39 protein-coding genes, 1 tRNA gene, 1 pseudogene and 1 riboswitch (1 of these 42 only partly in view) are annotated in these 54,239 nt (G+C 53.1%); of the genes and pseudogenes, 28 read left to right on the top strand and 13 right to left on the bottom strand.

All coding sequences use genetic code 11. The annotated features are described in order from the left end of the window. The 12 genes and pseudogenes from KOR42_RS14000 to KOR42_RS13945 form a co-directional block, all read left to right on the top strand. Positions 1–200 (top strand): annotated as a pseudogene (locus tag KOR42_RS14000) (hypothetical protein); the annotation flags it as partial. 183 nt (positions 201–383) lie between these two features. Beyond that, positions 384–845, top strand: coding sequence for an alpha/beta fold hydrolase (locus tag KOR42_RS13995; protein WP_146510454.1), 462 nt, complete (start codon positions 384–386; stop codon positions 843–845). Between the two features lie 47 nt (positions 846–892). Beyond that, positions 893–1,774 carry an apurinic/apyrimidinic endonuclease family protein gene (locus KOR42_RS13990; RefSeq protein ID WP_197441179.1) on the top strand — a complete coding sequence of 294 codons (882 nt, stop codon included), beginning with the start codon at positions 893–895 and terminating at the stop codon, positions 1,772–1,774. Between the two features lie 1,501 nt (positions 1,775–3,275). Then, complete coding sequence (gene rlmN / locus KOR42_RS13985; RefSeq protein WP_146510453.1) at positions 3,276–4,364, top strand: 23S rRNA (adenine(2503)-C(2))-methyltransferase RlmN; 1,089 nt, start codon at positions 3,276–3,278, stop codon at positions 4,362–4,364. Between the two features lie 37 nt (positions 4,365–4,401). Beyond that, positions 4,402–6,180, top strand: coding sequence for an adenylate/guanylate cyclase domain-containing protein (locus tag KOR42_RS13980; protein ID WP_146510452.1), 1,779 nt, complete (start codon positions 4,402–4,404; stop codon positions 6,178–6,180). Positions 6,181–6,363: 183 nt separating this feature from the next. Continuing rightward, positions 6,364–6,663 (top strand): hypothetical protein, encoded by a 300-nt coding sequence (locus KOR42_RS13975; protein WP_146510451.1) that lies wholly within the window; start codon positions 6,364–6,366, stop codon positions 6,661–6,663. 118 nt (positions 6,664–6,781) lie between these two features. Further along, positions 6,782–7,327 carry a thermonuclease family protein gene (locus tag KOR42_RS13970; RefSeq protein ID WP_146510450.1) on the top strand — a complete coding sequence of 182 codons (546 nt, stop codon included), beginning with the start codon at positions 6,782–6,784 and terminating at the stop codon, positions 7,325–7,327. A gap of 256 nt (positions 7,328–7,583) precedes the next feature. Continuing rightward, positions 7,584–9,242 (top strand): DUF11 domain-containing protein, encoded by a 1,659-nt coding sequence (locus KOR42_RS13965; RefSeq protein ID WP_146510449.1) that lies wholly within the window; start codon positions 7,584–7,586, stop codon positions 9,240–9,242. A 318-nt stretch (positions 9,243–9,560) separates the two neighbouring features. Beyond that, the gene (locus tag KOR42_RS13960; RefSeq protein ID WP_146510448.1) at positions 9,561–11,249 is read left to right on the top strand and encodes a sulfatase; all 1,689 of its coding nucleotides are present in this window, start codon (positions 9,561–9,563) and stop codon (positions 11,247–11,249) included. A gap of 47 nt (positions 11,250–11,296) precedes the next feature. Continuing rightward, positions 11,297–12,721, top strand: a complete 1,425-nt coding sequence (locus KOR42_RS13955) for a sulfatase family protein (RefSeq protein WP_197441178.1) — start codon at positions 11,297–11,299, stop codon at positions 12,719–12,721. A 254-nt stretch (positions 12,722–12,975) separates the two neighbouring features. Next, positions 12,976–13,767 carry an SGNH/GDSL hydrolase family protein gene (locus tag KOR42_RS13950; RefSeq protein WP_231740927.1) on the top strand — a complete coding sequence of 264 codons (792 nt, stop codon included), beginning with the start codon at positions 12,976–12,978 and terminating at the stop codon, positions 13,765–13,767. Positions 13,768–13,811: 44 nt separating this feature from the next. Then, complete coding sequence (locus KOR42_RS13945) at positions 13,812–14,417, top strand: HAD family hydrolase (RefSeq protein WP_197441177.1); 606 nt, start codon at positions 13,812–13,814, stop codon at positions 14,415–14,417. Positions 14,418–14,452: 35 nt separating this feature from the next. Here the strand turns inward: KOR42_RS13945 and KOR42_RS13940 are convergent, their stop codons facing one another. Then, complete coding sequence (locus KOR42_RS13940; RefSeq protein ID WP_146510445.1) at positions 14,453–14,944, bottom strand: twin-arginine translocation signal domain-containing protein; 492 nt, start codon at positions 14,942–14,944, stop codon at positions 14,453–14,455. Between the two features lie 282 nt (positions 14,945–15,226). Between KOR42_RS13940 and KOR42_RS13935 the strand changes: the two genes are divergently transcribed. From KOR42_RS13935 to KOR42_RS13925, 3 genes are all read left to right on the top strand, one after another. Then, positions 15,227–16,009: a 3-keto-disaccharide hydrolase gene (locus tag KOR42_RS13935; RefSeq protein WP_197441176.1), complete on the top strand. Its 783-nt coding sequence runs from the start codon at positions 15,227–15,229 to the stop codon at positions 16,007–16,009. A 169-nt stretch (positions 16,010–16,178) separates the two neighbouring features. Beyond that, positions 16,179–17,567, top strand: coding sequence for a PQQ-binding-like beta-propeller repeat protein (locus KOR42_RS13930; RefSeq protein WP_197441175.1), 1,389 nt, complete (start codon positions 16,179–16,181; stop codon positions 17,565–17,567). Between the two features lie 124 nt (positions 17,568–17,691). Beyond that, on the top strand, positions 17,692–20,070 hold the full coding sequence (locus KOR42_RS13925; RefSeq protein ID WP_146510444.1) for a transporter substrate-binding protein: 2,379 nt from the start codon (positions 17,692–17,694) through the stop codon (positions 20,068–20,070). A 21-nt stretch (positions 20,071–20,091) separates the two neighbouring features. On the opposite strand, the gene KOR42_RS13920 is transcribed toward KOR42_RS13925, so the two are convergent. The 4 genes from KOR42_RS13920 to KOR42_RS13905 form a co-directional block, all read right to left on the bottom strand. Beyond that, entirely contained in the window at positions 20,092–21,585 is a 1,494-nt protein-coding gene (locus KOR42_RS13920; protein WP_146510443.1) for an SDR family oxidoreductase, read from the bottom strand. 161 nt (positions 21,586–21,746) lie between these two features. Beyond that, a complete protein-coding gene (hrpA, locus tag KOR42_RS13915; RefSeq protein ID WP_146510442.1) occupies positions 21,747–25,676 on the bottom strand; it encodes an ATP-dependent RNA helicase HrpA in 3,930 nt (1,309 codons plus the stop codon). A 333-nt stretch (positions 25,677–26,009) separates the two neighbouring features. Next, positions 26,010–26,705, bottom strand: a complete 696-nt coding sequence (locus tag KOR42_RS13910) for a hypothetical protein (RefSeq protein ID WP_146510441.1) — start codon at positions 26,703–26,705, stop codon at positions 26,010–26,012. A gap of 196 nt (positions 26,706–26,901) precedes the next feature. Further along, entirely contained in the window at positions 26,902–27,999 is a 1,098-nt protein-coding gene (locus KOR42_RS13905; RefSeq protein WP_146510440.1) for a hypothetical protein, read from the bottom strand. Positions 28,000–28,562: 563 nt separating this feature from the next. On the opposite strand from KOR42_RS13905, the gene KOR42_RS13900 reads away from it, so the two are divergent. Both KOR42_RS13900 and pheA read left to right on the top strand, forming a co-directional pair. After that, positions 28,563–29,606: a type II secretion system F family protein gene (locus KOR42_RS13900; protein ID WP_231740925.1), complete on the top strand. Its 1,044-nt coding sequence runs from the start codon at positions 28,563–28,565 to the stop codon at positions 29,604–29,606. A 393-nt stretch (positions 29,607–29,999) separates the two neighbouring features. Continuing rightward, positions 30,000–31,148 (top strand): prephenate dehydratase, encoded by a 1,149-nt coding sequence (pheA, locus tag KOR42_RS13895; RefSeq protein ID WP_146510439.1) that lies wholly within the window; start codon positions 30,000–30,002, stop codon positions 31,146–31,148. A gap of 60 nt (positions 31,149–31,208) precedes the next feature. Here pheA and KOR42_RS13890 read toward each other — a convergent pair whose 3' ends face one another. The 4 genes from KOR42_RS13890 to KOR42_RS13875 form a co-directional block, all read right to left on the bottom strand. Then, positions 31,209–33,137, bottom strand: a complete 1,929-nt coding sequence (locus tag KOR42_RS13890; RefSeq protein WP_146510438.1) for a hypothetical protein — start codon at positions 33,135–33,137, stop codon at positions 31,209–31,211. A 32-nt stretch (positions 33,138–33,169) separates the two neighbouring features. Continuing rightward, entirely contained in the window at positions 33,170–34,063 is an 894-nt protein-coding gene (fhcD, locus tag KOR42_RS13885; RefSeq protein ID WP_146510457.1) for a formylmethanofuran--tetrahydromethanopterin N-formyltransferase, read from the bottom strand. Between the two features lie 226 nt (positions 34,064–34,289). Next, positions 34,290–36,857 (bottom strand): protein-disulfide reductase DsbD family protein, encoded by a 2,568-nt coding sequence (locus KOR42_RS13880; protein WP_197441173.1) that lies wholly within the window; start codon positions 36,855–36,857, stop codon positions 34,290–34,292. A 240-nt stretch (positions 36,858–37,097) separates the two neighbouring features. Beyond that, positions 37,098–38,648 (bottom strand): thiamine phosphate synthase, encoded by a 1,551-nt coding sequence (locus KOR42_RS13875; RefSeq protein WP_146510436.1) that lies wholly within the window; start codon positions 38,646–38,648, stop codon positions 37,098–37,100. A 174-nt stretch (positions 38,649–38,822) separates the two neighbouring features. On the opposite strand from KOR42_RS13875, the gene KOR42_RS13870 reads away from it, so the two are divergent. After that, on the top strand, positions 38,823–39,365 hold the full coding sequence (locus KOR42_RS13870; RefSeq protein WP_146510435.1) for an NUDIX hydrolase: 543 nt from the start codon (positions 38,823–38,825) through the stop codon (positions 39,363–39,365). A 56-nt stretch (positions 39,366–39,421) separates the two neighbouring features. On the opposite strand, the gene KOR42_RS13865 is transcribed toward KOR42_RS13870, so the two are convergent. Then, on the bottom strand, positions 39,422–40,867 hold the full coding sequence (locus KOR42_RS13865; protein ID WP_390620881.1) for a sulfatase: 1,446 nt from the start codon (positions 40,865–40,867) through the stop codon (positions 39,422–39,424). A gap of 251 nt (positions 40,868–41,118) precedes the next feature. Beyond that, a riboswitch (cobalamin riboswitch) is annotated at positions 41,119–41,337 on the top strand. Positions 41,338–41,577: 240 nt separating this feature from the next. On the opposite strand from KOR42_RS13865, the gene KOR42_RS13860 reads away from it, so the two are divergent. The 5 genes from KOR42_RS13860 (at position 41,578) to KOR42_RS13840 (ending at position 45,650) form a co-directional block, all read left to right on the top strand. After that, positions 41,578–42,513 carry a DUF1559 family PulG-like putative transporter gene (locus KOR42_RS13860; RefSeq protein WP_231740923.1) on the top strand — a complete coding sequence of 312 codons (936 nt, stop codon included), beginning with the start codon at positions 41,578–41,580 and terminating at the stop codon, positions 42,511–42,513. Positions 42,514–42,767: 254 nt separating this feature from the next. Beyond that, positions 42,768–43,151 (top strand): hypothetical protein, encoded by a 384-nt coding sequence (locus tag KOR42_RS13855; protein ID WP_146510433.1) that lies wholly within the window; start codon positions 42,768–42,770, stop codon positions 43,149–43,151. Further along, positions 43,148–43,849 (top strand): adenine nucleotide alpha hydrolase, encoded by a 702-nt coding sequence (locus KOR42_RS13850; RefSeq protein ID WP_146510432.1) that lies wholly within the window; start codon positions 43,148–43,150, stop codon positions 43,847–43,849. Before KOR42_RS13855 ends, KOR42_RS13850 begins: the two co-directional genes overlap by 4 nt. After that, entirely contained in the window at positions 43,846–44,523 is a 678-nt protein-coding gene (locus KOR42_RS13845; RefSeq protein ID WP_146510431.1) for a DUF6580 family putative transport protein, read from the top strand. The genes KOR42_RS13850 and KOR42_RS13845 overlap by 4 nt, the downstream gene beginning before the upstream one ends. 188 nt (positions 44,524–44,711) lie before the next feature. Beyond that, positions 44,712–45,650: a cobalamin-binding protein gene (locus KOR42_RS13840; RefSeq protein ID WP_146510430.1), complete on the top strand. Its 939-nt coding sequence runs from the start codon at positions 44,712–44,714 to the stop codon at positions 45,648–45,650. 124 nt (positions 45,651–45,774) lie between these two features. Here KOR42_RS13840 and KOR42_RS13835 read toward each other — a convergent pair whose 3' ends face one another. Beyond that, entirely contained in the window at positions 45,775–47,229 is a 1,455-nt protein-coding gene (locus KOR42_RS13835; RefSeq protein WP_146510455.1) for a catalase, read from the bottom strand. 137 nt (positions 47,230–47,366) lie between these two features. Here KOR42_RS13835 and KOR42_RS13830 point away from each other — a divergent pair, with 137 nt between their 5' ends. Continuing rightward, entirely contained in the window at positions 47,367–48,257 is an 891-nt protein-coding gene (locus KOR42_RS13830) for a LysR family transcriptional regulator (protein ID WP_146510429.1), read from the top strand. Between the two features lie 98 nt (positions 48,258–48,355). Beyond that, positions 48,356–48,428 (top strand) — tRNA-Gly (locus KOR42_RS13825). 42 nt (positions 48,429–48,470) lie between these two features. On the opposite strand, the gene KOR42_RS13820 is transcribed toward KOR42_RS13825, so the two are convergent. Further along, the gene (locus tag KOR42_RS13820) at positions 48,471–48,899 is read right to left on the bottom strand and encodes a hypothetical protein (RefSeq protein ID WP_146510428.1); all 429 of its coding nucleotides are present in this window, start codon (positions 48,897–48,899) and stop codon (positions 48,471–48,473) included. Positions 48,900–49,132: 233 nt separating this feature from the next. Between KOR42_RS13820 and hpnH the strand changes: the two genes are divergently transcribed. After that, entirely contained in the window at positions 49,133–50,224 is a 1,092-nt protein-coding gene (hpnH, locus tag KOR42_RS13815; protein WP_146510427.1) for an adenosyl-hopene transferase HpnH, read from the top strand. A gap of 99 nt (positions 50,225–50,323) precedes the next feature. Here hpnH and KOR42_RS13810 read toward each other — a convergent pair whose 3' ends face one another. Beyond that, positions 50,324–52,117, bottom strand: coding sequence for a hypothetical protein (locus tag KOR42_RS13810; RefSeq protein WP_146510426.1), 1,794 nt, complete (start codon positions 52,115–52,117; stop codon positions 50,324–50,326). A gap of 403 nt (positions 52,118–52,520) precedes the next feature. Between KOR42_RS13810 and KOR42_RS13805 the strand changes: the two genes are divergently transcribed. Both KOR42_RS13805 and KOR42_RS13800 read left to right on the top strand, forming a co-directional pair. Next, on the top strand, positions 52,521–53,243 hold the full coding sequence (locus tag KOR42_RS13805; protein WP_146510425.1) for a class I SAM-dependent methyltransferase: 723 nt from the start codon (positions 52,521–52,523) through the stop codon (positions 53,241–53,243). Next, positions 53,240–54,239, top strand: the 5' portion of a protein-coding gene (locus KOR42_RS13800; protein ID WP_146510424.1) for a glycosyltransferase family 2 protein. It continues 110 nt past the right edge of the window; 1,000 of the gene's 1,110 nt are visible here — the first part of the coding sequence; its start codon is at positions 53,240–53,242; the stop codon falls past the right edge of the window. The genes KOR42_RS13805 and KOR42_RS13800 overlap by 4 nt, the downstream gene beginning before the upstream one ends.

Raw genomic sequence — 54,239 nt, 5'->3', positions numbered from 1 at the left:
ACGGTAAGCTGAATGGCGAGTACCGCTCACAGATGACCAGGACAGAACTCGAAACAAAAGGATACGGCAGACGCTGGCTTGTGGAATCATTCATGAGCGGATTGAAGCGAACCACAGGTGCCGCACTCTCAGCCAGAAGCGAGAAAGCCCTGTTCGTCGAAGCCGCCCTCAAAGTCCTCGCCTACGCCCTGAGGCGTTAGCCCACGATCAAAACCTGTGATTTGTTTTCAACACAGCAAACTCTTTGGTAAACTGCCGCCGCCCCGCGTTGACTTGCGGCTGCTGTTTTGAAGACTCTTTTTTAGACATCGGTTCTCTCCTGGCTGGATGTCCAAAATAAAAGACTCACCCTGTCCGAAAAACCCGAAGCAGGTCACATTGGCATGCAAGATGTCGCGCGGCGCAGCGGCAGCAATGACGAAATCACCGACGCGCTCGCCGACATCCGGCTTCCTTGCGATAGTGGTAGTTACAAACGTCTCGGCGAAGTCCGCGATCGTGCTGAATTGAAATGGAGCGCGCAGTGCCTCAGCCGACTTGACCCGGAAGCGCTCACTCCTGTCATCGAAGGCCGCTGGCTCGACGGCTACGACATGCAAGATGTGTTCTCAAACATTCACTGTCCCACGCTCTTGCTGCAGGCAGACCCGAAGGCAGGCGGCGCACTGACCAACATTGATGCAGAGGCTGCCTGCGCCACGATCGCTTCGTGTCAGCACGCCCGTTTTGCGAGTTGCGGTCATCAACTGCACCGCGACCGCCCGGAGGAGGTGCTACAAACGTTCGCAAAGTTTGCCCTTTCAATCACTTCATCGGAAAAATCACCAGAGGGAAACCTCTCATGAAGTCACCGTGCCTTTGACCATCATCACCCGATAAGAGTAAGAAACCCGTGAATAAAATCCTATTAGCGCTGCTCATCGTCTCCGGCCTGACAGGCCCGCTTGCTGCCTCCGATCTTTTTGACCGATCCAACCTCGCCGCCTGGTGCATCGTGCCGTTTGACGCCAGGAATCGCTCGTCCGAGGAGCGAGCCGAGATGGTGGCGAAGCTTGGCATTCACAGAATCGCCTATGACTGGCGCGCGAAGCATGTGCCGGAGTTTGAACGCGAAATCGTTGCTTACCAGAAGCACGGGATCGAGTTCTTTGCCTTCTGGGGCGTCCAAGACGATGCGCTTCGACTGTTTGAGAAGTACAAGCTGCATCCGCAGCTCTGGATCATGATGAAGGGCACGGGAGAAACGCAGGAAGCCCGGATCAAATCCGCTGCGAAAGGTCTCCAGCCCATTCTCGCCAAAGCAAAGGCCATCGGCAGCCGCGTGGGGATCTACAACCACGGCGGCTGGGGCGGCGAGCCAGTGAACATGGTGGCAGTGTGCGAATACCTCAAAAAGAACCGCGGCGCGGACAACATCGGCATCGTTTGCAACCTCCACCACGGCCACACGCACCTCGACCGACTGCCGAAAGCACTTGAGGCGATGAAGCCGTGGCTGCTCTGCTTCAACCTCAACGGCATGGACATCGATGGCGAGGCAAAGGGTCGGAAGATCCTTCCGCTCGGCGTGGGTACGCAGGATGTGAAGGTGCTACGGCAAATTCGCGCCAGCAGCTACAGCGGCCCGATCGGCATCCTGAACCATACGCAGGAAGATGCAGAGGGACCCCTTCTCGACAACCTTGACGGTCTCCAGTGGCTGATGCCGCAATTGGATGAACAAGCTCCAGGAGCGAAGCCGAAGTATCGCACTTGGCGTGAACGAAAGAAATGACCGCCGAAAGAACCTGCTCAATCGACCACCCTTGAAACTGCCTCTCGCAAGCTAGAGTCAATCAATCAATGTCATCAACTCCATCTCGCCGCTTGCTATCACGGCAGGATCGTCTCCGCATCTCTAAGCTTCTTCACGATCTGTTCAGCTGAATGGTGTTTGCGTTTCTTAGACATCGAATCTCCTTGCCTTAATCGGCGGTGAGACTCTCATTTCTGATGGACCATTTCAACCAAGGCACTCCAATCACATCCACGATTCGGTTATCGCCGGATTGCGATGTTGCAGCGTGACGGGTATTGTGAAGTGGCTTACGGTCATCTATGAATACACACGAGAGTGTCTGACATTGAAGGTCGCCCGTCGCATTCGGCACGAGAATGTCGTGGATGGCACGACATTCAAAACTGCTCCGACCAACAATGTTGTGTCTAAACGAATAAGGCCACGAAACGACAGATTCTGTCGTTGAGAGTTGGTCTGCATTGTCAGTTGCAATTTTCGGGCGTGGGGTCGGCCAAGAATACTTCGTTTGGAGTTCGGTACTCAAGACACGCTCGCGGGCGGTTGTTGAGCTGGTTTTGAACCGCACGCACGTGATGATGGTAAGCGCACGGTGACCCTTCTTCGTGCGCTTACTCTTGTTGAGATAGGCTTTCAGAATCAGGCAGGTGATGAGCTGTTCCTGCGTGAACTTTTTGGGGCTGTTGCGATGCGAATAGGGAGCCAAGTACTTCCGTGCGATTCGCATCGACAACGAAACGACCTCAGCCACCAACGCGTTCTTCCCTGATGCCTTACAAGCCTTTTAGCGCATCCTCAAACAATTCGCCAGACAACTTTTCAACAAAGCAGAACGAACTCACTTTTGTTCAGCAGAGGGTGTAGCAAAGTGTAGTTAAGCGGCCTCAATTCCACTGAATTGGGACTAACTTGGGGGCGTTTGAAAACATTGAATGTCGGCTGAGAAACGCTGCCTTTCCCGCAACTTGTTGCCATTTGCCTTGCAGTCCTCACACTTGTCATCGGCAAGAATCAAAATCACATTCGGAGATGTCTCCGCGATGGCTGACGTGCCGAAACACAGATGCCAACAGGCACAAAGCCCGGAGAAGAGTGATAGAAACGGCTTCATATCTGCGCTCATTGTTGGGTCGCAAGATGCACGACCGAGTTTCAAAATTCGCTGACAACGATACCCTATCAGTGAACAGATTGAATCTGCCACCATCGACGAAGTTTTTCTCTTCAAGTCCATCAAGTTGGCAAACATCTTCAGCTTGAAATCAGATTGCCAATCGACTCTTTCAGCGAGCGCCGCGATGTTTCAAGTGTTGGATGTGATTCAACATGCGGCATGTTCGTGTCTCTTCAGCAATGCGGAATCGACCTCGGTCAACGAGATCCATTCGACTCCGACCATTGCCAAACAGGGCCGATCCGGTAAAACGGAAGTTCAATCGCAAGCAAGTTATTCCTCGCACTTTGAAGTTGCGCACATATGTCTCTCGGTTTGTTGAACGATCTGTCTCGTGACGAATTAATTGCCTGGGTTGAACAGGCTGGTCACGCGAGCTATCGGGCCGATCAGATTCGTCGATGGATTTTCGGGAAACGGGTCAACGATTTCGACGAAATGCACGACATTCCCGCAAGTTTGCGGTCTGCGTTGAAAGAGCACTTTCAGCTTCTCGGAGCAAAGGTCGTTCGGCATCAGGTCTCCGTCGACGGAACAGAAAAACTCCTGCTCGAATTCGACGATAAAGAGCAGACTGAGTGCGTTTTGATGCGGGAAAACGACCGCAACACAATCTGTGTGAGTACGCAGGTCGGGTGCGCGATGGGATGCGTATTCTGTGCCAGTGGACTTCTGGGCGTGAAGCGGGATTTGACCACTGGGGAAATTCTCAGCCAGATTCTTCTTCTGGACCGCCTGCTCAGCGCTGACCAACGAATCACCAATGTCGTCATCATGGGAATGGGTGAGCCCCTCGCCAATCTTCGAAATCTCACGCCCGCACTGCTCACACTCAACGAAAAAGGGGGAATGGGGCTCGGAGCCCGCAGAATTACCGTCTCGACTGTTGGACTGCCTGAGAAAATCGCGGAACTGGCGGCTCTGAATATCCCGTTCAATCTGGCCGTCTCTCTGCATGCTCCGACGAACGAACTGCGTGATCAGATTGTTCCCGTCAATAAAAAGATCCGACTCGAACGGATCCTGAAAGCTGCGGACGACTATTTCGACAAAACCGGTCGACGAATCACGTATGAATACGTTCTCCTCGCTGGGATCAATGATGCAGACGAGCACGCGGCAGAGTTGGGAAGGCTCTTGAAGTCCCGAAATGCCCATGTGAATCTCATTCCGATGAACGATGTTTCGTCGCTGGACATGACAGCACCTTCCGCTCCACGAACGGACCAGTTCGTCAATACTCTGCGTTCCTGGAATATCAATGCGACCGTCCGCAAACGCAAAGGTGCAGATATTGATGCGGCCTGCGGTCAGCTACGGCTTGAGGAATTGACTCAACTCGATCCGGCCGCCGAATCCCCGAAATCACCGTCGAGTCCTTCCACCACCTAATTCAGTTCAACGCAGAACTCGACCGAGAGTGTTGCATATGTGGCAACTGATCGCACAAGGGAACGACCCCAGACAGCGCTGGAGACAGCGTCTCGAAGATCACCGGGCCTATACGGTCGGGCGATCCGTCGACTGCGATTTGCCTGTCGCCTGGGAGAATCAGCTCTCGCGGCAACACTTTCAACTCCTCGTCGAAAACGGAACACCGCAGCTTCTGATTTCAGAGGAAGCCAAGAATCCCGTTTTCTCACAAGGCGTGGCCCTCAAGCCGGGGCGACAATCCGCTCCCGAACAATTTGTGGTCGGCACAACAAGCTTCTTCCTCAACAAGATTGCCCCGTCGTCGACTTCACCAAGCGGACCGTTTCAGGAACTCGTCTTCACTCAACAGGAACTGAGAGAGGTTCAGTTCGAAGATGCGGACCGACGACTGGAAGCACTCGCGAGGCTGCCTGAACTCATTCGGGAATCGATGTCTCGTTCGGAATGCGCCACACAACTCGTGGCCATGATTCTTGCCGGAATCCGCTACTCGGAAGGAGCAGCTGTCGTTTCTTTGAACGATTCCGGAAGCATCGACATCCATGCCTGGGATCGTCGCAACGAAACAGAGGGACCATTCAAACCAAGCGTTCGACTCGTCCGTGATTCGCTGCAGGACGACCGCTCCGTCATGCACATCTGGGAGAAGAACGAAACGACGACCGAACAGTACACAATGGCGCCGGAGTTGGACTGGGCGTTCTGTGTTCCATTCACAGTCTCCGACCGCGAGAGCTGGTGCATTTACGTGACGGGCAAGCTGGACTCACCCATTCTCGAAGCGAATCCCACGAGACGGACAATTCAATCCGATGTTCGGTTTACGCAGCTTGTCGGTGAGGTGATCAGCAGTTCTCAGAAAATGAATCGGCTCGAAGGACAGCTTTCCGTTCTGAGACGGTTCCTTTCGCCTCCCATCCTGACAGCTCTTGAAGAGACCGGACACGGACGCGAACTCAACATCGATCTCTTAAAGCCTCGCGAATGCGATGTCACTGTTCTGTTTTGTGACTTGCGTGGATTCAGTCAACGCGCGGAAGTTTCGAGCGATGATCTCACCGGTTTACTGAATCGTGTGAACGATGCCCTGGAAGTGATGTCTCAGGAGATTCTCGGTTTCGGGGGCGTGACTGGAGACTTTCTCGGGGACGCCGTTCTCGGGTTCTGGGGATGGCCGTTCGCTTCCGAAGATTCTCCACTGAAAGCCTGTCGAGCGGCGGTTTCCATTCGCCGGGCTTTCGCGAAAATCCACCGTGACCCCAATCATCCATTGACCGATTTTCAAATGGGAATTGGGATCGCTCACGGACGCGCTGTCGCCGGACAAATCGGAACCAGCGGACGTATGGCTGTCACCGTTTTCGGTCCCGTGGTGAATCTCGCGAGTCGCCTGGAAGGATTGACGAAGAAGCTTCGCGTCCCGATCGTCATGGACGAAGCGACAGCTCAACTGGCCCGAAAAGGACTCACTCCCGAAGAAGGCCGAGTGCGAACTCTTGCCCGCGTCCTTCCCTACGGACTGGAAACGGTTCTCTCCGTCAGCGAACTTCTTCCTCCTTATGGTGAAGACTCAGAACTGACCGACACACTGATCGCCAACTACGAAGAAGGGGTGCAGCAATTCGTCGATGGAGACTGGGAAGCTGCGTATCGATCGTTGCATTCCATGCCGTCCAGTGACCAGGCACAAGACTTTCTCCTGGCAACGATCACCCAGAGTAATCGCCGGGCCCCGTCGAACTGGAAAGGCGTGATCGAACTTCCGAGCAAATAGGCTGCAAAGATATGCAATGCCATCGAGGAAGATTCTCAACTGTTAAAATTCGCTGAAGAGAGACTACAACCAACCGACGTTTTTTGGTTAAATTCGGAAACACGTCAGCTCCATCACTTCTGATGGTCACACATTCTGACTGCAATTTACTGTCAATCATCCTCGATCGAGGTCTGAAATAATATGATCCACTACTCGTGCGATCTCTGCGGAAAGTCGCTGGGAAAAGAGCGGTACGAAGCGAACATTGAAATCACTCCAGTTCATGATCCTGATGAACTGACCGAAGATGATCTAGATACCGATCATCTCCAACAAATCGGTGAAGAGATCTCTCAGATGGGCTCAACCAAAGACTTTGAGCTCGAAGAAACCGGTCCGAAGAGAATGAAATTCGACTTCTGCACTGCATGCGCTCATCGTTTTGCGAAAACGCCACTGCATCCGAAAATGTCTCGGGCTGTCCGTTACAGTGAAAACTAAGACTGCGAAGATTAGAGCTGCGAAAACGAGAGCCACTTCGACAACTCAAGCTGCTTCAGACTGACCTTCATTCGGCAGAGCACGGACGACTGAGCGTTTCGCGAGGGAATGATCATTCATGGGTCGAAAGCGTTTTCGTCGCCAATCCAGAGTCGGGCCACTTCTCGCGATTCTTTTCATCACATGGATCGCGTTCCGGCTTTACTCTGTGACTTCGCAGAACGAACAAGCCCCGTTCGCATCCTATGAGAATGTCAGGGTCGCTCGCGTTGTTGACGGTGACACGTTGTTGCTGGAATCTGGTGCCCGGTTACGCCTCCTTGGTGTGGACACTCCCGAAACCAAACATCCGGATCTCCCTCCGCAACCGTTCGGACCAGAAGCGACTCAATTCACAGAACGTTTCCTCCAAGGAGGAAGCGCGCGGCTTGAGTTTGATCGGGAGCAATTCGACAACTACGGGAGAATTCTTGCCTTCGTTTTCGTCGACGATCGAATGCTCAACGAAGAGCTTGTCGCTGCCGGATTGGCGACAGCTGAGCCCCAATATCCCTATCGCGGTGACTACAAACGCCGATTCCTGCAAGCAGAAGAGTCCGCGAAAGCTGCACGTCTTGGAATTTGGTCACTTCATGAGTTGACCGGGCAAGCTTCGACACCCTGAAAACAGCCCCCGTTTTCACGATTGGCGAGCTTGAGGCCATCGGCTTTGGAACATCAACCTCGGCGGGGGAAGACTTCGTGCCAAGTGGACACCTGCGTCTTGACCGGTGCGGCCGTATTTCAGAGGCAGAGAAAGCATTTGCGAATGCTCTATTCTCGCCACCGGCAATTTTTGCTAGTAATATCGCGTCCAAGACGGATTTCCGATCATCAATTGTCAAATGACATGGTGATCGAATGATCATCGGAGGATCACGATGCAGAAACAGGAACCTATCCCACGTCCGCGACATCTCTTTCCGGAGGTGGCTGCGCTGGCGATTGCTGTAAAGCGGGGACTTCTGCGATGCCTCTGGTGGCTGAAGGGGAACGACACCTGGGAACCTGTCTGGTCGATCGGTGCCATTGCGGGCGTTGCGGGAATTATGATGGCTGTGTTCCTGTTCTTTTTACAGGGCCCGAGACTCTCTGCTGACTCGCATCTGCAGGAGAATTCCCCGCGAACTCTTTTGAATCTCCCGGATCCGATTGAAGAAGAACTCACTCCGACACTGGCCGTTGATGAACCTGCTGTTCCACAAGAAGACCTCGTCTTTCCCGACCTCGGTCTTCCTGCAGAACCACCTCCCCAGCGGCCCGATTTCTCTGCGTCCACTTTCGACAGGACGCAAACTCGTTTCCCATGGAATCAACGGGAACTTGCAACAACTGTCGCTCGGCCGATTCGCCTTCCACAGCAACGAGTCCCCGATAACTGGTCTTCGCTGGCATTGAACGCGAGGACTGCTCCACTCTCCGAATCTTATCTCGAATCCGGAATGGCCCCGCCGGCTCAACCGCTGCTGCGAGTCGCTTCGCGTGATGTCCTCACTCCATTCGAAAGGTTCACTTCAACCCTTCAATCTGGAGTTGTCATCGAAAAAGTCCTCCCGGAAACGATGCTTCTGGGCGAAGTCGCAAAGTATCGAATTCTGGTGACAAACGATTCTTTGAACGACATCGATGCCGTCGTTGTGAACGAGCAACTGACGTCGATTCAAGACGTTCAAAGCGTTCGTCCACTGGCAGCCGTCAACGGATCTTCCCTCGAGTGGACAATCGAAAATCTCGCTGCCGGAGAGACCCGGGAACTCAGCGTGAGCGTGCTTCCACAAAATGCAGCCCCGATTGAAACACACACAACCGTCCGGGCGATCTCGTCGATCGGTGCACTCGCCACGGTCGAATTGCCTCCCGAAGAAGACCTTCAACCACCCGTCCTTCTGACGGAAGAGGAAGAAGAAATTCTGCCTGTGTTCCCTGAAGTCGAACCTCGCAGCGAACCTCGCCCCAGTCCGGAACCGGAAGTTTCGGGAGAACCGATCGTCACGTCGCCACCTCCCGTCGCACGTCCGGTGGAGACGACACCCATCGAACCAATGATTGAAGAACCCGTTATCGAAGAACCGATCGTGGAAGAACCCGTCGCGGAACCGGTGCGAGCCCCAATTCTGAAACTTGCGATCGAAGACCCTTCGACGCTTGAGATTGGCGAGAATCTCAGCCTCGACTTCACCGTCACAAACATCGGAAACGCTCCCGCCGAGAATGTTTTACTCGTCGCGCACTTGTCGGATGAGTTTCGACATAAACACGGCGAAACGGTGCAGCACACGATCGAGCGACTTGAACCGGGAGAAGTCCGCCACGCGGTTCTGCGAGCACGGACAACGACGACCGGACAGGGTCATTTGCACACCTCTCTCACACTCCAGAAGACGGAAACCGATTCCCGCGATGTCGTGATCCCAGTGGTTCAGAATCGTGAGCAACGAGAGGCCAGCCGCCCGGTTTCGTCGGCGAATTTGTTACGACCTCCGCATCGACTCAAGAGCAGCGAGATTGCCGCCGAATGGAAAGCGACCTCACTGAAATAGACCACTCTTGTGCCATGGTCTTCCAGTTTGACGGTTTCTTTCCAAACACAACTTCTTTCTGAATCGCAGCACTTCGATGGCGTCGTCGGACATCGCCACCATCGCAGTCTTGAGCGTTCCGCAGCTGCGGCTCTTTCATGCTCTTCTCTTCTGAGACGAAATATCGCGGACTCCGCTGCGGTTTGAAGAACAGTTTCAGACACGCGCGATTGACGCCGAAAGCTTCGCCCCCGGAACCTGCAGCGAGTCCTGTTTCCGCTCGTGCTGTTCGCGTTCATTGAAAGCGACGGTAAGTCTCGTGTATTGTCGAGGGCTGCAATGATCGAGATCCAACAGGTTGTTCATATGTTTCTTGCTTTTCCGGGTGGACGTCGAAGCGAATCGGACTTTTCGAGACCAACGTCTCGTCCAATAGATTCTCAATCGACACATCCTCGAAGTTCACTCATCAAGTGGACATTTCTCGCTGCGGTGATCTTCCTGTTCTCTCTGCCACAAATGAGCGGAGCACAGGACGAACAGCAATCCAATGATGACGGCGAAGCACGGCCGAAGCCGAATGTTCTGCTGATCATGGTCGACGATTTGAACGACTGGATTGGCTGCATGCGTGGGCATCCCGGAACACAGACTCCGAATATCGACGCACTTTCGCGCGAAGGTGTGCTGTTCATGAATGCACATTGTCAGGGCCCGATCTGTGGTCCGTCTCGTGCATCCCTGCTTTCAGGGCTTTACCCTCACACGACGGGGGTTTATCAGCAACCCACGAAAAACAATCTCGAGAAAGACGAAGAGCACTTTCGAGGCAAACTATTGCCCGAGTACTTCGCTCAGCATGGCTATGAAACTCTCGGCGTTGGAAAGATCACGCACGGATATTCCGAAGATGTGGCGTTCCAGAAGTACGGAGGCTGGAAAGATGGCTTCGGCCCCAAACCGGAAGGGGGAAAGCGTTTCAATTACGAACTCCCTTCCAGTCCGTATTCAGGAACGCAAACCGACTGGGGAGCTTTTCCCGAACGAGATGAACAAATGCCCGACTTCCGCTCGGCAAGCTGGGCGATCGAGCAACTGGAAAGCGATCACGAGAAGCCATTCTTTCTCGCGGTTGGCATGGTCCGTCCACATGTCCCGTTCTACGTTCCTGAAAAGTGGTTCGAACAGTTTCCTCTCGAGAACATCGTTCTCCCCAAATTCTACCGGGAGGATCAGAACGATCTTCCCGAACTTGGAATTCGCATTCACGAGTTGCCGAAGTACCCGAATCTTGAGTTCCTGCAAGCCAACGATGACGAACAGTACCGCAAGTGTGTTCAGGCTTATCTGGCGTGCATCAACTTCGTCGACTTTCAGATCGGACGAGTGCTCCGGGCGCTGATGACAAGCGAATTTGCAGACAACACCATCATCGTTTTATGCAGTGACCATGGCTATCACATTGGCGAGAAAGACCGCGTTTCCAAGCACAGCCTTTGGGAAGAATCAACACACGTCCCGTTGATTATTTCACTCCCTGTTCATCGAAGCGATCCTCGCGAAATTATTCGGCGAAATGATCTTCCCGTTGGACTCATCGACCTGTACCCGACGCTGGTCCAACTGTGTGGACTGCCTGAGAATCCTTCCAACGAAGGTGAAAGCCTTGTCCCGTTGCTTTTCCATCCTCAAGTCGAAGGCTGGCGCGAAGCCATTCTCACAACTTACGCAAAAGGGAATCACGCCCTGCGTACTCAAACTCATCGCCTCATCCGCTACGAAGATGGTCGATTTGAGTTGTACGATCACACTTCCGACCCCGAAGAGTGGAACAATCTCGCCGGTCCTGCTCAAACCAGCCGGGCTGCGATGGAAGTCAATTTCGAACTCGCGCAGCATCTGAGTCAATACTTCCCGACAACAGAAGCGGACTATCATCCGTCCACAAGCCGGAGTCCCGTCAATGCCTGGTTTGAGGAGCACCTCAAAGCGAACGGTGTGATCCCCGCCAAGAATCCGGACAAATAGTGCGAGAGAGTTTCAGCGCTCAACTTCTTTTCAACGATAGGACTGCAATGACAATCATACGTCTTCTGCTCATCGGTTCGTTCTTCGCGTGTTGGTGTCAGGAAGTCATGTCAGCTGAGCGGCCGAATGTCATCCTCGTTATGTGCGATGACCTGGGGTGGAGTGACGTCCGTTTCAACAACCCGGACTCACCGATCAACACACCTCATCTCGATGAGATGGCCAAATCGGGAATGCGTTTCAAGCGGTTTTATTCAGCTGGATCAGTCTGCAGCCCGACTCGCGGATCATGCCTGACCGGGCGTCATCCGCATCGCTACGGGGTTTACTCTGCCAACACCGGAAATCTGAAAGATGGCGAAATCACGCTTCCTGAGATCCTTCGAGAGCAAGGCTACACGACGGGACACTTCGGAAAGTGGCACCTCGGAACATTGACCACCGAAATCAAGGACGCAAATCGAGGAGGTCCGAAAGGAGCCGACCATTTCTCGACGCCACAGATGAACGGATACGACCTCTGTTTCGTCACCGAATCGAAAGTACCCACCTACGATCCGATGATTAAACCTCCCGGAGGCGGTCAGAAAGGCTGGGACTATCTCAAAGATCGAAGCGAGGCCGTTTCGTATGGAACTCGTTACTGGGACGAGAACGGTGAAATCGTCACGGAGAACCTTGAAGGTGACGACTCTCGAATCATTATGGACCGGGCAATTCCTTTCATCGAACAAGCAGCCTCCGACAAAGTTCCCTTCTTTGCAGCGATCTGGTTCCATGCTCCGCATCTTCCGGTCGTCGCTGGCCCGGAGCACGTCGCTCCTTACGAGAGATACGACTCCTATGAACGCAATTATTACGGCTGCATTTCCGCTCTTGATGAACAGGTCGGTCGACTGCGTGAAAAATTGAAAACTCTTGGAGTCGATCAGAACACGATGATCTGGTTCTGTTCGGACAACGGACCGGAAGGGCAGTCCGGAAAGGCTCCGGGGTCGGCATCGCCGTTTCGTGGACGAAAGCGTTCGCTCTATGAAGGTGGCGTCCGCGTTCCCGCGATCGTGGAGTGGCCGGGACACGTTCCTCCAGGCACAGTCTGCTCCTCTCCAGCTGTCACGAGCGATTACCTTCCGACGATTCTCGATGCACTGGAATTGACCTTGCCCGATGACCGTCCAATCGATGGCGTGTCATTGACGCGGTACTTTGATAGGTCTTCCCCTGAGCGAGGATCACCGATCGGATTTCAGTTCCAGAAACAACGATCGTGGATGTCTGACCAGTTCAAGCTGTACTCGTCCGATGCCGGAAAAACCTGGGAACTCTACGACCTCTCCACGGACCTGGACGAAAAACACGACATCGCCGCCGACCATCTCGATCAAGTGAAGGCCATGGTTGGTGAAATCAAAAGATGGATCGAGTCGTGTGAAAACAGCGATGCAGGTAACGACTATGCAACCAGAGAGTGACGTGAATCCGGTCACATCTCTCTTCAATGTCCCTGTTTAACGTCACTGCTCTTAACGTCACTGCCTCACCTTCCATCAACTCAACATCGCATCAACTCGACGGATGGTTTTCAACTGCCTGAGTTGAACTTGAGAGTCTGTTGCACTTGCCTGTGCACTCACCTGGAATCTTTGATCCCGTTTTGGTTCTGTTAACGTGTTCGAGTTCGAAAAGATGATTTCCTTGCGTGCTTTCAAATCGATTGAAAAGGAAAATGATGACACCCTCGAATCTTGATCGTAGAACATTCATTCAAGCAGTCGCGACCGGTGCCGGTGCTGTTGGAATTGGAAAGATCGCTTCCGGACAGGAAACCGCTTCAGGTGAGGGAAGCTGGATTCAACCAAAGAGCACGATCTTGTTTCAGGGAGACTCCATTACTGACGCTGGTCGCCAACGTGACTCCGCATCAGTCCCCAACAAGCAACCTGGCTTGGGAAATGGATACGCCTGGATGGCTGCTTCACAACTGCTCGTCGCCCACTCGGACGACCAGTTAAAGATCTTTAATCGAGGCATCAGCGGCAATAAAGTATTTCAACTCGCGAACCGCTGGGATGCTGATTGCCTGCAAATCAAACCGGATGTTCTCAGCATTCTGATTGGTGTGAACGATATCTGGCATCGCCGAAACGGAAAATACGACGGAACGATTGCCACTTACCGCAAGGACTACGACGCACTTCTCGCTCGCACAGTCGACAAGCTTCCCAACGTGAAACTTGTCGTGTGTGAACCGTTCTTGCTGGAGTGCGGAGTAATCGATGAGTCATGGTGGCCCGAGTTCAATCCTTTCCGGGAAGCATCTCGCGAAATCGCCGAGAAGTTTGGCGCACGCTTCGTTGCCTTTCAGGACATGTTCAACGAAGCAGTTCAATATGCTCCACCAGAATATTGGGCGCGAGATGGAGTTCATCCGTCTCCATATGGCGCACAACTGATGGCCGGTGAGTGGATTCGCGTCGTCAATGGGTCCGACGCTGATTTCAGCGCTCGGAGTCGCTGAATCGAGAGCCCCTGAAGTGAGAAAAGTCGAAAAGAGAGACGCTGGTGGCGATCAAAACGATCCTGTTCGACCTCGGAAATGTGTTGCTCAATTTCTCACACGAGAAAATGTGTCGACAGATAGCTGCCCTCTTCGACGTCTCAACAGACGACGTTCAGGAAGTCTTTCTAAGCTCCGGGATCTATGCGGAGTTTGATCGCGGACAAATGACTGAACAGGACGTTCAGCATGAGTTGGAGCAACGTTTCGGTCGCAAGGTTGCGCTGGACGATCTGAGACAGGCAGCGGGTGACATCTTCGAACCAAACGTCGAAATGCACTCGCTGCTCTCAGACTTACGCGGGCAGGGATTACGGTTGGTGCTGTTGTCGAACACCTGCGTCACGCACATCGAATGGATTCGCACGCACTACGAGACCCTCTCCATGATGGACGATCTCGTGCTTTCATACGAAGTTGGCGCGTCCAAACCCGAAGCGGAAATTTTTCGCGTCGCGCTGGAAAAGATTCAGTGTGATCCGTCCGAGTGTCTATACACGGATGATATCGCTGGACACATCGATGCCGGTCGACAACACGGCCTTCAAGTCGAGTTGTTCACCACTGCTGAGAAGTTCAAGACCGATCTCCGCAAACACGGAATTACGTGATCACTCGAAGTTGAACCGCGTTTCCGAAAAGAAGATCAGGAATTTTCCTCAGTGTTTTCAGGAGCTGGGGTTTGCGGAGCAGAACTCGATGATGCCTGTCGCTTGGCGGTCCAGAATTCTTTGATCGTCTTCAATCGACGGGTAACGAAATTGCCTTCGACGAGACTGACTTTTTCCCCGGTCTCTTCTGCGACTGCATGTTCGACCATGGAAACGGATGGATTTTTCTCGGGAAGGCTAACCTGCTTCAACTGAGGTTTTTCGTTCGCGGCATACTGCTGCTGACTGGGATAGAACATCGTTCCGTTCTGAAAGTCGATGGCGAATGCAATCGCTCCTGGCACGAAGAAGAAAACCAGGCCGATGGCATCCATCCCAACAATCGTCCAGTCCACATCATCGATAGTGCCGCGTCGCTGTCCCATTCGCTCGGGATAGAGGATCGTTCCACAACCGGAAGTTGCAGCTGCGACTCCATAGACGGCACTCGTCTTGAGGAATTTTCGTCGATTGGCTTTCTGAGTCATCTGTCTCGTCTCACCTGTGCACGCATTTTTCCCGCTGGCGGAACGTGTAATGGAAACCGGGAACTCAGTGCCAGTTGAGCTTCAGAAGTCCGGAAATTTGATGCAGAATTTGCCGGTCCGTTGTTGATCGTTCCTTCCGAGAGCTATGATATTCCGCACTCTCCCGCGGGTTTCGTCACATCGACGATTCCCTCGTTGAAAATGTTTCATTACGGCCGGATCGCAATTTTTTCGATGTGTTCCTCGCCCGACGAATTTGCTCTGCAAGACTCAGGATCATCCATGACATTCGCTCGCTCCTTATTTGTGCTCGCACTTCTCGGTTTCTGCACGTCCGTTCATGCCGAAGAAGGAGAATGGGTTTCACTCTTCAATGGAAAAAACCTCGAAGGCTGGACCCCCAAAATCAAAGGGCATGAGTTGGGCGAAAACTTTGCCAACACCTTTCGAGTTGAAGATGGATTGCTGACCGTCTCCTATGACGGTTACGACAAGTTTGACCGTCAGTTCGGACACCTCTTTTACAAAGACAATTTCTCCAACTACCGGTTTCGCGTTGAATACCGGTTCATTGGCGAACAGTGTCCCGGAGGTGAAGGCTGGGCACTGCGGAACAGTGGTGTGATGGTGCATGGGGAAGCCCCAAGCGAAATGGCGAAAGACCAAGACTTCCCGACATCGATTGAAGTGCAGCTTCTCGGTGGCGATGGAAAGAACAAACGAACAACTTCAAACCTCTGCACTCCGGGAACAAATGTCGTCATGGATGACAAACTGGTCACTCGGCACTGCACCAGTTCCAGTTCGGAAACCTATCATGGAGACCAGTGGGTCACTGCGGAAATTGAAGTTCGCGGCAATGAAGTCATTCGCCACATTCTCGATGGAGAAGTCGTCTTGGAATACCAGAAACCTCAGCTCGACAATCGCGACAAACACGCCCAAGAACTCGCCGAGAAGAACGGTGGACTGATGCTGAGCGGAGGATCAATTTCACTTCAATCCGAAAGCCATCCCATCCAGTTTCGCAAAGTCGAAATCATGGTCCTGGACGAAGAAAACTGAAACCGTGATTCTGTGATGAATCTTGCTGCTCTGGCCTGTGCGCTCGCTTGGGCTGTTCGAATTGGTTTTAACCTGTTTGCGTGTGCGAATTCGTAAAGACCAATTCTGAATATGCTCTCATGGCACTTTGTTATCGATCGATGGCACAAAACGAACTAAAGAGACACGAATGCAACGAAAATCCATGAGCTGCAGCCCAATGATCCTGAGCTTGTCGTTGACCTGCTTTTCAATCACAGCCTGGGGCGCAGACGTCACGCAGTTCCGCGGCTCAAACGGCGATGGAATTGTCCATGAAGAGAATGTCCCCTCCACATTCTCTGAGACTGAGAAACTCATGTGGAAAATCGACCTCCCCGGAAAAGGTTGGTCGTCTCCAGTGGTTGCGGATGGAAAAATCTGGCTGACGACAGCGGTGGAAGTCGTCCCTGACGAAGACGAGCGAGAGAAGCTCTTGCTCGCTTCGGGTGATCAGCCCAAGCAGTTTTCGCAAAAGCAAATCGCCAAGAATCTGGAACTGAAAGTCATTCAGATCGATAGCGAAAGTGGGCAAGTGGAGAAGGTCAAGGATCTCTTCACGATCGACCGTCCAGATTCCATTCACAAAACCAACAGCTACGCGTCTCCAACCCCGTTCATCGACGGCGATTTTCTTTACTGTCATTTCGGAACATATGGAACGGTCTGTCTGAACAGGCATGATCTGTCGACCGTCTGGCAGCGAACCATTCCCGTCGTTCACAGCGTCGGGCCCGGCAGTTCTCCTTTTATCTGCAAAGACCTGATCGTACTGATCTGTGATGGAATCAATCGACAGTTTGTAATTGCCCTCGATAAGAAATCCGGCGAGACAGCATGGGAAGTCGACCGACCGAAAATGGACGCGTCGGACGGCGAACAGAAGAAGTCTTACAACACTCCGGTTTTCGTCACCGATTCGCAGGGACGCGAGCAGTTGATTTGCATGAGTTCCCAATGGATCGTCTCTTACGTTCCGGAAACAGGGGAAGAAATCTGGCGAGTTCGCCACGGGAAAGGTTTCTCCGTCGTTCCTCGACCCGTCGTTCAGAATGACATCATCTTCATCTCGACAGGGTTCATGAAAGCAGAACTGTGGGCCATCAAAATCGACGGTTCCGGCGATGTCACCGACTCCCATGTTGTCTGGAAAGAGAGTCGAAATATCCCGACCAAGCCGTCCCCAATCGTCGTGAACGAAAACATTTTCGTAGTCAACGACACCGGCATCGCCACCTGCTTCGACTCAGAAACCGGTGAAACAATCTGGCGAGAACGAATCGGAGGGAACTTCTCTGCTTCTCCGGTTCTGGTCGACCAAAAGCTGTTCCTTGCCAGCCAGGAAGGCGTCGTGACAATTCTCGATTCGAAGAACGATTTCAACGTCATTGCAGAGAATCAATTGTCTGGCCAGATCATGGCATCTCCCATCGTGTTTGAAGACTCACTCGTGATTCGGACAGATTCCTCACTCTACCGTTTTCGCGAAAACGAAAAGTCTCCCGCTTCGGGGAGAGTTTCGCGGGTTGATCGCCCCTGATTCCCATTTGAGTTGTAAACTCACCGAGAGGGAGAACGGAATTCGATGCCCAGCGAGTGGAGAACGGCGTGTTGAAGCTTCACAGATTGAGCGAATCTGTGTCGACGAGAAAGCGAAATGAGCAATGTTGCCTGACGAGAACGATTCCCCTTCCGACAAAAGTCTGAAACCAGAATCGGGTGTCCATGAAGAAACATTCATTTCCGGTGGTCTGACATCGTCGTCCCCGAACGAAGTTTTCTCGCCCAAAAATCCCGAAGAATGGATTGGAAAAAAACTCGGTCACTACGAGATTCGGCAACTGATCGGTCGAGGGGGAATGGGGATCGTTTACCTCGCTCACGATATGTCGATCGATCGTGATGTTGCCATCAAAATGCTGCCGAATGAATTGGCAAACAATCCGGTTCTCCTCCAGAGATTTCAAGCAGAAGCGAGAAGCGCCGGCAAGCTCCAGCATCACCACGTCGTTTCGATCTATGAAGTCGGCGAAGACCAGTCCGCGAATTTTCTCGTCATGGAACTGGTCTCAGGGGGAAGCGTCTCGGAAAGGCTTTCCGAACAGGGGCCAATGGCAATCAGCGATGCGACCCTCGCAATCGTTCAAGCCTGTCAGGGAATCTCCGCTGCGCATCGACTTGGATTGGTTCATCGCGACATCAAACCGGCCAACTTACTGTTCAACGAACAGGGCGAAATCAAGATCTCGGACTTCGGCCTCGCCAAGAGCCTGAAGCACGAAACGCTTCAAATGACCCGAGACGGGCAGGTGGTCGGGACTCCTTATTACATGAGTCCCGAACAGTGTGAGTCTCGACCGGTCGACGCTCGAAGCGACGTCTATTCATTGGGAGCAACTTATTACGGCCTGCTGACAGCGAAGTCTCCGTACGAAGAGAGCACCAGTATCGTTCAGGTGATGTACTCCCATTGTCACGCTCCGCCGCCCGATCCGCGTGTCGTGCGGGCCACCGTTCCCGCCGCGTGTGCAGAGATCATCAATAAGGCGATGGCGATTGACCCTGAGGATCGGTATCAGTCGGTCGACGAAATGCGTGTCGATCTCGAAGCAGTCCTGGCAGCAATTTCAGGACATGGAATTCAGCTCCCCAGTCAATCCGGGAGCTATTCGAAACTTCCGACTCTCAACTCACAGAGCCATTCCCGATCGTTCGCACGTCCGGCGGCAGTCGCTGCAGGGATCCTGTTACTTCTCGCAGGTCTGGCGTTCATCGCAACTCGAAACCCGGATCGTCCGCCCGGAAACGAATCCATTGGTGACAACAATCCGGCGGATTCCAATATCCCGGTAATTCCTCCTCCACAGGGTGAACCGATTCGTATCGGACTCCTGCACTCGCTTTCCGGCACAATGTCTCAAAGTGAAAGCCCGGTCGCGGATGCAGCACTGCTTGCGATCGAAGAATTGAATCAAAACGGAGGAGTTCTCGGCCGGCCGGTGGAGCCACTTGTCGCAGATGGACGCTCCGACTGGGACGTCTTTGCGAAAGAAGCCAAACGTCTCATCCATGACGAAGAAGTGGTCACCGTTTTTGGTTGTTGGACGTCCGCAAGCCGAAAAACGATTGTTCCGATTTTCGAAGAAGCAAATCACTTGCTCGTCTATCCGCTCCAGTATGAAGGAGTGGAAGAGTCGCCCAATGTGATTTACATGGGAGCGGCCCCCAATCAACAGATTTTGCCAGCGATCAAATGGGCATACGCTTTCGATAACCGCCGTCGTTTCTTCTTTGTCGGCTCGGACTATGTTTTCCCTCGCGTGGCATTTGAGATCGCGAAGGATCAGCTCGAAGAACTCGGAGCGGAACTCGTTGGCTCTCGCTTTCTGCCTCTCGGAAGTCATCAGGTTCACGAAGTCGTCGAGGAAATCGTCGCCGCAAAAGCCGATGTCATTCTGAACTGCATTAACGGCTCAACAAACACGGATTTCTTCCGAGCACTCCGCAAGGCGGGGATCACTCCTGCAAATTGTCCGACAATCTCCTTCAGTATCGGCGAGCAGGAACTTCGCCAGTTGAACGTCGATGAAATGGTGGGCGAATACGCCGCCTGGAACTATTTCCAATCAATCGATTCCCCGGTGAACGAAGAGTTTGTCGCCCGTTTCCATCAGAAATATGGCCCTCAACGAGTCGTCACCGATCCCATGGAAGCGGAGTACACGGGAATCAAGCTGTGGGCCAAGGCAGTCGAACAGGCAGAAAGCACTGATCCGTCGGCGATTCGCAGAGCGTTTCTGAATCAACAACTTGATGCTCCCGAAGGGCCGATTCGAATCGATCCCGCGACACAACACTGCTTCAAGACTCCGAGAATCGGAAAGATTCTGCCGAACGGACAATTCGATATTGTCTGGACCGACGCGAAGCCAGTCGCTCCCGCACCTTATCCGCCGACACGATCGACTCAGGATTGGAGAGCCCTCCTCCACGATCTCTACACAGGATGGGGAAACCAGTGGTCTGCAGCCTCGGACGAATAAACAGGTCTCAAGCTGTGGACGTTATGCTGACGACGTCAACTCGTCTTTCGCTTCTTGTTGTGCAAGACGTTCTCCTTCGCGGACAATCCCGTTGAGCATTCCGGTGAACACGAATTGGTGCAGCGGCCAGATGGTGTACCAGTAGGCGATTCCAAACAGGCCGACCGGATCGAATTCGGCAGTCTGTCGAATTCGCGAGCCTCCGTTGTCGAGTTCTTCAACATCGAAGGTCAGCCAAGCCCGACCGGGAAGTTTCATCTCAGCGGCCAGTCGCAGCCTCTTGGGGGGATCAAATGCTTCCACGCGCCAGAAATCAAGAGCATCTCCGACAGCCAGATCGACGGGATGATTTCGTCGACGTCGAAGCCCGACTCCGCCCACGAGCAAGTCGAGAAATCCTCGCAATCTCCAAAGCACGTTTCCGTAATACCAACCGGTCTTTCCACCAATTCTTTGAATGGGAGCAAACGCCTCCACTGGCGAGAGTTCGACATCGCGAGTTCGAGAATCCATCAACCGGTTCCGGAACTTCGCCCCTCCCCAGGATGTCACCGGCCCCGCAGATGACAGCGAGTCCGTCCAGCGTGTTTCGGCGATTTCGTGGTCTTCATTGGAAAGGGCTCTCGTGATGGCTTCACTGAAACCGCGAGGCTGAATATCGAAATCATCGAGCGCGGAGAAATCGGTCACGACTGTCGGATTCTTCAGACTCTCAATGAGTTTTCGTCCGATGCGCGCATAAACCGGCGTCACAAGACCAAGCCACAAACTGCTCAACCAGGGAGAGAGAAAAGGCACAGGGATCACAAGTCGACGAAGCCCACGCTGGCGAGCGTATTCCTTCATGATCCCTCCGTACGACACACGATCAGGACCGCCGATTTCGTAGACTTTACTTTCACCATTTGGATGAATCAGAACCTGAGTGAGGTATTCCAAAATGTCTTCGACTGCAATTGGCGAAGCTTCGGTCGAAACCCATTTCGGCCAGAGCATGACTGGCAGCTTTCGAACGAGAGAACGTACAAGCTCGAAAGAAAGACTTCCCGAGCCAATGGTGATCGAAGCACGAAACTCGATCACCTGAGCCCCGGACTCGCGGAGCAAATCCCCCACTTCGTGTCGACTGCGAAGATGCTTGGAGAGACGGTCACTCTCGCTTCCCAGTCCCCCAAGGTAGATGATCCGACGCACACCTGCAGCTTGACACGCGAGAGCAAAATTCTTCGCGCCGCGTCGATCATCGTCTTCGAAGTCACTGCGAGTTCCCATCGAATGGACGAGATAGTACGCAGTATGCACGTCTCTGACGGCCTCATCCAGAGAATCGCGATCGAGGACATCTCCCGGAACGACTTCCGTCGTCGGTGCGACGCGAGAGACAAGATTCTCGGGACGCCTCGCCATACAACGGACCTTGCACCCGGAGTCTTCAAGCCTGGACAGCAATCTTCCGCCGACGTAACCGGTCCCCCCAGTGACAAGAATTCGCTGCTGGAACGTTGCATCAGCCATTCGCCGCCCACCCAAGAGTCAAGTTCCAAACATTATCAATAATCTTCTACGACTTAAATTATATCCATGTCCTGAGAATTGCGAATCGAAGACGTAAGAGCTTACGTATCGCCACAAATGATCTGAGCAATTCACACTCTCATTCGCTTCCAGTCTACAACCTATCCTCCCGGCGGTTGCGTGATCGACTGCCAAACCTCGTCGAGTTTCTTCTCGGAAACCGAGACAGCCGTTCCCAAATGCTGGGCGAACGTTGAAACGCGGAACTCTTCGATGAGAAAACGGAACTGAACGAGACGGGAGTTTCGCGAGACAGCCGAACCAAGTTGCTCTTTCGCGTGCTTCCAACGCCTCCAGTAAATGTCGATTCGACGTTGATGAGTGCGATCCTTTTGAAAGCCGCCGGTTGTCGCTTTGTTCCAACGGATTTCCATCGCCTGAAAGTAGCGGGGATACTGTCCCAACCATCCAAGTGGATAGTCAGACAAAAATCCGGGAGCCACAAGGTCTTCAAGTTGGTCTTTCAATTCGAAAACAAGGTCTTGTGTCGCTGGAGCCCTCTTCTTTTCGAGCAGTCGTCGTGTCGAATGATAACCCCGCAAGAGCGGTTCAAGTACGGCGATTAAGTCTTGCACGGCGACTGCGTATTGGTTCCGGGTCTGAACAAGCCGCTTATCCCATTCTGCACGGTTTCTCGGGAGATCGTTTGTTCGAAACAAGGCTGCCTGGGCGATCGCAAAGCCAATCTCTTCTTCGAATCTGCTGCCATCGGGGAGTGTTGAGGCGTGTAACAGAATTTGCTGACGCCGAGGAAGGTGTCTGACCTGTTCACGAACCCGCTTGTGATCCTCAAGCATGACGAGACGAACGAGTGCCCGACGAGTTTGCATCTGAGCATCGAGTTGTGATTCGGCCAGTCGGAGACTCACACATTCGCCCCGGTCGACAAGCATCGGGAACGCCACGACCGTCACACCACCTCGTTTGAACGAGACCTGTTGCGGCAGATCCTCAAAATCCCAGCTTTTGATTCCATCTCTCTTCCAGCGTTGATCTTCGACGGTCTGAACAATTCCCGTCATCTTCTGCCGCGTTTCCTGTCGAAGCTTTTCAAGATTCCGACCGGAGGCAATTTCTTGATCCTGATCGTCAACAACCCGAATATTGAAGTGCAAATGGTCCGGAATCCGGTCCGCTTCGAAAGCCGAAACGGGCACATGCTCTCCGGAAATCCTTCGCAGTTGAGCAGCCAGTTCGGACAGGAGATCGCCCTGACCATATGTCAGATGCTTCACGACTTCTTTGGCCGTCTCCGGAGCGGGAACAAAGAGAATGCGAAGTGATTTAGGAAGGGTCTTGATCAGTGCAGCGACTTTGTCTTCGAGCAATCCCGGGACAAGCCAGAAGAGACCTTCGCTCGAGAGTTGATTCAGCCCTTCAACAGGTACTCGAAGCGTCACACCATCCATGTCTGAACCGGGATCGAGATGATACTCCACCGGGAGTTGCATTGTCCCGATTCGAATGGCGTCCGGAAACGCCGACTGCCGGGGGACGTGCTCGTCGGTCAGTTCGAGATGATGCTTTTGCAGGAACAGCAAGTCGGGTTGTTTTTCTTCAGCGACCTTCCTCCACTTTTCGAATCGTGGACCATCGAAGATGTCTTTAGGGAGTCGCTGGTCGTAAAAGTCGAACTCGAGATCCTCACTGGAAAAGTATTGCCCCTGTCGAAGTTTGGCTTGCCATGCGACAAGTTCTTCCTTGAGGTGAACGTTGTGCCGAAAAAATTCTCCCGGAGACTGATATTTCCCCTCCATCAACCCCTGATTGATGAATTGCTCTCGGCAATATTCCGGATCGACATGGCTGTAGCGGCAGCGTCTTCGAGGAACAATTGGAAGCCCGAACAACAGCACCTTTTCGAACGCCATGACGCACGCTGATTTTTCATGCCAGTGCGGGTCGCTGTATGTTTTCTTGACGAGATGCTTCGCGGCGCGTTCGATCCAGATTGTCTGAACCGGAGCAACGCAGCGAGCATAGCGTTTGGTGGTCTCGACCAACTCGGCAGCCATGATCCACTTCGGCTTTTTCGAAAAGGCGACTGACCCCGGCCAGATAAACAGCTTCTGTCCTCCGGATCCAGTGTATTCGTGCGATTCGCCTTTCACTGCCACATTCGACAGAAGACCGGAAAGAATGGCGCGATGGATTGCATCTTCGTTGTTTCGCCGATCCGCGAATTTCAGCCCGTTGTTCTTGGCCACATCCCGCAACTGACGGTACAGGTCTTTCCATTCCCGCATTCGATTGTACGAAAGGAAGTTTTGAGCGCATGCTTTCCGAAGTTTGCTTTGCGACAGTTTCTTTTCGAGACCGGTGAAGAAGTCCCACAGCTTGAGCAGCGACAAGAAGTCCGAGTTTTCATGTGCGAACTGTTCGTGAGCCTGATCCGCTTGCTTCTGTTTGTCGATCGGGCGATCGCGTGGATCTCTTAACTCCAGCGCGGAAGTGATAATCAAAACTTCCGGAAGAGACTGTTCCTCTTCAGCTGAGAGAATCATTCTCGCGATTCGTGGATCGACCGGCAGGCGACTCATCGTCTTTCCGATCGACGTCAATTCTTCGTCTTCGTCGATGGCCCCAAGTGCAAAAAGCGACTTCAACCCCGAACGGACAGCCGATGGTGTCGGGGGATTGATAAAGGGAAAGTCTTCAATCTTTCCGAGTCTCAGCGACTTCATTTGCAGAATCACGGACGCGAGATTCGTTCGCTGAATTTCGGGTTGGGTGTATTCATCGCGCGTGTTGAAATCGCTTTCCGAATACAATCGAACACAAACTCCCGGCGCGACACGTCCGCAGCGGCCCTTTCTCTGATTCGCCGAAGCTTGAGAAATTGGTTCGATCGGCAGACGCTGAACCTGCGATGTCGCTGAGAACCGGCTCATCCTCGCGGTCCCCGGATCGACGACATACACAATTCCGGGAACAGTCAATGACGACTCAGCAACGTTCGTCGCAACGACAATTCGACGATGCTCTTGCGGCTTGAAGACTCGATTCTGATCCTTCTCGGACAGTCGCCCGAACAGAGGAAGGATTTCCGTTTTCCTGTTCTCGAAGTCTCCTGAAAAATGTCGTCCGTTCAACACTCGGGCTGTCTCTCGAATGTCTCTCTCAGTCGGCATGAACACGAGAATGTCGCCCGGACCTTCTAAAGCGAGTTCCTCACAGGCATCTGCCGCAGCACGATGCCAGTCGACGTCATCGTCATCGGAATCAACAGGCGGGCGATAGCGAACTTCAACGGGATAAGTCCGTCCGGAGACCTCGATCACGGGGGCTGGTTGATCGTCGTGAGCAAAGAATTCAGCGAACCGCTCCGCATCGATTGTCGCAGACGTGATGATCAAATTGAGATCGGGGCGACGGGCGAGAATCCGCTTGAGATACCCGAAGAGAAAATCAATGTTCAGCGAACGCTCATGGGCCTCGTCGATGATGATCGTATCGTACTGCTCGAAATAGCGATCCGATGGAGATTCCGCCAGCAAGATGCCATCGGTCATCAATTTGATCAACGTTTTTTCAGACGTTGAATCAGTAAAGCGAATCTTGTAACCGACTTCTCTTCCAACAGATGAACCGAGTTCCTCTGCCACACGGGCAGCGACGCTTCGCGCGGCAATTCGTCGCGGCTGCGTATGACCGATCATCCCGCGCACCCCGCGTCCCGCATCGAGGCAGATTTTGGGGAGTTGAGTCGATTTCCCAGAACCGGTTTCTCCTGAAACAACGATCACCTGATGTGACTGAATCGCTTTCAGAATCTCGTCACGCCGATGACTGACAGGCAGTGCATCATCAAACTTCAATTCCGGAACGGATTTCGTTCGCGTCGCGACAACTGCTTCTGACTGTTCAATCTTCTGTTTGAGTTTGCTCAAACTTCGATCAAACCGCTGGCCCTGTTTCGCCCGACGCTCAACTGCCTTGACCATGCGGTGAAGCTCCTGACGATCGGAGATCATCGCTTGATCGATGCGCGCGATCCACGATTCTGAGCTAAATTCTTCCGGAGAGGTCATGAAATCAAATCTAGAAAGTTGTCTCAAATCGGAGTTTGAGTGCCAGTGGGACGATCTTGCGAATATGTCCGGGATCGTCCACTTGAGCAAGTTGCTCTTTCCTGTGCACTCGCTTGAACTTCTTCATCGGGGAAAAGGCTGTGTTTGCTCGTGCGAGTGATTGCATACCAAATCAGAAAAGGCTCTAAGCATCGTGATCGTGCTTTGTCTGCTCGAATCCGCAACGGCAGCAACGAGGATCAAAGAACTGCATGGCGGAGTTGAAAGTTAGAGAGTGTGAAGGACACCGCGTGTCAGAATCAAGTTCGAGGATGTCATTCAGAAAAGCATCGACTACAGGAGGTCTCGATCCGAAATGACCGTGCCATCTTGAACCAGTGACTGAACAACGCTCCAGGGAATCTGCATCGCTGCTCCATCGGAACCGGCAAGCGCGACGAGTGCGGCCATCGCCTGATCATCGGTCAGATGAACCTCTTCCGAATCGATCAGGACATCGAACAAATACAGCCGATGCCCCATGCGATACTTCTTGGGAACAACACGACGCCGATGGGGTTGAAAAACATCATCGTGCAACAATTCTGAAAGTTCTTCGTGTTTCGGGTCGTCGATTTCCCCCATATAAACTTGCCCCATAAACGCCCCCAGGCGGGCAAGATCATGAAGCGGGACTTCCTGGAACGAGCCAAGAACAAGCGACGGACGGAGACACTTCGACCCCACTTCCGGTCCGGAAATGATCACAGTTCCGATCACTCCCTGAATCCGCTCAGAATCGTCGAGAAATTTCTTTCCGAAGTTCCCTCGAAATCCTCCATTTCGGAGTCCAAACCAGATGAACTGGAGTCCCTTCCAGGCGCCAATGACCGTAGCGGTCAACGCTGTGCCAACGGCAATGGCCCCGAAATTGATGAAGTGCCCCAGCCAGAACGGAGTCGTTTCTTCTTCGAATCGACGTGTCGCTTCCGGAGAGCGCACGTATTTCTGGATTCTCTTCTGAAGACGTTCTTTCGAAACCGTCGTCATCCGCTCTTCTCCGGCTGGCCGATCAAGTGGTGACAACCGAATCAACGCAGTGGCTCACCGGCCGGAATCTTCCGACAAGTCCGCTGCGTTCATCGACTTGTGAGGGAACGTTTTCGCCAAACTGAAGTCGTTTCAACACTTACCTGACGAACAGAGATTCACCGAACAACTCCGTCGAGAAATCCTCACGTCATTCTTAGTACACGCCGACGGTCGTCTTCTTGGCGAAGACATGGAACGGCCGGGTTCCGCTGATTCCATCCCATGGATACTTCGGATGCGGCTTCTCGCGTTCTCCTTCATCTCGTTCCATGAATCCGGGAATGAAGAGTTCTTCGGTCAAGGTTGTCAGCTTCACGCGACCAGTGGCTCCGTAGTCGACCACTTTTGAATAGTCGTCGAAGTCGACCACTTGAATCGCCGCCCGAGGTTGTGGGGCGTAATAGGTGATCTTGTAGTCGTCTGCTGGATCAAACGGCTTTCCGCAGGCCAGCCCCATCAACGTATTTCCGTAAGTCGGTGTGATGAAGACATCGGGGCCGAGGAGTTCTTCCTTGCAGAATCGATACCACTGAGGAGTGAACTCTGTTCCCCCAGCGAAAATCCCCTTGATGCCAATCTCGGCGATGCTCGTCCCTTCGTCCAAGAGTCGCATGGCCAATGCTTCGAGGAGCTTCGGAGTGGAGAACATACACTTAATGTCGTGACCAGCTGTCAGCACGGTGTAAGCCTGATCGATGACGTGATCGGCATAAGCTTTCGCGCCTTCAACGTCACCCTTCTTCAAGAGCTTCACAACCCAGCGAGGATCAAGATCCACACAGAAGCAGATCCCTCCACGGACCTGACAAAGATGCTCGACAGCCAGTCGCAAGCGTCGAGGTCCTGACGGCCCTAGCATGAGCCAGTTGGATCCCGGCGGAAAATCTTCGTCGCTGAGGGTCTTCGAGAATTCCTCGTAGTCGATGAAATGATCTCGAACGACACAACGGGACTTCGGAACTCCGGTCGTCCCGCCAGTCTCGAAAGTATATTTGTGGTCTCCGTGCCACTTCTTGGGGAGGAATCGCTGGACAGGTCCGCCCCTCAACGCATCATCTTCGAACAGCGGGAACTTGTTGAGATCGTCGAAACACTTCACATCCGTCAACGGATTGAAGTCGAGCTCCTTCGCTTTTTCGAGCCAGTAGGGAGCTCCAAGCTCAGGATCGAAATGCAGTTGCACGATTCGAACAGCCTGTTCATCAAGTGCCTTCCGGGCATCGCTGCAAAGTTGTTCAAGTTGATCGCTCAAAACTCTCTCCTGACAAGTGCATATCAAAAACGAATTCGAATCTCAGAGCGAACCGAGCCTCATGCCTGCTCGAAAGTGTTCGCCGGAAGGTTCGTCAGTCTGTTCTTCTTATTTGGTTGTTCACTTCGTCCCGGTCGATTTCTCACTCGCACATTGAGAGGATTGGAATCTCTTCCGTGAAGTGCTCACAACGGTCGACCACGGACGTTGACCAACAATATCGCTGAAACCGAAGGATTGAGCCAGCGAAACCAGACAATGGGGAAATAAAGGATGGATTCAAACGGAAGTCGCAACGAAGGATCGATCGACGGGAACAAATCCAGTCAGTCTGTACCAAACGCGGGAACGAATTCCCTGCTGGAACGTTGATCCCCGGAAAAGTTTCCCGAAAAACAAACAAACTCTTTCCAGCGACGTAATTGATTGTTAATCGACTTTCGCAATCATAGAAAAGCGGAAGACCTTTGCAAATTCGAGGCAACCTCCTCGACCAGACAAATTCTGAGGTTTGCCGAACTCGTCATCGATCACTCAATCATTCCCAAACGAGGAGCCCCATCGTGAGCCTGTTTTCCGCAGCCGCGTCACAGAAACAACTGGCGCTCTTCTGCCGGTCACTTGGAACCTCTCTTGAATCGGGGATCGATGTTGTTCGAGCAATCCAGTCAGCGAGTCGACGAACTTCCGGAAGCTTCCGGGTCATCCTTGACGACATCCTGAATCAAGTCAAATCGGGAACAGATATCGCCACAGCGGTCGAATCTCATGGAGACTATTTCCCCGATCTGTTCAGCGACATGATTCAAGTCGGCGAGCAGACAGGCTCGTTGCCCGAAGTATTGAGAGCTTTGGCCGTTCACTACGAAAACAGTGTTCGCTTGCGAAAAAACTTCGTCTCGCAAATCACTCCATCCATGATTCAACTGGTGATTGCGATCGTCGTCGTCGCCGGACTGATCACAATTCTGGGCTGGATTGCCGAATCGAGTGGAATGCAGCTCGACATTCTGGGCTGGGGACTTGTCGGTGTCTCGGGAGCCCTCAAATGGCTCAGCTTTTGGGCGATGGGCGCGGTGGCGGTTTTCTTGACTTATCAGATTCTAAACCGCAGCCTTGGCGGGAAAAAGTCGATGCATCGCACTCTGATGCGGATTCCCGTCGTCGGTCGGTGCATGCAAGACTTTGCGATCGCACGATTCTCCTGGGCGTTTCATCTCACCCAGAACGCGGGAATGCCCATCGATCCGAGTCTCGACTCCAGCATGCGAGCGACTTCCAACGGGGCATTCATTTCGAGCACCGATCAAGTCATTCGTGACATCAACAATGGGGAGTCACTGACCACTGCCCTCGATGCGGCACAGTTGTTTCCGGAGGACTTCATTCAGACGGTCGACGTGGCGGAAACAGCAGGCACCGTGCCCGAAGCACTCAACCGCCTCAGCCCACATTTCGAAGAGAACGCCAAACGCAGCTTGCAATCACTCACCGAAGCTGTCGGGTGGGCCATCTGGACGATGGTCGCTGCGTTCATCATTTTTGTCATTTTCCGGGTTGTTCTGTGGTACGTCGGCCTGATCAACGATGCACTCCAAATGTCCTGAGAGACGCACACCACACTCCTGAATGCCCCCGCAAGTCACTGCGTTTCGCTCTTTAATCTCCCTGTTCCTGACAACACGGAGATTTTAGGAAACCAAGGAAAACCTGTTCGCCCGGTTAGAATAGAGAGATTCTGCGTGTTCACGATTCCAAACACATCGACGCCCGACGGGAAATCTGAACGAGAAATGAAACTTAACCCATTTCACTGTTATCACTTACGTCGAAGACATCAATGTCATTCAATGAACTCCGATGCTTGACATTCATGATAGCGCCCATTAAAAACTGAGATCCTTTGGCATTGATTTCAAAGACTTAAGACCAATCTGGGGCGCACGGATGCACCGCTTGTTGTTCAAGCGTACACACAACCTTTTGTTTGACTGCATCCGATGGCTAAGAAATCGACCACTCGCAAGTCCCGCTCGGCGGCGACCAAATCCTCTTCTTCAGGAGCAAGTGCGTCAAAGTCGCGGACTCCAAGTCCGGCCGCACAACTCAAAACAATTGACCGAGAGTTGGTCAAGCTCATCAACGAGCGGCTCAAACTGACGATTTCAGAACTTCAGGGGCTGACTGACCGACGAGATATCTGGTTCGATCCCGATCTGGAACGCGAACTCTGGGAGCGGCTGGAAGGATTTAACAAAGGTCCAGTCAATCGGGACGTCCTCAAAAGTATCTTCCGAGAGATTCTCAGCTCAGCACGCGAACAGGTTAAAGAAGTCCGAATCGCTTATCTCGGCCCTCAGTTTAGCTTTACGCATCTCGCCGCTCTCGAAAAATTTGGACGAACAGCGGTCCTCATCCCGGTCAACTCCATCGCTTCGGTCTTCGAAGAAGTCAACAAGGGGCACGCGGAGTACGGAATCGTCCCCATTGAAAACAGCACGGATGGCCGCATCGTCGATACTCTCGACATGTTCACGCGGCTACCATTGCGGATTTGCGGCGAAGTGCAAATCGAAGTGCACCACAATCTTCTGTCTCGTTCGCCCCGCAGCGAAATCTCCGAGATTTACAGCAAGCCGCAGGCCCTGTCCCAATGCCGTGACTGGCTCGCACGAAGCATGCCGCAAGCGAAGCTTTACGATGTGACCAGCACGTCCACCGCCGCAGCACTCGCCCAAACGAAGCCCGGTGCCGCAGCCATTGCCAGTCGGCAGGCAGCTGTCCAATACGGTTTGGAAATTGTGGCGGAGTCGATTGAAGACAATGCCCACAACGTCACACGCTTCGCCATCATCGGCGATCAGGAAACAAAGCCAACCGGACGTGACCGCACAGCTTTGCTCCTTCAGATTCCTCACTCACCCGGCTCGTTGACCGACGCGCTCAACGCCTTCAAGTTGAACAAGATCAATCTGACATGGATTGAATCGTTCCCGCTGCGAGGACCGGAAACTGGCTACCTCTTCTTCCTCGACTTCGAAGGACATTCAAAGGACGCGAAAATCAAGAAGGCTCTGACACTTCTTGAGAAGAAAGCTGTCCGACTGGAAGTTCTCGGATCGTATCCGCGAAGCGAAGTCTCCCAGTAAGACACAAACTCTCCGTCGTTCGACTCCCATTCCCCGTCGTTTGACATCCACCGCCCGTCTTTATTCCGGGTTCGACGACTGCGGCTCCTTTTCTCCGTCTCGAGGGAAGAACTCCCCAACGCTGGTTAACTTCCAGGTCGCCCGACTGAACGGGGCTCTCGTGGCAGGATCGCTGACTCGATCTTCCCACTGGAAGACACCAAACGGGATTTCTTGAGAGAACCAGACATCACGCTGAAAACGTCTGCGTGCTCCGTCTGGCTGTTCGACATCGACATAGGTGTAGCCAATGTGGGATTGAATGGCATCGGTTCTCAGGTCGTTGTCGATGTATCGAATCCGCGAACTGGCATAAGCTCGACGTTTGGGAACTCCGTAAAAGAACTTGAGCTGATCTTCAGTGAGCGGTTCTCCGTCTCGGGTTTTGATGTACTCAGCGGGAGGAAGCCCTTTCAACATCGTGGGTCGATGGACCAAGTATTCGGTTTCCTCTCCGTCCAAAGTGACGCGAACAACTCGCCAATCATCCTCCGCCGGCCCTCCATCTTCCACCCGCAGCGTTCGCGTGACTCCGTCTGTTGTGACGGTGGAGAACTCCGCCCAGTAACTCTCGTCGCGATCTCCCGTGGGGACATCGCCAATCCAGGAATAATGCTTGTGGGCGAACTTCGGTCGCGGTGTTGAATAGTCGATCCACCCTTTCGATTCCATCACTTGAAAAATCCAGGGTTGTGTCCACGGAGCATCGGCTGGATACCACGCTGAAAAGAGTGAGGGGAGTAGAAGAATCAAACAGACACCGCGGAACAGCCGATTCATTCCGAACCGGTTCATGAGCGGAAGCACAGCCAGAATCCAAAACGGAATGAGCCACAACATCCATCTCAAAGCGACGCTCACTCCTCCGTAGTTGTAGTTGTCTGTCTTTGTCATGTAGAAGCCGAGCACTATCGCTGTCAGCATGATCCCAGCGATGTGAATGCTGCGAAGAGAGTTCTTCCACCACAAGCCGACCGAGAGCCAGCTCAGAACAGTCAGAACGAAAACAGGGGTCAATGACAAAATTCCATGATGCCCGACGGTGCAATGCAGGAAGTAAGTCAGCGGAGATTCTTTCGCCTGATCAATGCCTTGTGGATTCATCCAGTAACTTGGTTTGCCTTCATGAATGAAGCGGTACTTCTCTGTCCCGTAGTACATGTAAAACGGTTTCCATCCGCCGGTCGCGTGATAGTTCGTCAGCATGAACAGCCCGATCGGAACGAGTGCTGCCGGAACAAAGATTGACCATGTCTGACGTGGATACTTCCGGACGAGCAGAAAGAACAGCACCAGCCCGTAAGCAGCAGCAGGGAGTTCGTTGCAAACAGCGAATGCTGCGGTCAGTCCGCAGACCGCGAATCGCCAACTCGCCACCTTCTCCTCAGCCAGAATGGAGATCCCCATAACCAGCGAGTAAATGAGAAACGATGCCCCCACAGTGTGATTGTTGAAGACGGTCAAAAAGGGGACAAGTAACGTGGCCCAGGTCATCGCAGCGGCGAGGAAGTACTGTCCGAATGCGTTTTCGCAATGTCGCTGGATCAGCCCGAACATCATCCATAAGGCAATCGTCATCGGGAGGATGTTGATGAAGAAGAGAATGATCCTCGTCACTGCTTCCGAATTCTTGAGCAGCGTCAGTCCGGTGATCGCCTTCACCGATCGATAGACCTCAGCCACAATCCGTGGGAGAAGCGGAGGTTTCGTCGAGTAAAAATGACCATCGTGTTTGACGAGATCGATGGTATCCCATCCCGACTGCTTCCGGATTTCGTCGATCTGATAGGTATTCTTCTCGACGATCGAATAAACCGTGCACCATCTCGACCGATCATTCGCGCTCTTGAGAGGTGCAGTGGCGACGAGTCGCGCAGTGATCACTCCCAGAAATGTGGTCAAAGTGATCAGCGCGAAGAGTTGGAAGTTCGATTGGGAGGAAGTAGGCAAGGTGGGCTCTGAATGTCTGGGCGATCCTGTGGTTACAGGAGTTCGCGGAGATGAAAGTGGTGTTTGCCAAGTTTCCCGCCGTAGTTTCCTGCTGTGATTCGCAGGATTCCGGGCACTTGTGTCGCAGCATTGATTCCGACCCGCATCGCAGCCTGAACGGAATCAAAACTCAATCCATCGATCACAAGCTCGTAGACACACTGGCAATTTTCGGGGAGGTTGGATTCAACAAGTGGGCGAAGAGTGGGGCAATAGGCGTCGTTGGTACTGGCTCGCAGCTTGGGATACTTCGATCCGACCTTGCTTCCTGATCGAACAATCCCCCCGGGAAAGGGAAGAATCACATCGGGAACGGTCGAGACTGCCTCCACGGCTGCCTCAGCGGAAGCGAGAGCGGAAGCTTGTGTTTCGCCCAGAATAATGAGGTTTCCGCCGCCGACACCGGTCACTGTTCCGAAGGTGTCTTCGCAGAGAAATTCCCCATCCATCGTCGGAATTCTCCAGAAGCGACGATTCCCGAGCTTCTTCGAGAACTGTAACCCATCGCCAAAATAGCGAAGCGCCCCGCCGACTGAGATCTTTTTATCCTTTGGACAGTCCGAAACTCCATTGAAACACGCGGATGTCGGAGTTGTCAGCACGCATTGCCCCACTCGACCTTGCACTGCTTTGGCGAGCGAATCTCGATCGAATGCAAAGACGAGAAGTGAAACTCCCGGACGACCGTCGGGAGACTCATCAGGGAGAAGCGTCGCTTCGAGAGCTGTTTCACAATCACACGCGATCACACTCGTCGCATTGCCTGCCATTTCCGCGGCTGCGATGTGCGCCCACTTTTCGTTGTGGGCGGTCACGATCACCCGAGTTCCCTTCATCAGGAACGCTTCGGCGAACGTGTCAGCGATTTCGACCCCATTGAGGCGCAGCGACTCAGGCAATGAACTCTTCCGCAACCAGACTCCGGAGAAACACTTTCGGAGGAGTTTAGAGTCTCGTTCCCCATGAATAAAGCCGGAGACCTCGCCAACGCTGTTCGAGAATGGCGACTTTCGAACAGCGTGCCGAGTGAAGCTCTCGGAATCGATCCTCAAACTGTTGAGATTGAGTGATTCCGGAGATCGTGGATGAGTCGCTCTGGTCTGATCGCGATTTCTAAAGAGCGCTGTCGTCGCTCTTCATCGAAACTTTCTCTGAATTCACGTTCTCGTCAGAGCTGGTGACCGCTTTTTCAAGTCGGCTGATGATTCCATCCATCGTGTACGGTCCGGGAATGGCGACAGCCTTTTCATTGACGTCAGCCGGGAAGATTACCGTCAACGGGACACTGACAACACCGAAGCGTTCGAGCCACTTTCTGATCTCCGGATCCTCTCGCGTGAAGTCGGCGACCATTGGAACGACACCGTGTTTCCGAACGAATTCGACGGTCTCAGTTCGATTCAGCGCCCACAGCTCATTCTGTTTGCAGACGTTGCACCAGTCGGCGGTGAAGTCGATCAACATCGGCACTCCCTGTTGCCGCAGTTCAACCATGCGTTCTTCGGAGAACGTTTCCCACGGCATCTCATCGATTCCGACAGGCACATCCGATCGGTTGTTCTCTCCCTGCTCCTGATTCTGCTCAGCAAGCATCTCCGAAGACGGCATTCCATAGAACCCGGCCGCGATCACAGGACCGGCAACGAGAACAGCAGTCAACAACGGCTTTCCCCAGATTGCCTTTCCGGAAGCGGGAGCAAGTCCCACCATCCACAAGAGCAGAGCGACTCCCAGCAGGAGGATCAAAACAGGAATGTGATAGGAAGGACCTAGCGATGTCGCCATCAGCCAGATGACTGTTCCCATCAGGACGAAGCCAGAGAACTGCTTGAACCGCACCATCCACATTCCAGGCTTGGGAAGCCAGTTGACGATGCGGGGAAAGAACCCGGCGAGGACATACGGGGAGGCCATTCCGAGTCCCATTGTGGCGAAGATCAGAAAGTTGACAGCTGTGGGTTGCTTCGATGCGAACGCAATGACAACACCCATAAACGGCCCGGTGCAGGGAGTCGCCAGCAACGTTGCGATGATCCCGGTATTGAAGGCACCGACGAGTCCTTCGCTGTGTTCATTGGCAGAAGGAACCAGCCCCGGAACCGGAAGTTCGAAGACACCCAGCAAGCTGAGCCCCATCGCAAAGACGACCAAAGTCATCACAATGACATAGTTCTCATTCTGAAACTGCCCGCCCCAACCAATGGCAGTGGAGACGACCGCAAGAATCAGAAAGACGAGAAGAACTCCAGCTGTGTAAGAGAGATTCAGCGAGAGAACACGCAACCGGCTTTCCCCAGCTTGTTGAACAAGACTCAGAATCTTGATCGCCAGGACGGGCAAAACACACGGCATCACGTTCAACAAAAGCCCTCCGAGAAAGGCGAGAGGAATCGCCAGCCCGAGGGATTCAATTTCCCCTTCTGTCTCCGAGGCAAAAAGGTCGTCGACAGGCAATGGACTCTCGGACTCCGACGAAGCGACCTGTTCACTGGAATCGCCTTCAGACTGAGATTCCGCTTCAGACGTTGACGTCATCGCCGACTCAAGAATCGGACGTGCATTCGCAATATCGGCGGGAAGCTGCAACGTTCCCAGCGAGAACAAAATGGGATTCGGGGGCAGACAGGATGTCTTGCAAATCTGATAGGAAATCGTCCCCTGAATCCCGACTTCACTCGGATTCGTGACTCGGAATGTCTTGCTGAACGTCACATGATCCGCATGGACGTTTGAGGTCCCGAATTCGGTCGTTTTCGGTTCTGGAGCCGGTGTCGACTTGAATTCCGTCAGCTCTTTCAGACCAGAAACTTCTTTGAGTTTAATGACGGTCGGCAGCTCGATTTGAGTCTCAGCTTTTTTTAAGCCATAAGTGTGCCAGTCATCGAGAAGTTTCATCTGCAGCGACAAGGTCACTTCGTCGCCCACCTTGAAATCGGCCGGTGTCAACTGGACACCAAGGCGAACGGGGTCACCTTCCATCGCCCCAAGTTTCTTACGCTGCGGAGTGATTTCGTATCCGTACTTGAATGGCCCATCGACGGCGACTTCGTTCGACGTGACCGATGGAATCTGAACGGTTGGAGCGTCGATCACTTCTCCGGGAGGAGCGAACAATTCAGAGACGTTCGATTCGGACTCAGATTTCTTCTCCGCAGTAAATTCAGCGACGAACTTTTCTGATTGCGGCGTGCAGCTGCCGGCATCGCAGAGTAGAAAATCGATCGTCCCTGAGAATCGGGCGCTGCGGATGTCGGTTCCCTGCGGAGCGAGATACCGTCGTGAGAAGACAGTTGTCCCGACGAGTTTTTCGACCTCCTTATTGAAAAGTTCGTCGAACTGCTTCTTGGGCTTTGGCTTCGGAGCGAACTTGTCGTCGAGAGCGGTCCATCCCTTGATATTCGACAATTTAATGACTGTCGGTTTCGCAAAGTCTTTGCTTTGGGAATAGCTGTTGGCACCCTCGGGAATTGTTAACGTCAATTCGAATTGAACGACACCCGGCTTGTCGGTTGGGCGGAGCGCAGCCTCAACCGTGGCTTCCTTTGGAGCTAATCCCTGGAGGGCAGGTTTCTGCTCGACTTCGAACAAACCCGGAAATGCATCTTGCCCCAAAACAGGCGTTGCGGAGTTCTGGAACAATAGGCAAATCACAGCAAATGCCGCGAACCATGCACGTTGCATCAATGTATCCTCGATCTCTGATCGACTCTTAGAAACTTCGGAACCTGTCATTTTCAGGTTCTCGATATCTCAACAACAGCGGACGATTTTACCCGATCAACTCGAGTGAAGCGAGATGTCTCTTGAGATTGGTTGCACCGGGAACTTGACGTCGAAACTCTCGATTCCCGGGAACTGTGCCCCGAACATCTCCACGTATTCAAGTATCGCCATATTTCGACTGAGAGTCTGTGGCACAGATCACATTTCTGACGAGATGGACGATTTGGACGCGAGCTCGGCGGCAAATTTTCTGGCGACTCCCCTGGGATGGGGAGCACTGCAAATCACGTTGCTGACAGCGACTCGACTGGCACCTTCCTGAAGCACGAGCGAAAGCCGGTCTTCGCTGATTCCGCCAATTGCGAACCATGGAATTGAGGTCTCTCTCGCCATCGCGGATACGAAATCGAGTCCGGGAAAATCCGTGAATTCCTTTGTTTGCGAAGAGAAAGTCGGCCCCACTCCGAGATAGTCGGCTCCGTCAAAAATTGCAGTTCGAGCCTGATCGAGGCTGTGAGTCGAAACACCAATCAACATTCGACTTCCAACAACCTGCCGCGCGGCCGCCACGCTCATGTCATCCTGACCAAGATGCACACCATCCGCTCCGACGGCGACGGCGATGTCCGGACGATCATTGACAATAAACAAAGTATTGTGTTCGGCCGTCCAGCTTCTCACCTGAGTTGCGAGATCGATCAACTTTCGATCCGGCCACGACTTCTCGCGGAGCTGAACAATATCAACACCGGCAGTGATGGTGTTTCGGACAGTCTGCTCGAGCCCGTACCGACAATTGTCGGAGGTGACGAGTAAATATAACCGGGCGTCTGCCAATCGGGTTCGGCTGTGAACAGAGGTTTCGACAGCTTTCTCAATCGTATAAAACCGATATCGGATCTGCTCGAGTTGCTGGCTCCAGTCGGGGTTGAGTTGTTTGGAGAACTCTTCAATCGTCCGAAGCGACTCTTCGGTCCTCTTCAGGTTGGCGCGAAGCACGTCGAGTGACGTTTCCCGACGCGTTTCCGAACCGAGTGTCTCCTGTGTGCCGACATCGTGGATTGTGTCACGACAACTCACCCACTGAGACTGTCCAAGATACGACAGCACCGTCGTCAGATCGTGTCGCAAACTCTTCAATGACTTGGAGAGAAGTCGATCATTGAGAGCGAATCGAACGTAATCTTCGACGACTCGAATCCCTTCTCGACAGCGATTTGAGGATGCATCCAGTACACGGTAAAGCGTGGCTTCATCAACAGATCCGATTTGAACCGGCCGAATCTGAAATTCTTCTTTGATTTCGATCTCTAATGTGTTTTCCGGGGTTTCGAGTTGGCCGACGAGGCTCTCCGGCTCGACTCCCTGACGGACAAGAAATTCGTTGATCGCCGGGCTGAGGCGAATTGCGGCAAGCAGAAGGTGCTCAGTTCCAGTGACACCTTCCTCCGAATGTTCAATCGCAATTCGATCTGCATGTCGAAGCAGCGTCATTTGCCATTCTCGCTCCGTGGCAAATTCCTGTTCCGTCGGCCATGGGGTGTCGTCGAGAATTGAAGCGACAGTCTCTTTCGACAAAGAAATCAGAGTGCTCGCCTGATTTTCTTCAACCAGAAGTTCATGAAGCAAAAGCTGAAAGAGAGAACATGAAACCTCCTTGCAGCGGGCTTCAGTGACTCGTTCGAGAATTCGAACAACTCCTGTCGTCAAATTACGATCTGCCCAAGGGGATTCGTGAATTTCGTTCATGACGCTGTCATTCTGAAAGGAATGTCGCTGGACGCGAGTAAAGCAACCGGACAATTCGTTCTCGAGTGCGGTGGGTGAGAGTTTCCTTTATTGTCGATCCCAAAACCAATTGCTGCAATGGTCTGACCACGCAGTTCATCGCTCCCGAATGTTCAATCAGAGGATCTTGCCCGGATGCCACGTCAACGCACAGAGGAACTGTTCGCCGGAACACACCTCAAACTGGTGAAACAAGGGAAATGGGAGTTCGCCGAACGCGTCAACGCCAGTGGAGTCGTCGCCATCATCGCTGTGACTTCCGACAATTGTCTCGTTCTGACCGAACAATTTCGTCCCCCGGTCCGGAAAAAAGTCGTTGACCTTCCCGCCGGACTCGCAGGAGATATTCCGGGGCAAGAACAGGAACACTTCGAACAGGCAGCCCGCCGCGAACTCTTGGAGGAAACCGGATATCAGGGAGAAACGTTCGAATTTCTGTTGAGAAGTCCCTCGTCCGCCGGGATGACGTCCGAAGTTGTCGATTTTTATCTCACTCGGGACGTCGTTCAAGTCGAGGCTGGGGGAGGAGACGAAACCGAAGACATCAAGGTTCATGTCATCCCGATGACGCGCATCGCGCGCTGGCTTCAACGCAAACAGACCTCACGCACAATGGTCGACCAAAAGGTCTATGGCGCTCTTGGACTGATTGCAATGAATGAAGCTGAGGACGAATAAAGAGAGGCCGTCACGGCACAGGATCTTTCCCTCTGCACGAGATCCCGTCTTAAGAATCACGGATCGGTCAGATTCGGTGCCCAGACCGAATTCGACACGGATGGAATCTTTCCGGACTCGGGAAATGTTCCCGAAACCGCTTCCTCGATCTGTGACGACAATTTCGCGATGAGTGCCTGATACTCCTCCTGATCGGCGAGATTCGTTTGCTCCAGCGGATCAGCGTCGTGATCGTAGAGTTCCCGGCCCGCTTTTCCGGAATCCCATTCGGTGTATCTCCAACGAGGCGTTCGCAGAGAATACCCGTATCGTCGATTCTGTTTCCCTCCGCGCATCACTTCTGTCAGCGCCCAGCCTCTGCCTGCTTCTGACGGATCTTTCAAAATGCTCACGAGGCTTTGCCCCTGAAGATTTGCAGGAGCCTCGACATCACAAAGCTCACAAAGCGTCGGATAGAGATCGATGAGACCAACCGGAGTTTTGGCGATGCTGCCACTCGTGTTCATCTCGGGAACGCGAAGAATGAGAGGCACGCGTGAACTCTCTTCGAAGAGGCTCATCTTCTGCCACAAGCCATGCTCGCCGAGGTGATATCCGTGATCACTGGTGAAGACAACAATCGTGTTCTCCGCGAGTCCGAGTTCTTCCAGCTTATTGAGAATCCGCCCCACTTGAGCATCCATGAACTCGACACTCGCGAAGTAGGCTTGTTTGGCTTGTTGACGAAGTGAATCGTTGAGCAAATCGTGCTCTTTCTTGTGTGACCCGAGTGCATCTTCCGGAAGGTCTTTGACGTCTTCTTCAACTCCCGCAACAAGTGGCATTTCGTCGACGGGATAGTGGTCGAAGTAGGGAGCAGGCGCAACGTAAGGAGTGTGCGGTCGATAGAATCCGACAGCGAGAAAGAAAGGCCGTTCGCCGTCACGTGCACATCGCTCCAAGACCCACTCCGCATCACTGGCGAGCATTCCGTCGGTATGCAATTTGTCTTCCCGAGGCGAGGCATACCAACTCAACGTTCCGCCGAAACTGTTTGGCTTTAGCGAAAAGATATCCGGCTCTTCAAGAAGCCGGTCGCATCCCGCCGGATTCAGTTCCAACTCCCATGAACCGGGATCGTCATGGCCATTGGTCCCGACAGATTTCGGAACGTTGTAGTGATAGAGTTTTCCAATTCTGGCAGCGAAATAGCCAGCCATACGAAACGAGTGAGACAGACTCCGATGCTTGGGAATCGTCTGTCGAAAAATCTGGCTGTTGACCAGAATCCCGGTACTATTGGGATAAAGCCCGCACAACATTGAATTGCGACTCGGCCCACACAACGGGTACTGGCAATAGGCTTTCTCGAATGTGATTCCCTCTTCAACAAGGCGATCGATGTTGGGGGACTTCACGAAGTCGTGCCCGTAGCACCCCAGCGAGTTGTTGAGGTCATCGGAGATGATGAACAACACATTCGGACGGTCCGCACAAAAGCCGTTCGCCGAAAGTAAAACCATCGTCAAAGTGAAGAGACAAATATCTCGCAATCGCAGCGGAAGTTTCGCAATCGACATTCGAACGTTTCCTCAGAAGAACCCATCAAGAGAAGTTGTTGCGATTGTAGTGAGACACCTCTTTCGACAGTAGCATCCGACTGAAAATCCTTTGCGACGACCTTCAACTTCAACGCAACAGCTGCCTCAGATTTGATGTCGAAAGTGATTCGGCACCCGAAAAACGTGATTTGACAACGCTAGTCCGCGATGTATGATCCAGCTTCGACACAGGTGCTTGCTTGCGTGTTGTGAGCGAGAGAATAGGGAAGACGGTGCAAATCCGTCGCGGTCCCGCCGCTGTAACCGGGGACAAAAGCCGTTTAGACCACTGCAATCAGCCAGCAGTTAATGAACCTGCTGAAGATTGCGGGAAGGTGCGGTGAGTCGGTTGATCCGGAAGTCAGAAGACCTGCCTGGATGTCGCTGAAAACAGTTAAGTTCTGCTTGAGTCGTGTTCTCGATCCTTTCTGATTTCGTCCGTATTCCCTGAGTAGCTGAAGCACTCGCGAACGGTCACTCCGTTCCATACTGAAAACAGGCGATACGAATTAAAGGGCGATCACAGACTGGGTTCCTCGAACGGGTCGCATGACAAGAAGAACTTAACGTACTGACGAACTGTTTGGATCCTGGTTCGTCGGAACACAATCGATTGACAACGGAGAATTGTCATGTGGACTCATCTTGTGCCTCGCCTGCGGCGAGGTCTTCCGCGCTCATCTTACGCCCATAAAGTGGCGACACAGCGTGGATTTACACTCATCGAACTGTTGGTCGTTATCGCGATCATCGCCATTCTCATCGCTCTCCTTCTCCCAGCTGTTCAACAGGCTCGCGAAGCAGCTCGCAGAACTCAGTGCCGCAACCGGCTGAAGCAAATCGTTCTTGCACTCCATAATTACGCGGATGTGCACTACGAGATGATGATGCCCTACGTCATCGAAGACACCGAGCGATTGAACTACCTCACGAACTTCTCCGGCGGGCAGGGGACTGCTCAGTTCTGGTTCGGCGTCGTTGACTATGACGAAACCGACGTCGCCAAACAGCTCGATTACACTAAAGGCCCACTCGCTTCCTATATGGAAACGAGCTACTCATCGTTTCAGTGCCCCAATTTTGGACCGCCTCAAATGGACACAGTTCGATTTGGTCGGCCAGCTTCGGGATTCGCCTTTAACGGTTACGAGTTGTCTCGCTCTTCCGGGATCAGTTGGGACCCTCCCACTTATGCAGCTCAACCAAGTCGGCAGCCAGCGACTCGGAGATTTCGAGATGTTGTGTCAATGAGTCAAACGATCGCGTTTGCGGACAGCGCTCAAGTGAAAATGACCTCCTTCTCTCCGCCACAATTCAGCTTTGAAGAAAACTGGATTCTGGACGCTCCGAGCCGCAATTTCCCCAATACTCACTTCCGCCATTCCGATTCCGCAAACGTTGCCTTCCTCGATGGGCACGTCGAAACATTCGGTCGTAACTTCTCCATTCAAGTTCCGGGACCGAATTTCGTCTTGCAGGAACAAGCGGATCTAATGGAGGAGAAACGACTTGGACATGTGACGGACGGTGACCCGGACAATCCCGACAAGTTTTATGACCGCAAGTAGTTCCGTTCCGCCGGTGTAATCCGGTCACGGTGATGTATCTGAAGCACATCCTGAAACCGACTGAGGCTGAACACGTGCTCGCAAAAGCCGCTCAACTCACAAGTTTCCGGACCTCTTTTGAATCACTCTTGTAGAGGTTTGCACTGATTTTTCATGAGCAAGCAACTCCGCCAACTTCTGCAGAGTGTTCGAATTTGTGCACATCACAGATCCACTTTCGTTCCATTCAACGGTAACTGCCGGGATTCTTGACGATGTCCATCAATCAACTCATTTGCGTTTGTATAATTCTTGTTGCGGGCTGCGGTTCTTCGGACGTGGCCAGTGTCTCCAAGCCTCAGGTTCAGGTCGCATTCGATCTGAAATCGCGGTCGGCGTTCACCATTCCGGCTTCGATCAACCTTCCCTCTGAGAACCCACAAAACCCGGGATCAAACCTTCAGCTGGCGATGTACTGCCCCGAATGCGATCGGTGGTATCCTGCTCCTCCACTCGAGCAAATTCATCGAACACCGGGAGTGGGAGAGTGTCGCAAACACGGAACTCCCCTCAGCTTTGAAGGTCCTCTCCCGGAGCAAAGCATTCCCTTTCTTGACGAAAACACTGCAGGCACTCCTGAGCAGGAGGAGAAGGAATGAGTCGACCTTGCATCCTCTCCTGGAGCGGAGGAAAGGATTGTGCCCTCGCCTTGGATGCGCTCCAACAGCGAAGCGACTACGAAGTGGTTTCTCTGCTCACGACGTTCACGCGCGACGTTGACCGGGTGTCGATGCACGGAGTTCAACGGGAACTGATTCAAGAGCAGGCCCGAAAGCTGCGGTTACCGCTGGACGAAGTCTGGATCGATCCGCAATGCGACAACGCTCGCTACGAAGCAGCCATGCAAACGGCACTCTCGCAATGGCGTGAGAAAGACGTTTCCGTCGTTGCCTTCGGAGACCTTTTTCTCCAAGAAGTTCGTGACTATCGAGACCGACTCGTCGAACAAGCCGGGATGTCAGCCATCTATCCCGTCTGGAAAAGAGACACTACGGAACTCGCCCACGAATTCGTCGAGAGAGGATTTCGCGCAGTGACATGCTGCGTCGACACAAAGCGTCTGCCGGAAGAGTTCTGCGGACGTCAGTTCGACATCAGCTTCCTCAACGACTTACCCGATTCCATCGATCCATGCGGTGAAAACGGGGAATTTCACACACTTCTCGTGGATGCTCCGCAAATGGACGCATCCCTTCCCATCGAGTTTGGCAAACTCCATTACGATAGACAGTTTGTTTTTCGAGAGATAACGTTGTCTCACCATCAATCAGCGACAGCAGGAGCTTCAACCATATGAACAATCCAACTTCAACACACACCGACTCTTCACAACAGTCACCGAGCAGTCAGCCACCAAAGAACATTCTCCACTGGAAGTGGGTGGCATTCATCCTCGTTTACACTGTTCTCGTGAAGTTGCTTCCGTACGTTCTATTTCAGTATGGAATGGACGTCGAGAAAAACTTCGCGATCTACCCGTGGAACTTCACGCCGATGTTTGCCGTCTGCCTGTTCGGCGGAGCCTTCTATCAATCTCGAATCTCAGCTGTGTTGATCCCCTTGGGGTTGATGCTAATCGCTGACCTGGGAATCTGGGCAGTGACCGGAAAAGCCGACTGGGCGTTCTACGGTGTCGATCAGTTTGTCGTGTATGGAGCACTCGCTCTCTGCGCTGCCATCGGGTTTCTGCTTCGAAACCGACGGCGGGTCCAAAACATCGCATTCGCCGGAGTTGCAAGCTGTCTTTCGTTCTACCTGATTACTAACTTCGCCGTGTGGCTCGGATCAACGACTTATCCGCAGGATGCTCAAGGGCTCCTCGCGTGCTACATCGCCGCGCTTCCAACGCTCAGAAACTCACTGATCGCCACAGGATTGTTCAGTGCCGTTCTGTTCAGCCCAATGTGCGTATCTCTGACAGCACCAGCGACACGTTCAACAGCCACGCTGACCCCAGCGCAAAGCGCTTAAGTCTTCGGAGTCTCATTCAACAGGAGAAGACGCAACCGCCCGGACGGTTGTTGCGTTCTTTTCCGAATGAGAGCATGTGCTTCGTGCGGTTCGGCCATTTCAAGCGAATGGCTGCCAAGACTGCTGTGTATGTCCATCAACGTTTTTTCAATGCCAGTGCGTAAACTGCTTCAAGAAGCGAGTCTAAGATGTCTCACCGGATCGTCAGCCTGATTGCCAGTGCAACGGAAATCGTCGCAGCACTCGGGTATCAGGATCAGCTCGTTGGTCGATCTCACGAGTGCGATTATCCCTCGAACGTGGTCGAACTGCCGGTCTGCTCAGAACCCCGGATCGACGTCTCCGGAACGAGTCTGGAAATTGATGTCGCCGTCAAGAATGCCGTTCGCGAAGCACTTTCGGTTTACGCCGTGTTCAAGGATCAGCTGGAAAAACTCGAACCGACAGTGATCATCACACAGACTCAATGCGAAGTCTGTGCGGTCAATCTCAAGGATGTGCAAGCTGCGGTATGTGAGTTCGTCGATTCAAATCCAGAAATTGTGGCGTGCGAACCAATGCAACTCGACGACGTCTGGAAAGATATCGAAAAAGTTGCGGTCGCTCTCGACGATCCACAAGCAGCTGCCCAACTGAATTCACGGTTGAAAGAACGGCTCCGCGAAATTCGGGCTCGGAATGTCGATCGCCCTGCAACTCCGACGATCGCCTGCGTCGAGTGGCTGGAACCATTGATGATCGCCGGGAACTGGGTTCCGGAACTCGTCGAAATTGCGGGCGGAAAAGCAATCATGGCGGAGGTCGGGAAGCATTCCCCCTATCAGCGATGGGAAGAACTGGCTGAGCTGGACCCCGATGTTATCGCTGTCATGCCATGTGGATTTGATATCGAGCGAACCGCTGAGGAACTCGATCTGTTGCTGAATCGTCCTGAGTGGAATGATCTCAAAGCTGTCCGAAATGGCCGCGTCTATCTGACCGATGGAAACCAGTACTTCAATCGGCCGGGACCTCGTGTTGTTGAGTCGGCGGAAATCCTCGAGGAAATTCTGCACGAAGAAGGCGAGACTCATCACGGAACCGGATGGCTGCGACTCAATGAAGTCACGCCCTGTCAGTCGCGATAAGAACCGGGGAGGAAACCACCCTCGAGAAGATCGCACCGCAAAGCAAAGTGCCCGCCGACGCAGCGACCACGATTTGTGATTCGCTCCGCGACGGGCAACATCTTCGAAGGGGCAATCGCGACAGTTATGACTGCGTTGACTTGCTCGCCAATGCCTTCTTCACACCTTCCGCATAGTCCGGATGGACTTTCTCGAAGTGGCCGAGTTGACGCTCCACGATGAAGTCGGGAACACCCTGCATGGCGTCAGCGATATTCGAGAACAGACGATTCTTCTGATCGTCATTAAACAGGTTGAACAACGCACGCGGCTGTGAGTAGTCGTCGTTCCCTTCTCGGTGATCATACCGATCAGCGTCGCCGGAGATCTTGAGCGGAGGCTCTTTGAACTCCGGACGCTCAACTGGTCCTCCGAACGAATTCGGTTCGTAATACGCATCGGCGTTGGCGTTGTGACACGCAAAGTTCATCTGACCATCTTTGTGATAGTGATGAACCGGACACTTGGGAGTGTTGACCGGCAACGACTCGTAGTGAGTTCCCAGACGATGACGATGTGCATCGGCATAGGAAAAGATTCTTGCTTGAAGCATTTTGTCGGGAGAAAAGCCGATTCCGGGAACCTTGTTGGATGGAGAGAACGCTGCCTGTTCAATCTCCGCGAAGTAGTTCTGAGGATTGCGATTCAACTCCATCATCCCGACTTCAATCAACGGGTGGTCGCCCTGTGGCCAGACCTTGGTCAAATCGAACGGGTTGTATGGCGTCTTGTCTGCCTCTTCTTCCGGCATCACCTGAACGCAGACTCTCCATTTCGGATAGTTCCCGGTTTCAATCGACGAAAAGAGATCTTCCTGCGTCGATTCACGCGTCTTTCCGACGACGTCCTCAGCTTCGGAATTCGTCCAGTGACGATGCCCCTGTAAAGTCTTGAAATGAAACTTCACCCAGAAGCGTTCGTTGTCGTGATTAATGAAGCTGTAAGTGTGACTTCCGTAGCCGTTCATATGACGCACGTCAGTCGGAAGCCCCCGGTCGGACATCAGGATGGTGACCTGATGCAACGATTCCGGAGAGAGTGACCAGAAATCCCACATGGCTGTCGGCGAACGCAAATTTGTCTTGGGATGTCTTTTCTGCGTGTGAATGAAATCCGGGAACTTATACGGATCGCGGACGAAGAAGACTGGCGTGTTATTCCCGACGAGATCCCAGTTGCCTTCTTCGGTATAGAATTTCAGAGCGAACCCACGCACGTCTCGCTCGGCATCCGCAGCCCCTCGCTCGCCAGCGACTGTTGAGAAACGAGCGAGCATCTCGGTTTGCTTGCCGACTTCCGAAAAGATCTTCGCCCGGGTAAATCGGCTGATGTCGTGAGTGACGGTGAACGTCCCAAATGCTCCCCATCCTTTCGCATGAACGGCCCGCTCAGCGATTCGTTCACGATTCTGATGGGCAAGCTTCTCGATCAACTGATAATCCTGCATCAACAGTGGACCACGCGGACCAGCGGTCTCCGAGTTCTGATTGTCCGCAATCGGCGCTCCGCCTGATGTCGTTAAAGTCGGCTTGTTTTCCATCGTGTTCTTCTCCTCGCTTGCCTGGTGAAAGAGCGTCTCAACAGGAATAGCATAGGCACCTCGAAGCGATGCAGCCAATGAAACATTCACATACAATCAATGCACAGAACGCATACTTCATCAAAATGGAAGCGTGAATGGAACTTGATCAATTGCGCCACTTCGTCAGCGTGGCCCGAACGCAGAACTTCACACAAGCTGCCAATCAATGTGGAATGTCACAATCGACGATCAGTCGATCGGTCGGACGTCTGGAAGAAGAACTGGGCCAACCGGTGTTCGATCGACAGACGAGAAAGGTCGTTCTGACCGATGCGGGGCGAATTCTTTTGCCGCGTGCAGAAACGATCCTTTCACTTGTGGATGACCTGAAGCGAGAAATTCAGGACGACGGAGAAACCGGGCGAATTCGAATCGGAGCTATTCCGACAATTGCTCCGTACTACCTCCCCAAAGTTCTGAGTCGCTTCAATGAACAGTTTCCCGAAGCGACGCTCGTTGTCCAGGAAGACACCACCAGCGTCTTGCTCAAACAACTCGCTGATGGAGCAATCGACGTCGCCGTTCTTGCTCGCCCCATTGACTCCCGACACCTTGAGATCGAATCACTCTTCGAAGAAGAACTCGACCTCGTCATGGCCGCCGACCATCCACTTCAGAAAAAGAAGAACATTACGATCTCCGACCTCGAAGGAATTCCATTCGTCCTTCTGAGCGAAGCCCATTGCCTGACAGGAAACGTCCGCAGCTTCTGTGAACAACGCGCGGTCTGCCCACTCACCATCGAAAAGACAAGCCAACTCGCCTCGGTGCAGGAACTTGTCTCCTTAAACCATGGAATCAGCCTCATCCCCAGAATGGCTCGCCAGCGAGACCACGACAAAAGCCGAGCCTACCGCACCCTGACCGACCCGAAACCAACCCGTGTCATCGCCATGGCCTGGAACCCCTACCGCTTTCAAAGCCGCCTCATCGAAACCTTCAAACAACACCTGCGCGATTTCAAAGCGGACGACGCAATTTCTTGACCGTTTGACAGGATCGAAAACGACACGAATGCCTCGCATGGTTTCATCGTTGAGATGCTTGCCGAAACCATCTTTCGATGGCTACGATTGATCACATCGCGGGTGTAGCTCAGCTGGCAGAGCGTTAGCTTCCCAAGCTAAAGGTCGCGGGTTCAAATCCCGTCACCCGCTCTTGATTGAATGGCCTTATCACTCCGCTTGGAGCGGTCTCGGTCATTCCGCTCCCTCTTCGACAGGTTCTTCTTCGACCGGCTCTTCTTCCACCTGTTCGGTTTCCAGCCCGGTGATGTTCATCTGATTGGGATCGAAGGTGAGGTGAATCGACCCGAAGTCTTTGATCAGACCGCGGAACTGAAAAGTCATCCGGTTTCCAGCGGTCGACTCTGCGGGAGATCCGACAATCAGGCTTTTGGCCTCTTCGACAGTCAACGGCTCTCGGTCGCCAGCTTCATCTTTTTGAAGTTCACTTCGCAGCTTTTCAAGCGAAGTTGTGTAGCTGTAACGAGCGTATCCCTCAGTCGCCACAAGTGCGAGCAACAGCAGAATCCCGCCCCAGACGACGATTCGTTCGACCGGGCTGCGAGACTTGGAATTGGCTTTTTGCTTGCCCTTTTGGGACTTGTCCGACTTCTTGGCCGCCATTGTGAAAACTCCGAACTGTGGGATCATTCCAAAGAGAATTGAATCAACGTTGGAGAATATGTCTTCTGGAGTCGCTTGAATACCCTCATTCTCCAGGTTGCCGCCTCTTCTGTGAGAGTGGCGAATCCGCGAATTCGACGTGCGATTCGCGCTGACGACAGGCGCTGGACCTGCTATCACTGGCGATCAAAACTCTCGATTCTCTTATCCCCTTCGAAAAGTGACCCGGATCAATGGCAGTCCCCGTATCCCAGATGTGGACCGTGGCGTCTTATGTGCTGAAGCAAAAGCTGCGTCGGCGCAAGCAGTATCCTCTGGTCTTAATGCTCGAACCATTGTTTCGTTGCAATCTGGCGTGCGCCGGATGCGGAAAAATTCAATACCCGGCCGAAACACTCAAACGGCATCTTTCGGTAGAAGATTGCATTCGGGCTGTTGAGGAATGCGGAGCACCGATCGTCTCGATTCCGGGGGGCGAACCACTTCTGCATCCCGACATCGACAAGATCGTTGATGAACTCGTCGCTCGCGGAAAATACATCTACCTGTGTACGAACGCGATTCTCCTCGAAAAGCATTTGCATCGATTCAAGCCATCGAAGCATTTGTCGTTCTCGGTTCACCTCGATGGAACGCGCGAAGACCACGACCACGCCGTCTGTCGTGACGGAGTTTACGATGTCGCGATTGCCGCGATCGAAACCGCAGTCAAGAAGGGATTTCGGGTCACAACAAACACGACTGTCTTCAGCAATGCCGATCCGGAACGTCTCCAGGAGATGTTCGACACGCTTATGGACCTCGGTGTGGAAGGGATGATGTTGTCACCGGGCTACCAGTACGAGAAAGCTCCCGATCAGGAACACTTCTTGTCGCGAACCGGAACGATCAACCTGTTTCGCAAAATCCTCGGGAACGCAAAACGTCGCTGGGTCTTCAATCAGTCGCCGTTGTTTATTGAATTCCTCAAAGGCAAGTGGGACCTCGAATGCACCCCGTGGGGCAACCCGACTTATAACCTGTTCGGCTGGCAGAAGCCGTGCTATCTGCTGCAGGATGGATACGCTGAGACCTTCGAAGAGTTGATGAATACGGTCGAATGGGACCAGTACGGACGCGCCAGCGGAAACGAACGCTGTCAGGACTGCATGGTCCACTGCGGGTACGAACCGTCAGCTGTGGATGCAACGTTCGGAACACTTTCCGGATTCGCGGCATCCGCCTGGACGACGATCTTCGGACCTCCCCAGCTGACGCCCGAGGAAATGGCCGAAGAATTGCCGGCCCCGACCACTTCTCCGCAGCTGGTTGAACTCGAAACCTAGAGTTTCCTCATCGTTGGACAGAGGCCGTCAATAAGATCGGGAGCAGCTTGTATTCCATAAAGCGAGTTGGGATGTATGCCGATCAAGCACAACAGTCGATCAATTGCGGACATTGACCGCAGAGACCACATCGGCGCTGAGCTGACTTTGATCCTCGCTCTGCATTGAGTCTTTGGCCCGTTCATCGTCTGACGCATCCGGGAAGTCTTTGAGATGCTTGGTCGCCAGTTCTCCGACCGGTTCTGTAACCTCATGCACGAGATAGTGGTCCGATCGGAAGACGACGGGCTGCGTGAACGGGAAAGTCTTCAGGGCACTCTCAGGGAACGCTTCGGGAAGTCGCGTTTTCGGATCTTCAGGTGTTGCGATTGCTTCTTTCGTCATCCCTGCATCTCGAAGCGAAGAGACGACGTAGCGATGCTGGCATGCCTCAAGAGTGTCATGAATTTCGCCATGCTTGCTATGAAACAGACGAATCAGCACATCGAGGAACACATAGCGAGTCGATGGCCGCAACCCGAGTTGTGAGTACAACAGGACCAGATTGTTGCTGTATGCAGTGACATCTCCATCTTGCAAATTCTTCTGCGAGAGGAATTCAATCACCGGCTCGAGATGTTCCCAATCGGGATCGGGTTCAATCTGAATCCGAGAACGAACTTCTGGCGTCGGCCCTTTCGTGACGCAATCCTTCCAGTTCGCAAGTCGCGTGGGTGACAGAATCGGGGAAGAGATTCCCATAAGAATGAGCAGGAACGACGCGAACGCTGTCACCATCGGACGGTACTCCAGGCTCACATTCATCGTTCCCGACACTCCAATCGCCAGAATGATGCAGGGGACATGCACGTACATAAACGGGAACTGCAGAGTCATCGTTTGAATCACCCAGCCCACGTAAAGAGCCATTAAGAGCAACTGCCCCATTTGCGATCGAGCCTCTTCTCCCGCCAACAGGTCACGACGTCCGGAGTCACGAAAGAAGCGCGTCATCGTCTGGATCGTGAGACAAACCGCGATGAGATGAAACCAGTTCCAGGGAGAGAATGCCCACCAGATTTCTTCCAGCTTGCTCCAGGTCGTTTTGCTCCGACCGATCCGCAGGTACTCCGGATTCCACTCCAGCTGCATCACCCAGAACGGTTCCCAAGCTCCGGTCTGTACCATCCAGAGAATTCCAAGCATTCCAACAATCACGCCACCGGCCAAAACACCGGCCGCATCGCGAAGCTTCGTTTTCACTGTCCCAGCAAAGCAGTACGACATCGCAATCACCAGAAGCGCAGGCACGGCGATATGCGGTTTGATCCAGAAGGCAATCGCCCAGAGGCATCCTTCCGAGAAGCTGCTCGTCGATAATCGCGAGACCTCCTCCTCTTGCCGAAGTGCGTTCCATCGATTCAGTCGAACCTGCGTCGCGAGAAGACACGGAAGAAGCATCCAGAGATCACGTTGACAGTGACACCATTCCAGAAGCCCGAGATGTAAAGCAAAAATCGAGACAGCCACGAAGCCCATTCGCAAGCTGAACACAGATTCATCCGACTTGCGCATCAGACTTCCGAGGACAGCCACGATTCCAGCGACGACGCAGAGATCAACTGCCCGCAACGCCACGCTCGACCATCCTGCGAACGAGCGAATGAGCATATGAATCCAGACAATCCCCGGGAAGTTGGGCTCAATCATATCCCGATAAAGGACTCCACCATCGAATGCGCATTGCGCCTGCAGATCGTACAACGCAGAGTCACACGTGAGGTGCAAGCAAAGCACAACGGGAATGTTGATCAGAAGCAGGATCGCCAACACGCCCCAAAGGCCGATGGTCATTCTCCGCCGGGATGACGGTTCCATTGAGGTTGGCCCCTGAGAAGCCGGTTCAGATGTCATAAGAATTTCCGAGAGTCAGTCCAATCGCGGTACAACCTCTATTGGGATCACAGTTGAGAACATAGTCCGCCACACTCGAAGCGTCTCAAAAGAGCGAAAGCACACTTCGAAACAGCGAAGGTTGTGAAAACGAAACACTCACAATCACTACGACCGCCATCTTCCTTTCATTCAGGCGAGAATCACGTTGCAGAAAGCCAACGTCTCGCGCGAATCGCTCCTCGCAGCATGTTCGTGAGATAGATGTTTGAGACGAATTCAAATTCCACTCACGACACCGACAAAGTGTCTCCCGGAATTTTACAGTCGAATCGACTCCTGACGGAATTTCTGGAATCGCTTTCGGTCAACCGATGGCCAATTCCCCATCGCTGAAACCGAAAGCCCCGAGATCGGACACACAATGCAAGTTGCACACTTGGATGAATTGAAGGACCTCGAAGAGTCCTATTGGTGGCACGTCGCGAAGCGTGACCTGGCCGTCAGACTTCTCAACAAACACTTTCCGGCACCGGGACGACTCGTCGAAGGGGGAGTCGGTTCTGCCAGAAATCTGATCACGTTTCGAGAAATGGGTTACGACGTCGAAGGCTTCGACGTGATGCCGGAATCAGTCGAGTTCGCCGAATCACGAGGACTGAAGGCCGGACTTCACGATCTGGCGCAACCCTGGCCCGTCGAAGACAACTCGCTTCGGGCAGTCGTTCTTCTCGATGTTATCGAACACATTGAAGACCCGGTCGCGGTTCTGAAAAACGTCGCCACCGCACTCGAACCGAGTGGCGGCGCAATCATTACTGTCCCGGCGTACCAGTGGATGTTCAGTGATTGGGACGAGGCTCTCGGACACTACCGCCGCTACACAATGAAGATGCTTCGAGATCAAGCAACCGAAGCCGGACTTCAAGTCAAACGGTTAACACACTGGAATGCCTTTACGCTTCCGGCCGCAGTCGCTGTCAGAAGCTATGAGAAAATTGTCCCTCGCCAGCGAAGCGCAGAGTTTCCGCGCGTGTCGAACACGACCAACGGGATGCTTCTGCGTCTGGCAGCTGCGGAACGCTGGATGATGGATCGCGTGCCTGTACCTGTCGGCCTGTCCGTAGTGGGAGTCTTGACCAAATGACTCGAACCGAACTTGCCCTGCGAACAAATTCGAACCAACGGAAAATCTCGGTTGTTCTCCCTGCCTACAATGAAGCGGACGTCCTCGACGAACTTCACGAGCGCGTTGACTCCGCATTGAAGCAATGCGGCGGACGTTACGAAATCGTGTTCGTCAACGACGGATCGTCAGACGACAGTGAGCAGATTCTCGATCGGCTGGCCAACCAGCATGGTACCGTCAAGGGGCTTCACTTTTCGCGAAACTTCGGACATCAGGCGGCCGTTGAAGCCGGTGTCGCGCATGCGAGCGGCGATGCTGTCATCGTGATGGATTCCGATCTGCAGGATGATCCCGCCGCGATTGTCGATTTCGTTCAAAAGTGGGAAAGCGGCTACGACGTCGTCTACGCAATTCGACACAGCCGCAAAGAGAACGTCGTGAAACGTTTTCTATTCACGGCGTTTTACCGCGTTCTGAATACGGTTTCATCGACGAAAATGCCCATGGATGCCGGCAACTTCGGACTCCTCGACAGAGCAGTCGCTTCGGAGATGACTCAGCTTCGAGACCGTGACCGATACTTTCCCGGCCTGCGGAGTTGGGTCGGATTTCGACAGATCGGAATTCCCGTCGAACGTGGACGTCGGCACGACGACACACCTCGCGTTTCGATGATGGGACTATTTCGGCTTGCCAAAACAGCGATCTTTTCGTTTTCGAGTGTCCCGCTGTCCATGTTTTATGTCATTGCGACGGTCTCCCTGATGACGTGCCTGGGAGTGACAGCGTTCACGCTGTATCACAAGTTGTTCACCGGTCTCGCTATTCCCGGTTGGGCTTCGCTGACCATCGTTGCATCGCTTTTCGGTGCACTGAACGCATTGGGAATCGGAATTCTGGGAGAGTACGCCATTCGAATTTACGATCAGGTTCGTGCCCGTCCGCCTTACATTGTTGGTCGGCGGGTCAACTTCGACTCCTCGATCGTTCCAAACTCTCGCGAAGAAGAGCTTC

Source organism: Thalassoglobus neptunius (assembly GCF_007859735.1).
GTDB lineage: Bacteria > Planctomycetota > Planctomycetia > Planctomycetales > Planctomycetaceae > Thalassoglobus > Thalassoglobus neptunius.
Note: the sequence above shows the minus strand (reverse complement) of the source record. Positions and strands in the feature narration are given on the sequence as shown.

What these genes read in the sequence shown, in the direction of transcription:
- KOR42_RS13910 (WP_146510441.1), bottom strand. Translation starts at nt 26,705, where the DNA reads ATGACGACGGTTTCGAAAGAACGTCTTCAGAAGAGAATCCAGAAATAC.
- KOR42_RS13810 (WP_146510426.1), bottom strand. Translation starts at nt 52,117, where the DNA reads ATGACATCTGAACCGGCTTCTCAGGGGCCAACCTCAATGGAACCGTCA.
- KOR42_RS13920 (WP_146510443.1), bottom strand. Translation starts at nt 21,585, where the DNA reads ATGGCTGATGCAACGTTCCAGCAGCGAATTCTTGTCACTGGGGGGACC.
- KOR42_RS13960 (WP_146510448.1), top strand. Translation starts at nt 9,561, where the DNA reads ATGATCGAGATCCAACAGGTTGTTCATATGTTTCTTGCTTTTCCGGGT.
- KOR42_RS13855 (WP_146510433.1), top strand. Translation starts at nt 42,768, where the DNA reads ATGTCCATCAATCAACTCATTTGCGTTTGTATAATTCTTGTTGCGGGC.
- KOR42_RS13955 (WP_197441178.1), top strand. Translation starts at nt 11,297, where the DNA reads ATGACAATCATACGTCTTCTGCTCATCGGTTCGTTCTTCGCGTGTTGG.
- KOR42_RS13840 (WP_146510430.1), top strand. Translation starts at nt 44,712, where the DNA reads ATGTCTCACCGGATCGTCAGCCTGATTGCCAGTGCAACGGAAATCGTC.
- pheA (WP_146510439.1), top strand. Translation starts at nt 30,000, where the DNA reads ATGGCTAAGAAATCGACCACTCGCAAGTCCCGCTCGGCGGCGACCAAA.
- KOR42_RS13860 (WP_231740923.1), top strand. Translation starts at nt 41,578, where the DNA reads ATGTGGACTCATCTTGTGCCTCGCCTGCGGCGAGGTCTTCCGCGCTCA.
- KOR42_RS13835 (WP_146510455.1), bottom strand. Translation starts at nt 47,229, where the DNA reads ATGGAAAACAAGCCGACTTTAACGACATCAGGCGGAGCGCCGATTGCG.
- KOR42_RS13850 (WP_146510432.1), top strand. Translation starts at nt 43,148, where the DNA reads ATGAGTCGACCTTGCATCCTCTCCTGGAGCGGAGGAAAGGATTGTGCC.
- KOR42_RS13980 (WP_146510452.1), top strand. Translation starts at nt 4,402, where the DNA reads ATGTGGCAACTGATCGCACAAGGGAACGACCCCAGACAGCGCTGGAGA.
- KOR42_RS13965 (WP_146510449.1), top strand. Translation starts at nt 7,584, where the DNA reads ATGCAGAAACAGGAACCTATCCCACGTCCGCGACATCTCTTTCCGGAG.
- rlmN (WP_146510453.1), top strand. Translation starts at nt 3,276, where the DNA reads ATGTCTCTCGGTTTGTTGAACGATCTGTCTCGTGACGAATTAATTGCC.
- KOR42_RS13865 (WP_390620881.1), bottom strand. Translation starts at nt 40,867, where the DNA reads ATGGTTTTACTTTCGGCGAACGGCTTTTGTGCGGACCGTCCGAATGTG.
- KOR42_RS13875 (WP_146510436.1), bottom strand. Translation starts at nt 38,648, where the DNA reads ATGAACGAAATTCACGAATCCCCTTGGGCAGATCGTAATTTGACGACA.
- KOR42_RS13975 (WP_146510451.1), top strand. Translation starts at nt 6,364, where the DNA reads ATGATCCACTACTCGTGCGATCTCTGCGGAAAGTCGCTGGGAAAAGAG.
- KOR42_RS13950 (WP_231740927.1), top strand. Translation starts at nt 12,976, where the DNA reads ATGATGACACCCTCGAATCTTGATCGTAGAACATTCATTCAAGCAGTC.
- KOR42_RS13970 (WP_146510450.1), top strand. Translation starts at nt 6,782, where the DNA reads ATGGGTCGAAAGCGTTTTCGTCGCCAATCCAGAGTCGGGCCACTTCTC.
- KOR42_RS13925 (WP_146510444.1), top strand. Translation starts at nt 17,692, where the DNA reads ATGTTGCCTGACGAGAACGATTCCCCTTCCGACAAAAGTCTGAAACCA.
- KOR42_RS13995 (WP_146510454.1), top strand. Translation starts at nt 384, where the DNA reads ATGCAAGATGTCGCGCGGCGCAGCGGCAGCAATGACGAAATCACCGAC.
- KOR42_RS13820 (WP_146510428.1), bottom strand. Translation starts at nt 48,899, where the DNA reads ATGGCGGCCAAGAAGTCGGACAAGTCCCAAAAGGGCAAGCAAAAAGCC.
- KOR42_RS13830 (WP_146510429.1), top strand. Translation starts at nt 47,367, where the DNA reads ATGGAACTTGATCAATTGCGCCACTTCGTCAGCGTGGCCCGAACGCAG.
- KOR42_RS13935 (WP_197441176.1), top strand. Translation starts at nt 15,227, where the DNA reads ATGACATTCGCTCGCTCCTTATTTGTGCTCGCACTTCTCGGTTTCTGC.
- KOR42_RS13845 (WP_146510431.1), top strand. Translation starts at nt 43,846, where the DNA reads ATGAACAATCCAACTTCAACACACACCGACTCTTCACAACAGTCACCG.
- KOR42_RS13940 (WP_146510445.1), bottom strand. Translation starts at nt 14,944, where the DNA reads ATGACTCAGAAAGCCAATCGACGAAAATTCCTCAAGACGAGTGCCGTC.
- hpnH (WP_146510427.1), top strand. Translation starts at nt 49,133, where the DNA reads ATGGCAGTCCCCGTATCCCAGATGTGGACCGTGGCGTCTTATGTGCTG.
- KOR42_RS13930 (WP_197441175.1), top strand. Translation starts at nt 16,179, where the DNA reads ATGCAACGAAAATCCATGAGCTGCAGCCCAATGATCCTGAGCTTGTCG.
- KOR42_RS13805 (WP_146510425.1), top strand. Translation starts at nt 52,521, where the DNA reads ATGCAAGTTGCACACTTGGATGAATTGAAGGACCTCGAAGAGTCCTAT.
- hrpA (WP_146510442.1), bottom strand. Translation starts at nt 25,676, where the DNA reads ATGACCTCTCCGGAAGAATTTAGCTCAGAATCGTGGATCGCGCGCATC.
- KOR42_RS13880 (WP_197441173.1), bottom strand. Translation starts at nt 36,857, where the DNA reads ATGCAACGTGCATGGTTCGCGGCATTTGCTGTGATTTGCCTATTGTTC.
- KOR42_RS13870 (WP_146510435.1), top strand. Translation starts at nt 38,823, where the DNA reads ATGCCACGTCAACGCACAGAGGAACTGTTCGCCGGAACACACCTCAAA.